The organism is Serratia sp. CY44782, from assembly GCF_052168715.1.
GTDB lineage: Bacteria > Pseudomonadota > Gammaproteobacteria > Enterobacterales > Enterobacteriaceae > Serratia > Serratia nevei.
Genome location: NZ_JBJNME010000009.1, coordinates 111,969 through 169,639 on the forward strand (window position 1 = coordinate 111,969; position 57,671 = coordinate 169,639).

46 protein-coding genes and 1 tRNA gene (2 of these 47 cut by a window edge) are annotated in these 57,671 nt (G+C 61.5%); 11 read left to right on the plus strand and 36 right to left on the minus strand.

What is annotated here, in order from left to right:
• Both rhlB and ppx read left to right on the plus strand, forming a co-directional pair.
• Positions 1-242, plus strand: the final stretch of a protein-coding gene (rhlB, locus tag ACJ8HT_RS18075) for an ATP-dependent RNA helicase RhlB (protein WP_060424233.1). Its footprint begins 1,045 nt before the window's first position; only the last 242 of its 1,287 coding nucleotides appear in the window; its start codon lies beyond the left edge, outside the window; its stop codon occupies positions 240-242.
• A 5-nt stretch (positions 243-247) separates the two neighbouring features.
• Entirely contained in the window at positions 248-1,744 is a 1,497-nt protein-coding gene (ppx, locus tag ACJ8HT_RS18080) for an exopolyphosphatase (protein ID WP_047729463.1), read from the plus strand.
• Between the two features lie 177 nt (positions 1,745-1,921).
• Here the strand turns inward: ppx and rep are convergent, their stop codons facing one another.
• Positions 1,922-3,946, minus strand: a complete 2,025-nt coding sequence (rep, locus tag ACJ8HT_RS18085; RefSeq protein ID WP_004934177.1) for a DNA helicase Rep — start codon at positions 3,944-3,946, stop codon at positions 1,922-1,924.
• A 109-nt stretch (positions 3,947-4,055) separates the two neighbouring features.
• Here rep and ppiC point away from each other — a divergent pair, with 109 nt between their 5' ends.
• A complete protein-coding gene (gene ppiC, locus ACJ8HT_RS18090) occupies positions 4,056-4,337 on the plus strand; it encodes a peptidylprolyl isomerase PpiC (RefSeq protein WP_004934175.1) in 282 nt (93 codons plus the stop codon).
• A gap of 25 nt (positions 4,338-4,362) precedes the next feature.
• On the opposite strand, the gene ACJ8HT_RS18095 is transcribed toward ppiC, so the two are convergent.
• The 9 genes from ACJ8HT_RS18095 to bcsR all read right to left on the minus strand — a co-directional run bounded on the left by ACJ8HT_RS18095 (position 4,363) and on the right by bcsR (position 20,391).
• A complete protein-coding gene (locus tag ACJ8HT_RS18095; RefSeq protein WP_197653131.1) occupies positions 4,363-5,865 on the minus strand; it encodes a M16 family metallopeptidase in 1,503 nt (500 codons plus the stop codon).
• A gap of 260 nt (positions 5,866-6,125) precedes the next feature.
• Complete coding sequence (locus ACJ8HT_RS18100; RefSeq protein WP_126180510.1) at positions 6,126-7,412, minus strand: dicarboxylate/amino acid:cation symporter; 1,287 nt, start codon at positions 7,410-7,412, stop codon at positions 6,126-6,128.
• A gap of 272 nt (positions 7,413-7,684) precedes the next feature.
• Positions 7,685-9,691 carry a biofilm formation regulator HmsP gene (gene hmsP, locus ACJ8HT_RS18105; RefSeq protein WP_206190303.1) on the minus strand — a complete coding sequence of 669 codons (2,007 nt, stop codon included), beginning with the start codon at positions 9,689-9,691 and terminating at the stop codon, positions 7,685-7,687.
• Between the two features lie 228 nt (positions 9,692-9,919).
• Positions 9,920-13,393, minus strand: a complete 3,474-nt coding sequence (gene bcsC, locus ACJ8HT_RS18110) for a cellulose synthase complex outer membrane protein BcsC (RefSeq protein ID WP_197653132.1) — start codon at positions 13,391-13,393, stop codon at positions 9,920-9,922.
• Positions 13,375-14,487, minus strand: coding sequence for a cellulose synthase complex periplasmic endoglucanase BcsZ (gene bcsZ / locus ACJ8HT_RS18115; protein ID WP_197653133.1), 1,113 nt, complete (start codon positions 14,485-14,487; stop codon positions 13,375-13,377). Before bcsZ ends, bcsC begins: the two co-directional genes overlap by 19 nt.
• Positions 14,488-14,492: 5 nt before the next feature.
• Entirely contained in the window at positions 14,493-16,799 is a 2,307-nt protein-coding gene (bcsB, locus tag ACJ8HT_RS18120; protein ID WP_197653134.1) for a cellulose biosynthesis cyclic di-GMP-binding regulatory protein BcsB, read from the minus strand.
• A 62-nt stretch (positions 16,800-16,861) separates the two neighbouring features.
• Complete coding sequence (gene bcsA / locus ACJ8HT_RS18125) at positions 16,862-19,459, minus strand: UDP-forming cellulose synthase catalytic subunit (RefSeq protein WP_197653135.1); 2,598 nt, start codon at positions 19,457-19,459, stop codon at positions 16,862-16,864.
• A complete protein-coding gene (gene bcsQ / locus ACJ8HT_RS18130; RefSeq protein WP_047729472.1) occupies positions 19,456-20,196 on the minus strand; it encodes a cellulose biosynthesis protein BcsQ in 741 nt (246 codons plus the stop codon). Before bcsQ ends, bcsA begins: the two co-directional genes overlap by 4 nt.
• A 3-nt stretch (positions 20,197-20,199) precedes the next feature.
• Positions 20,200-20,391: a cellulose biosynthesis protein BcsR gene (gene bcsR, locus ACJ8HT_RS18135; protein ID WP_033649881.1), complete on the minus strand. Its 192-nt coding sequence runs from the start codon at positions 20,389-20,391 to the stop codon at positions 20,200-20,202.
• A gap of 189 nt (positions 20,392-20,580) precedes the next feature.
• Here bcsR and bcsE point away from each other — a divergent pair, with 189 nt between their 5' ends.
• Genes bcsE through bcsG form a run of 3 tightly spaced genes read left to right on the plus strand, consistent with a single transcriptional unit; the run spans position 20,581 to position 23,991 of the window.
• Positions 20,581-22,149, plus strand: coding sequence for a cellulose biosynthesis protein BcsE (gene bcsE, locus ACJ8HT_RS18140; RefSeq protein ID WP_060424247.1), 1,569 nt, complete (start codon positions 20,581-20,583; stop codon positions 22,147-22,149).
• Positions 22,136-22,339: a cellulose biosynthesis protein BcsF gene (gene bcsF / locus ACJ8HT_RS18145; protein ID WP_004934139.1), complete on the plus strand. Its 204-nt coding sequence runs from the start codon at positions 22,136-22,138 to the stop codon at positions 22,337-22,339. The genes bcsE and bcsF overlap by 14 nt, the downstream gene beginning before the upstream one ends.
• Positions 22,336-23,991 (plus strand): cellulose biosynthesis protein BcsG, encoded by a 1,656-nt coding sequence (gene bcsG, locus ACJ8HT_RS18150; protein ID WP_087762634.1) that lies wholly within the window; start codon positions 22,336-22,338, stop codon positions 23,989-23,991. The genes bcsF and bcsG overlap by 4 nt, the downstream gene beginning before the upstream one ends.
• Before the next feature lie 297 nt (positions 23,992-24,288).
• Here the strand turns inward: bcsG and dppF are convergent, their stop codons facing one another.
• The 13 genes from dppF to ACJ8HT_RS18215 form a co-directional block, all read right to left on the minus strand.
• A complete protein-coding gene (gene dppF / locus ACJ8HT_RS18155; protein ID WP_197653136.1) occupies positions 24,289-25,278 on the minus strand; it encodes a dipeptide ABC transporter ATP-binding subunit DppF in 990 nt (329 codons plus the stop codon).
• Complete coding sequence (gene dppD, locus ACJ8HT_RS18160) at positions 25,275-26,255, minus strand: dipeptide ABC transporter ATP-binding protein (protein ID WP_038874024.1); 981 nt, start codon at positions 26,253-26,255, stop codon at positions 25,275-25,277. The genes dppF and dppD overlap by 4 nt, the downstream gene beginning before the upstream one ends.
• A 15-nt stretch (positions 26,256-26,270) precedes the next feature.
• Positions 26,271-27,173, minus strand: coding sequence for a dipeptide ABC transporter permease DppC (dppC, locus tag ACJ8HT_RS18165; protein ID WP_038874021.1), 903 nt, complete (start codon positions 27,171-27,173; stop codon positions 26,271-26,273).
• Between the two features lie 11 nt (positions 27,174-27,184).
• Positions 27,185-28,204, minus strand: a complete 1,020-nt coding sequence (gene dppB, locus ACJ8HT_RS18170) for a dipeptide ABC transporter permease DppB (RefSeq protein WP_043129106.1) — start codon at positions 28,202-28,204, stop codon at positions 27,185-27,187.
• A 170-nt stretch (positions 28,205-28,374) separates the two neighbouring features.
• Positions 28,375-29,982 carry a dipeptide ABC transporter periplasmic-binding protein DppA gene (gene dppA / locus ACJ8HT_RS18175; protein WP_047729481.1) on the minus strand — a complete coding sequence of 536 codons (1,608 nt, stop codon included), beginning with the start codon at positions 29,980-29,982 and terminating at the stop codon, positions 28,375-28,377.
• Positions 29,983-30,583: 601 nt separating this feature from the next.
• Positions 30,584-32,275, minus strand: coding sequence for a glycosyl hydrolase family 18 protein (locus ACJ8HT_RS18180; protein WP_194572444.1), 1,692 nt, complete (start codon positions 32,273-32,275; stop codon positions 30,584-30,586).
• 426 nt (positions 32,276-32,701) lie between these two features.
• Positions 32,702-32,778: transfer RNA gene (locus ACJ8HT_RS18185), tRNA-Pro, on the minus strand.
• 120 nt (positions 32,779-32,898) lie between these two features.
• A complete protein-coding gene (locus ACJ8HT_RS18190) occupies positions 32,899-34,230 on the minus strand; it encodes an MFS transporter (RefSeq protein ID WP_089181519.1) in 1,332 nt (443 codons plus the stop codon).
• A 95-nt stretch (positions 34,231-34,325) separates the two neighbouring features.
• Positions 34,326-35,870 carry a signal transduction histidine-protein kinase/phosphatase UhpB gene (gene uhpB / locus ACJ8HT_RS18195; protein ID WP_197653137.1) on the minus strand — a complete coding sequence of 515 codons (1,545 nt, stop codon included), beginning with the start codon at positions 35,868-35,870 and terminating at the stop codon, positions 34,326-34,328.
• Entirely contained in the window at positions 35,867-36,457 is a 591-nt protein-coding gene (gene uhpA / locus ACJ8HT_RS18200) for a transcriptional regulator UhpA (RefSeq protein ID WP_004934117.1), read from the minus strand. Before uhpA ends, uhpB begins: the two co-directional genes overlap by 4 nt.
• A gap of 118 nt (positions 36,458-36,575) precedes the next feature.
• Positions 36,576-38,270, minus strand: coding sequence for a kdo(2)-lipid A phosphoethanolamine 7''-transferase (eptB, locus tag ACJ8HT_RS18205; RefSeq protein ID WP_060441225.1), 1,695 nt, complete (start codon positions 38,268-38,270; stop codon positions 36,576-36,578).
• A 224-nt stretch (positions 38,271-38,494) separates the two neighbouring features.
• A complete protein-coding gene (locus ACJ8HT_RS18210) occupies positions 38,495-38,920 on the minus strand; it encodes an organic hydroperoxide resistance protein (protein ID WP_004934114.1) in 426 nt (141 codons plus the stop codon).
• 160 nt (positions 38,921-39,080) lie between these two features.
• Positions 39,081-39,545, minus strand: coding sequence for a MarR family winged helix-turn-helix transcriptional regulator (locus tag ACJ8HT_RS18215; protein WP_060424257.1), 465 nt, complete (start codon positions 39,543-39,545; stop codon positions 39,081-39,083).
• A gap of 97 nt (positions 39,546-39,642) precedes the next feature.
• On the opposite strand from ACJ8HT_RS18215, the gene ACJ8HT_RS18220 reads away from it, so the two are divergent.
• Positions 39,643-40,242, plus strand: coding sequence for an HD domain-containing protein (locus ACJ8HT_RS18220; RefSeq protein WP_049274352.1), 600 nt, complete (start codon positions 39,643-39,645; stop codon positions 40,240-40,242).
• Here the strand turns inward: ACJ8HT_RS18220 and ACJ8HT_RS18225 are convergent, their stop codons facing one another.
• The 4 genes from ACJ8HT_RS18225 to ACJ8HT_RS18240 form a co-directional block, all read right to left on the minus strand.
• Positions 40,243-41,613, minus strand: a complete 1,371-nt coding sequence (locus ACJ8HT_RS18225; protein WP_376787981.1) for a carbohydrate porin — start codon at positions 41,611-41,613, stop codon at positions 40,243-40,245. It lies immediately after the preceding gene.
• A gap of 151 nt (positions 41,614-41,764) precedes the next feature.
• Entirely contained in the window at positions 41,765-43,168 is a 1,404-nt protein-coding gene (locus ACJ8HT_RS18230; protein ID WP_197653138.1) for a glycoside hydrolase family 1 protein, read from the minus strand.
• Between the two features lie 14 nt (positions 43,169-43,182).
• Positions 43,183-45,045 (minus strand): PTS beta-glucoside transporter subunit IIABC, encoded by a 1,863-nt coding sequence (bglF, locus tag ACJ8HT_RS18235; RefSeq protein ID WP_197653139.1) that lies wholly within the window; start codon positions 45,043-45,045, stop codon positions 43,183-43,185.
• Between the two features lie 260 nt (positions 45,046-45,305).
• Positions 45,306-46,064, minus strand: a complete 759-nt coding sequence (locus tag ACJ8HT_RS18240; RefSeq protein ID WP_100396595.1) for an SDR family NAD(P)-dependent oxidoreductase — start codon at positions 46,062-46,064, stop codon at positions 45,306-45,308.
• A gap of 114 nt (positions 46,065-46,178) precedes the next feature.
• On the opposite strand from ACJ8HT_RS18240, the gene ACJ8HT_RS18245 reads away from it, so the two are divergent.
• Both ACJ8HT_RS18245 and ACJ8HT_RS18250 read left to right on the plus strand, forming a co-directional pair.
• Positions 46,179-47,042 carry a LysR family transcriptional regulator gene (locus tag ACJ8HT_RS18245; protein WP_197653140.1) on the plus strand — a complete coding sequence of 288 codons (864 nt, stop codon included), beginning with the start codon at positions 46,179-46,181 and terminating at the stop codon, positions 47,040-47,042.
• A 93-nt stretch (positions 47,043-47,135) separates the two neighbouring features.
• Complete coding sequence (locus ACJ8HT_RS18250; protein ID WP_197653179.1) at positions 47,136-47,885, plus strand: NAD-dependent epimerase/dehydratase family protein; 750 nt, start codon at positions 47,136-47,138, stop codon at positions 47,883-47,885.
• A 52-nt stretch (positions 47,886-47,937) separates the two neighbouring features.
• Here the strand turns inward: ACJ8HT_RS18250 and ACJ8HT_RS18255 are convergent, their stop codons facing one another.
• From ACJ8HT_RS18255 to ACJ8HT_RS18295, 9 genes are all read right to left on the minus strand, one after another.
• Complete coding sequence (locus ACJ8HT_RS18255; protein ID WP_019452598.1) at positions 47,938-48,174, minus strand: DUF4282 domain-containing protein; 237 nt, start codon at positions 48,172-48,174, stop codon at positions 47,938-47,940.
• A gap of 192 nt (positions 48,175-48,366) precedes the next feature.
• On the minus strand, positions 48,367-49,533 hold the full coding sequence (locus ACJ8HT_RS18260) for an MFS transporter (protein ID WP_039568202.1): 1,167 nt from the start codon (positions 49,531-49,533) through the stop codon (positions 48,367-48,369).
• Between the two features lie 174 nt (positions 49,534-49,707).
• The gene (locus ACJ8HT_RS18265; protein ID WP_197653141.1) at positions 49,708-50,448 is read right to left on the minus strand and encodes a nucleotidyltransferase domain-containing protein; all 741 of its coding nucleotides are present in this window, start codon (positions 50,446-50,448) and stop codon (positions 49,708-49,710) included.
• A gap of 1 nt (position 50,449) precedes the next feature.
• Positions 50,450-50,962 carry an Mpo1 family 2-hydroxy fatty acid dioxygenase gene (locus ACJ8HT_RS18270; protein ID WP_194571376.1) on the minus strand — a complete coding sequence of 171 codons (513 nt, stop codon included), beginning with the start codon at positions 50,960-50,962 and terminating at the stop codon, positions 50,450-50,452.
• 71 nt (positions 50,963-51,033) lie between these two features.
• Positions 51,034-51,477 (minus strand): universal stress protein, encoded by a 444-nt coding sequence (locus tag ACJ8HT_RS18275; protein ID WP_060423462.1) that lies wholly within the window; start codon positions 51,475-51,477, stop codon positions 51,034-51,036.
• A 21-nt stretch (positions 51,478-51,498) separates the two neighbouring features.
• Positions 51,499-52,272, minus strand: a complete 774-nt coding sequence (locus tag ACJ8HT_RS18280; protein ID WP_194571374.1) for a siderophore-interacting protein — start codon at positions 52,270-52,272, stop codon at positions 51,499-51,501.
• Complete coding sequence (locus tag ACJ8HT_RS18285) at positions 52,253-53,698, minus strand: efflux transporter outer membrane subunit (RefSeq protein WP_197653142.1); 1,446 nt, start codon at positions 53,696-53,698, stop codon at positions 52,253-52,255. Before ACJ8HT_RS18285 ends, ACJ8HT_RS18280 begins: the two co-directional genes overlap by 20 nt.
• The gene (locus tag ACJ8HT_RS18290; protein WP_197819189.1) at positions 53,695-54,732 is read right to left on the minus strand and encodes an HlyD family secretion protein; all 1,038 of its coding nucleotides are present in this window, start codon (positions 54,730-54,732) and stop codon (positions 53,695-53,697) included. Before ACJ8HT_RS18290 ends, ACJ8HT_RS18285 begins: the two co-directional genes overlap by 4 nt.
• 41 nt (positions 54,733-54,773) lie before the next feature.
• On the minus strand, positions 54,774-56,309 hold the full coding sequence (locus ACJ8HT_RS18295; protein WP_197653144.1) for an MFS transporter: 1,536 nt from the start codon (positions 56,307-56,309) through the stop codon (positions 54,774-54,776).
• Between the two features lie 140 nt (positions 56,310-56,449).
• On the opposite strand from ACJ8HT_RS18295, the gene ACJ8HT_RS18300 reads away from it, so the two are divergent.
• Together ACJ8HT_RS18300 and ACJ8HT_RS18305 are read left to right on the plus strand one after the other, a co-directional pair.
• Complete coding sequence (locus ACJ8HT_RS18300; RefSeq protein WP_060419961.1) at positions 56,450-57,352, plus strand: LysR family transcriptional regulator; 903 nt, start codon at positions 56,450-56,452, stop codon at positions 57,350-57,352.
• 246 nt (positions 57,353-57,598) lie between these two features.
• Positions 57,599-57,671, plus strand: partial view of a DUF6216 family protein gene (locus ACJ8HT_RS18305; RefSeq protein ID WP_159318811.1) — the beginning only. It continues 665 nt past the right edge of the window; only the first 73 of its 738 coding nucleotides appear in the window; its start codon is at positions 57,599-57,601; its stop codon lies beyond the right edge, outside the window.

The following is a 57,671-nucleotide window of genomic DNA, read 5'->3' on the forward strand; positions in this document are numbered from 1 at the left end:
GCGCAGGCGCCAGCGGCCACTCCATCAGCCTGGCGTGTGAAGAGTACGCGCTCAACCTGCCGGCGATCGAGACCTATATCGACCACAGCATTCCGGTGAGCAAGTACAACAGCGATGCGCTGCTGACCGATTTGCCGGCGCCGAAGCGCCTGTCGCGTCCGCGCGGCGGCAACGGCCCACGTCGCAACTCCGCGCCTCGTCGCGGCGGTGCGCCGCGCAGCAACCGTAAACGTTCGAGCTGATCGCCATGCTCAGTTCCAGCACGCTTTATGCTGCCATCGATCTCGGCTCCAACAGCTTCCACATGTTGGTGGTGCGCGAGGTGGCCGGCAGCATTCAGACTTTGGCGCGCATCAAGCGCAAGGTGCGCCTGGCAGCCGGACTGGATCAGAACAACCACCTGTCGCATGAGGCCATGCAACGCGGCTGGCAGTGCCTGCGGCTGTTCTCTGAACGCCTGCAGGACATTCCGCGCGAGCAGATCCGCGTCGTCGCCACCGCCACGCTGCGCCTGGCGTCCAACGCCGATGAGTTCCTGCAGGTCGCCGAGCAAATCCTCGGCTGCCCGGTGCAGGTGATCAGCGGCGAAGAAGAAGCGCGGCTGATTTATCACGGCGTTGCGCACACCACCGGCGGGCCGGATCGGCGGCTGGTCGTCGACATCGGCGGCGGCAGCACCGAACTGGTCACCGGCACCGGCGCACAGGCATCGCAGCTGTATAGCCTGTCGATGGGTTGCGTCACCTGGCTGGAACGCTACTTCAGCGATCGCAACCTTGGGCAAGAAAACTTCGAACGCGCCGAACAGGCCGCGCGCGAAATGGTGCGGCCGATCGCTCCGCAGCTGCGCCAGCAAGGTTGGCAGATCTGCGTCGGCGCTTCCGGCACCGTGCAGGCGCTGCAGGAGATCATGGTGGCGCAAGGCATGGATGAACGCATCACCCTGCCCAAGCTGCGTCAGCTGAAACAGCGCGCCATTCAGTGCGGCAAGCTGGAAGAGCTGGAGATCGAAGGGTTGACGCTGGAGCGTGCGCTGGTGTTCCCGAGTGGCCTGTCCATTCTGTTGGCCATCTTCCAGGAGCTGGGCATCGAGAGCATGATGCTGGCCGGCGGGGCGCTGCGTGAGGGCCTGGTTTACGGCATGCTGCATCTGCCGGTGGAACAGGATATTCGCATCCGCACCATCCGCAACCTGCAGCGCCGCTACCTGATCGACACCGAGCAGGCCGAACGCGTCAGCCAACTCGCCGCCAACTTCTCGCAGCAGGTCGCCAACGAGTGGCAGCTGGATGCGCGATGTCGCGAGCTGTTGCACAGCGCCAGTCTGATCCACGAACTCGGCCTCAGCGTCGATTTCAAGCAGGCGCCGCAACACGCCGCTTATCTAATCCGCCACCTGGACTTACCCGGCTTTACTCCGGCGCAGAAAAAACTGCTGGCCACCCTGCTGCAAAACCAGAGCAACACCCTCGACCTGTCGCTGTTGAACCAGCAAAACGCCCTGCCGCCGCGCACTGCGCAGCGTCTGTGCCGCATTTTGCGCCTGGCGATCATCTTCGCCAGCCGCCGCCGCGATGACACGCTGCCGGCGGTGCGGTTACGCGCCAATCAGGACGATGAACTGACGGTGATCTTGCCGCCGGGTTGGCTGGAACAGCATCCGCTGCGCGCCGAGGCGCTAGAGCAGGAAAGCCACTGGCAGAGCTACGTCCACTGGACGCTGCGGTTGGAAGAACAGCGTTGAAATGACCAGGGCGCGATGAGCGCCTGAAGGTTAATGGCAAACCTGATGACATTGCCAAGTTTACAGAAGACAGCATATAAAAAATAAGGAAAATCAATTCATTGATTTTCGGCTGATAACCTCAAAGGAGGAAAAACCACGCTTTTCCTCCTTTGTCAGTAATCTAGCCCTGTCTTTTTAATTCCCGCCTTTGGCCTTGGCCAGCTGGGCGCGGATATTGGCCAGATGGCTTTGCCCCTTCTGCATCCGCTCCTGCGGGCTCACCACTTTGCGCTCGGTTTCCCACGCCAAATCGTCCTGCGGCAGCTCCAGCAGGAAGCGGCTCGGCTCCGGCCGCACCAGTTCGCCGTACTGACGGCGCTCGCGGCACAGGGTGAAGATCAGCTCTTTTTGCGCGCGGGTGATCCCCACATAGGCCAGACGCCGCTCTTCATCGACATTGTCTTCATCGATGCTGCTCTGGTGCGGCAGCAGGCCCTCTTCCATGCCCACCAGGAATACGTAGGGGAACTCCAGCCCTTTGGAAGCGTGCAGCGTCATCAGCTGTACCTGATCCAGCTCTTCTTCGCTTTCACCGCGCTCCATCATGTCGCGCAGGGTGAAGCGCGTCACCACCTGGGTCAACGTCATCGGCTCGTCCAGATCGTTGCCTTCCAGCATCTCGGTCATCCAGCCGAACAGCGTGTTGACGTTCTTCATCCGCATTTCAGCGGCCTTTGGGCTGGTCGAGGTTTCAAATAGCCAGCTCTCATAGTCTACGCCGCGGATCAGATCGCGCACCGCCGCCACCGGCTCACGTTCCGCCTGCTGGGCGATACCGCCGAGCCAGTGGGTAAAGCGCTGCAATGACTCCAGCCCGCGCCCGGTCAAGTGCTGGCTCAGCCCCAGATCGAAACTGGCGTGGAATAAACTCTTGTTGCGCTGGTTGGCCCATTCGCCGAGCTTCTGCAGCGTCGCCGGGCCGATCTCACGCTTGGGGGTATTGACGATGCGCAGGAAGGCGCTGTCGTCCTCCGGGTTGGTCAGCACGCGCAGGTAGGCCAGCAGATCCTTGATCTCGGGGCGCGAGAAGAACGACGTACCGCCGGAAATCTTGTACGGGATGCGGTTCTGCATCAGCATCTTTTCAAACACCCGCGACTGGTGGTTGCCGCGGTACAGGATCGCATAGTCGCCGTAGTTGGTCTTTTTCACGAAGTGGTGGGCGATCAGCTCCCCCACCACCCGCTCGGCTTCGTGATCCTCGTTGTTGGCGGTCACCACTTTCAGCTCTTCACCATACCCCAGCTCGGAAAACAGCCGTTTTTCAAACACGTGCGGGTTATTGGCGATCAGAATGTTGGCCGCCTTCAGAATACGCTCGCTGGAACGGTAGTTTTGCTCCAGCTTGATCACCTGCAGCGCCGGGAAATCTTCCTTCAGCAGCACCAGGTTCTGCGGCCGCGCGCCGCGCCAGGAGTAGATCGACTGGTCGTCGTCACCCACCACGGTAAAGCGAGCGCGGTTGCCCACCAGCAGCTTAACCAGCTCGTACTGGCTGGTGTTGGTATCCTGGTACTCATCCACCAGCAGATAGCGAATACGCTGCTGCCAGCGTTCGCGCACCTCTTCGTTGCGTTGCAACAATAGCGTCGGCAACAGGATCAGGTCATCGAAGTCCAGCACGTTGCACGCCCGCATATGGGCGTGGTACAGGCCGTAGCAGTGGGCGAACAGCTTGTCGCGCTCCGAGCGCGCCAGCTCCGCCGCCCGCTGGGGATCGATCAGGTCGTTTTTCCAGTTGGAGATGGTCGAGATCAGCTGCGCCACCAGCGTTTTGTCGCTTTCCAGCCACTTTTCGGTCAGCTCTTTCAACAGCGCCAGCTGATCCTGGTCATCGAACAGCGAGAAGTTGGACTTCATCCCCAACGCCACGTATTCCCGTTTGATGATCTCCAGCCCCAGGGTATGGAAGGTGGAAATCATCAGCCCGCGCGCCTCTTTACGCCCCAGGGTTTGCGACACGCGCTCTTTCATCTCGCGTGCGGCCTTGTTGGTAAAGGTCACGGCGGCGATGTGCCGCGCCTGGTAGCCACAGTGGTGGATCAGGTGGGCTATCTTGTTGGTGATAACGCGCGTCTTGCCGGAACCGGCACCGGCCAACACCAGGCAGGGCCCGGTAACGAATTCGACGGCTTGTTGTTGGCTGGGGTTTAATCGCATGGTGCTGGCTTGCTCGACTGTAAAACGTGGAAGGGAATTGTAGCAGAAAGCGCCGATGAGATTTAGCGGGTATAATCAGCGCAATTTTCGCATCAACAAAGGCATTACCATGGCAAAAACGGCGTGCGCCCTGCACATTCTGGTAGACAATGAAAAGCTGGCCAACGAGCTGCTGGCCAAGCTGAAGCGCGGCGTCAGCTTCGACACGCTGGCGCGCAAATACTCGAGCTGCCCGTCAAAACGCAACGGCGGCTCGCTGGGCGAATTCAACAAGGGCGCGATGGTGCCGGCGTTCGATAAAGCGGTGTTCAGCATCCCGCTGCTCAAACCTTACGGCCCGGTCAAAACCCAGTTCGGTTACCACATCATCAAGGTGCTGTACCGCAACTGAGGGGGCCTGAGCCCCCTGCTGTGCATTACTGCGCGCCGGCGTCCATCGCCGGCGCAGCCACCGCGGTGTCGGCCGGTTTGGCTTCTTCCGTCACCACCGCCGGCGCCGGCATCATGATGCCGTCATAGGTTTCCTGCAGCTGCTTCATGCTCATTTCCGGCTCGCCCTTCGGCTGCATCAGCACCAGCGTCGCCTCCTGAGAAAGCTGCAGCTTCAGCGCCTGATTCAGCGTCTCCAGCGTCAGGCTGGACAGGAACTCCTGACGCAGCTTCTGATACAGCTCCGGCGCGATATCCACCACCCCGCTCTGCTGCGAACGCAGGCGCTGGCTCATCAGCACGTCGGTATCGGTACGGGCATAGGTCGCGAACAGCTTGCTCAGCTGATCGTTTTTCTGCGCCAGCAGCGCATCGAATTCCTCTTTGGACAGGCCGTTGTCACGCACGTTGGCCAGCTCGCGGGCGATAAAGCCCAGGCTGCCGTTCAGGTTGTTGTTCGGCGTATCCAGATGGATGGCGCACTGCCCGCGCTGGTACTGCACGCGGCAGTCAAAGCCCAGATGCAGGTTCTTCTGGTCGCTTTTTTCCAGCGTCTGCTGTAGATGCCAGAACAGCGCCTCGCGGGCAAGATCGCCACGCCAGTAGCGGAGCAGACTCTGCGAATCGCGAATCGGATGCCACGGCGAATCCCACATGATAGACAGCGTATCCTGCTTCACCTGCTCGCTGATCAGGCTTACCGGCTGCTGCGGCAGCGGAGTGAGCGTCGGCATCGGGGCCGGGGTTTCACGTTTGCCCTGCAGCGGCGAGAACGCCTTGTTGATCTGTTCGCCCAGGCTGCGGCTGTCCACCTTACCGACCACGAACAGCGTCATGGCGTCCGGGGTATACCACTGTTGATAGAATTTCTTCAGCTGCTCGAGATTGACCGGCCGTTTCGCCGGCTGCGCCGGATCGTGCGCCAGCAGCGTCGAGCCTTTCAGGCGGTAACGCCACCAGGCATCTTTGGTATTGGGCGGGAAAGTGCCGACCGGATTGATGCTGGAATTCATCACCGCGTGCACCGTATGCTCGTCGATCGCCAGTTTGCCGGTGGTGTCCGCCAGCCAGGCCAGCGCTTCCTTCAGCAGATCGGGCCGGTTGTTCGGCAGGCTGAGGTTATACATGGTGAAATCATACGAGATGATAGCCGGCGGCAGCGGCCGCTCGTTATCCACGCTCTGTTGCCACAGGGCGCGCAGCTGCGGCGCGGTAAAGCTTTCGCTGCGCGCCAACGCCAGCCGCGGCAGCAGATGGGCGAAGCCGGTCTGCTGCGAAGACTCCACCAGGGAGCCGGTATTGACGATCAACCGCAGCTCCACGCGGTCGCTTGGCCGCTGCGGCGTATCGAGAATCTGCCATGAAAACCCGTTGGCCAGCGACCCCTGCTGCCAGGCAGGATCGGGTTGTAGTGCTTCAGCCTGCACGCTGCTACTGGCGGCAGCCAATAGCAGCCCACCAACTATAAGATGAATTCTGGTGCCCTGCATGTGAACCCCTACTTAATGACTATCCAATTTCTTATGCAAATGCGTGTATTCCATTCAATGGAATCATAAAAATACGCCCTGAGTTTCACAGTGGGGCGGAAAGCAGAAAGTGTACCATCGTGTTAGACCGCGCGCCTTTGCGGATGTCACTCATTAGAGTGAAAAATAATAGATAGCGGGGTTTTTAATGCAAGAAATCGTTACGAGGCAGGAGTTGTACCTCACCGGCTGCGGCTGCGGCCGGTGAGGTGCCGCCAATATCAGGCGGAAGGCAGCGTTTTGTCCGCGCCGGCGTTTTTATTGTTCAGCGTGTCTTTCAGCTGTTTCTCATCCAATTGATCGCACCACTTCGCCACCACCACGGTCGCCACCCCGTTGCCCACCAGGTTGGTCAGCGCGCGGGCTTCCGACATGAAGCGGTCGATGCCGAGGATCAGCGCCAGACCGGCCAACGGCAGATGGCCGACGGCGGAGATGGTGGCGGCCAGCACGATAAAGCCGCTGCCGGTCACGCCCGCCGCCCCTTTGGAGGAGAGCAACAGCACCACCAGCAGGGTAACCTGATGCATGATGTCCATGTGGGCATTGGTCGCCTGCGCGATAAACACCGCGGCCATGGTCAGGTAGATAGACGTGCCGTCCAGGTTAAAGGAGTACCCGGTCGGGATCACCAGGCCCACCACCGACTTCTTGCAGCCCAGCTTCTCCATTTTATCCAGCATGCGCGGCAGCGCGGACTCGGACGACGAGGTCCCCAGCACGATCAGCAGCTCTTCTTTGATGTAGTTGACGAATTTGAAGATGCTGAAGCCGTTGGCGCGGGCGATGCTGCCCAGTACCACCACCACGAACAGGATACAGGTAATGTAGAAGCACACGATCAGCTGGCCGAGTTGCACCAGGGTGCCGACGCCGTATTTACCGATGGTGAACGCCATGGCGCCGAAGGCCCCCAGCGGCGCCAGGCGCATGATCATGTTGATGATGCCGAAAATCACCCGCGAGAAGCTGTCGATCACGTTGAAAATCAGCTGCCCTTTCTCGCCCAGACGATGCAGGGCGAAGCCGAACAGCACCGCGAACAGCAGCACCTGCAGAATGTTGCCGCTGGCGAACGCGCCGATCACGCTGCCGGGAATGATATCCAGCAGGAACGGAATGATGCCCTGCTGCTGTGCCTGCTCGGCGTAGACCGCTACCGCTTTGGCGTCCAGCGTGCCGGGATCGACGTTCATGCCGGCGCCCGGTTGCACCAGGTTGACGATCACCAGGCCGATAATCAGCGCGATGGTGCTGACGATTTCAAAATACAGTAGCGCGATGGCGCCGGTGCGGCCCACCGCCTTCATGCTTTCCATGCCGGCGATGCCGGTCACCACGGTGCAGAAGATCACCGGGGCGATAATCATCTTGATCAGTTTGACGAAGCCATCGCCCAGAGGTTTCATCTCGGCGCCGAGGTCAGGATAGAAATGGCCAAGCAGGATACCCAGCGTGATCGCCGTCAGCACCTGAAAATAGAGGCTCTTAAAGATCGTTGTTTTCATATGAACATCCTATGGGGGGAAGACACGCACCAGGCAGCAGTCTAAAAATCCAGCCTGTTCATTGCTTGCGCGGAAAATAACACCCACTTAACAACATGGAAATAATTTGTTGCACCCACCCCGCGGAGTTGATGTGAATTTAAGAGCTGAAACGCGTCAGTCTGGATGCAAAACTGAAAATTGCGTAAGCCTTTGTTTGCACTAACGCAAACGAGGTAGGTGGGGAGTAGCGATTTTCGGACGGGGAAAAGTACCGGAAAAGTAGACGGCGCTCACGGCGCCGCGCGGCAAAACTCGGCTTCGAACGCTTCGCGCGGCAGCGGCCGGGCGAACAGGAACCCTTGCCCGCTGCGAATGCCGTGCTGCAGCAGCCAATCGCGCTGCTCAGCGTTTTCCACGCCTTCGGCCATCACCGGCAACGCCAGTACTTCGGAGATCGAACTGACGATGCGCACCATTGCATCGTCGGCCGGCAGCCCCTGAATGAAGCTGCGGTCGATTTTAATCAAGTCAATCGGCAGGGATTTCAAACGGTTCAGGTATTCAAGGCTGGAGTAACCCATGCCGAAGTCGTCCAGCGCGATCGACAGTCCCAGATCGTGCAGCTCACGCAGCAGCGCCAGCGCGCGGTCGAGATCGTCGATGCGTACCGTCTCGGTGATCTCCAGCAGCAGCTTGCGCGGGTCGATCCGATACTGCGCCAACAAATTTTTCAGATGCGGAACGAACGCCTCGTCCTGCATCTGAATACCGGAAACGTTGACCGCCAGCGGCAGCTCAATGCCGCGTTGCTGCCAGTCCGCCAGGATACGGCAAGACTCTTCCAGCACCCAGTTGCCGAGGGGCACGATCACGCCCAGCTCTTCCGCGAGCGGGATAACGTCGGCCGGCAGGGTATAGCTGCCGTCATATTGCTGCCAACGCAGCAGCGCTTCGGCGCCGATCACCGCGTTGGACTGCATGTCGATCTGCGGTTGCAGGAACAGCGTGAAATGCCGCTGCTCGATGGCGTGCAAAATCTCGCTCTCCTGCGTCAGCCGCTTCTGCGTGCGTTCCGTCAGGCTGGGTTCGAAGAACAGGATCTGATTTTTACCTTCGCGGTGCGCGGACATCATCGCCGAGGTGGCGCTGCGCAGCAGCTGTTCCGCACTTTCCCCCTGATTGAGGTAGTGCGCGATGCCGATGCTGGCGTTGGGCCGCAGCGCCAGCCCTTCCAGCGTCAACGGCGCGTTAATCTCCGCCATGATGCGCCGCGCCAACTGCATGGCGTGGAACGGCCGCTCGGTGCCTTTGGCCAGGATGGCGAATTCGGTATTGCTCAGCTGCGCCAGCACGCCGTTTTCGTCGATGCAGCCGCGCAGCTTCTTCGCCAGCGCCAACAGCAACGCTTCGCGCATCGCCGGGCTCATCACGCCCGAGGCCTCATGCAGCGTCTCGATGCCGATCACCAGCAGGTTAAAACGCTCGGGGCGCAGGCTGGAAGCGATATGCTGTTCCAGCAACGCGTTCAGCAACGCCGGATTCGGCAATTCAGTCACCGGATGGCGGGTGCTGAGACGGCTCATGTCGGCATGTGCCTTGGCCAGCGTCTGTTGATTGCGGTTGTAGTTGCGCACCAGCAGGCCGAGCTCGTCGTCCTGGTGCAGTGCCGGCAGCATCAGCTGGTGATAGGGCGCTTCGTCCTGCGAGATGTTTTCCAGCTCCTTGGCCATCGCGCGCAGCGGATGCACCATCAGCCGGTTCATGCACCAGGTGATAGCCACCGACAGGATCAGCGCCAGCAGCAGGTAGGTCGACAGCATGGTCGACAAAATGCTGAGGATAAACTGGTACATGCGGAACGAATCGGCCTGCAGCACCAGATAGGCCAGCGGCTGCTGGTTGGCCGGCACCCGCTCCAGCGAATAGAGCGGTACGGAAATTTGGATCGGCAGTTCAAATAGCCGGGCGATCAGCGTCGGCACCGGCCTCTCAGGCGGGAAATTGGCGTGCAGCGCCTGAAACTCGTTCGGCAAGACGATATCCGCCCGGCTCAGAATGCCGACCGGCAACAGCGTGTTCAGCACCTTTTTGGCTTCCGGCACGTCCATACGCAGCACCGCTTCCGCCAGCGGCTGACGCACGGAGTGAGCGATATTCTCCAGTTGCTGGGCGTAGTCATCCCTGCGCTGCTGCACAAAGTGGAATAACTGGATCACGATAAAGATACAGATCGTGACCAGCGCCACGCCGGACACTGTCGCCATCTGCTTAATCGTTAACGAACGCCTGACCCGCAAACCTGCTCTCCGTGAAATCGGGCTGAAACAAAAAGGGAGCTGACTCTCACCCGCCCCCTCGAACCGGGCTGAGTATACTCGATCATCGGCTGTTTTTATCTGGCTATGCCGCAGGCAAAACCAAGAAAATCGCGGGTTTCAGTCTTTTCCTAAAGCGAACAAACGCGACCCGGACACAGGGTAACAAAACTCCCCGGTGTCCGACACTCCGAATCTTCCTCCTCCCGGTTACTTGAAATCGGCGTAAGGCGTCAACGGCTGCGGCGGCAAATCGAGATCCCCCTGCCAGCCGGCCAGGGAATAACGCAGATAAATCAACGCGTGGCTCGGCGTATAGTCCTTCGCCTGCTGAATGTCGATGCCGGCGCCGAGCGTCCAGTGCGAGCTGAGACGGCGCTCGACGATCGCCCGCAGGGTATAACCGACGCCGCTCGAGGCGCTACCGTCCTCGACGGCGAACTTATCGGGCAGTGAATCCGGGATCAACCCCTGCAGCGGATAGCGGCGCTGGCTGTCGGTTTTCGAATGGGACAGCGACACTGAACCACCCAGCTCCCACGACCAGTTCTCGGTGCGCTGGCGATAGTTGACCGGCAGCGACAGCGACATATATTGCTGCGGGCTGTAATAGCCGCCCTGCCCCAGCGAATAGCCGCTCAAATCCTTCTGATAGTGCCACAGCATGGTATTGAGCCCGACGCTCAGGCGGCGATTGTCTTCGTTGATCAGCTTGTAGTAGTAGCCGGCCATCAACCGCTGCCGCTGGTTGTCCGCCACGTTCTTGCCGGTAATCTGGTGCGCGCTGAGATCGGCCCACACGCCGTTCGCCTCGCCGCGATCGTAGCTGGCGCTCAGGCTGACGCCGGTGGCGCGCACGCCGCCCCAGGTGGTGCCGGTATTCGGGTCTTTGGCGCCGCCGAACGCCAGCAGCGAGCTGGAGATCGGCCGCCGCGAGGCCGCCAGCGTCCAACCGATGTGGTTCCAGTCGCCGCTGTAGGCCAGGCCGCCGGTCCAGTCGACCACCTCAAAGCCCATCGGCGTCGTGCCGATATCGGCGGCCCAGCGGTCGTTTTTCCAGCCGGCCGCCACGCTGGTTCCGGTGGTTTTCTGGTGTTCATCGCCGCGGCACCCTTGCGTATTGCAGGTGCCGAAGGTCTCGTAGTATTTGCCGCTGCCGTCGGTCGAGAAGCGGCCGGCATCCAGCTGCACGGTGTCGGTGCGCAAGAAGGCGCGCCCGTCATACAGCGGCATGTCCACCTGCAGCATGGTGTCGTGTGCGTTGAAGTCGGAAATGCCGCCGGTGCCGCTCGAGCGCCAGTAATCGTGATCGAGCGTGACGTTCACGTCTTGCTGCCGATACAGATCCGCGGCGTCGGAACGGATGCCGCGTTTCAACCAGTCGTCGCTCGGGTTATTGCGCGTCAAATAGGTGTAACTGTCATTGTCCTGCGGCAGCGTCGGCGTGATGCCGCCGGCCACCATCGCCTGGCGGTAATCCTGCAGCGCCCGCTCCGGCTGCCGCTGCGCCCGTTCCAGACGGGCGGCGTCGCGGTAGATCAGCGCTTTGGTTTGCCCTACGGGCTCCGAGGCCGCCGCCGTTTTCAGCCGGTTGAAGAGCGCGTCGGCCTGCTGCGGATCGCCGACCGCACTCCAGGCGTTGGCCACCCGCCGTTGGCTGTTGAGCGAAGCGTCTTGCGGCTGCGGTTCGGTTTTCAGCCGCTGGCGCGCCGCTTCCAAATCCCCTTGCGCGACATAGGCTTCGATCTCGCCCAATTGCGCATCCGGGTTGTTCGGTTCGCGCCGTTTCACCCGCTGATAATCCTCCAGCGCCGCCGCATACTCCCCGCGCGCCAGCGCCCAGTCGGCCAGCAGCAAATCGATGCGGGTGTCCGCCGGCTGCCGGCGCAGATAGGCTTCCGCCGCCGGTTCGTCGCCGGCCGCCCGCAGCCGTTCGGCCTGCGCGATCACCGCCTGCATTTTCAGCCGCTGCGCCAGTTCGCGCATGTTGTCGTTCCACTGCGCCGCAGGCAGCGTATTGAGCTGCGCCAACGCCTGGTCGTCGCGATCGCTGCCGGAAAGGTAGAGCGCATAGGCATAGGCCAACTGCGGATTGGTACGCTGACGCTGCGCCAGCTGCCGGAACAAAGCGTCCGCCTGCTGCGGCTGCCCGGCCTGACGCAGCGCCTGCGCGTAACGATAGGTCAGCCAAACATCGTCGGGATCCATCGGCTGGGCGCGGCGATAGATTTCCGCCGCCTGCTGCCACTGCTGCTGCGCCGCCAGCGCCTCCGCCTGCTGTTTCAACATATCGAGCCGCAGCCCATCGAGGGTGCTGCGCAGCTTGGCCTGTTGGCTGCGCGGCAGGCCGTTGAGGTAGGCCAGCGCTTTTTCCGGCGACTGCCGCTGATAGAGATTCACCAGGCCGCGCAGCGCGCTGCCGTTGCCGGGATCGCGCCGCAGCGCCTGCTGATAAAATCCTTCCGCCGCGGCGTCATCCTTGCTCGCCACCGCCACATCGCCCAGCCCGATAAACGCGTCGCCGTCGCTGTCGTCGAGCTGGCGCGCCTGCTGGTATTTCTGCCTGGCCAGCGCAAGATTGCCGGCTTTCAGCGCCTTGTCGCCTTCGTCGACCGCCAGCCAGTAGCTGGTGCTCTTGATCAGGCTTTGCCACTTGCCGCTGTCGTAGCCGTTCTTGTCGGTGGCCAGCGCCTGGCGGAACAGTTTCAGCGCCTGCGGGCGGTTGCCGGCGCGCGAATAGGCCTGGCCGAGCGCACCCAGCACCTCGGCGTCGTTCGGCGTCGCCGCCAGCGCCTTTTGCAACTCCGGAATGGCCGCCCGGCTGCCGCCTTTATCCACCTGTGCCAGGCCGCGTACCCGCGCCTGATACGCCGGATCGGCCAACAGTTTCTGCTGTCTGGCCAGCTCTTCGCGGGCGCTGGTCGCCTGATCGCCGGTGTCGAACACGCCGAGGAAACGGTTGAGCGCCGCCACGCTCTGAGCGCTGACCGGCATCGCCTTGACCTTGTCCAGCCACAGATCGGCGGCATCGCCGCGCCCGGCCGGATCGGCGGCGATCTTCTGCAGCAGCTCATAGGCCTGCGCATCCTGGTTCTGGCTGAACAGCATGCGCGCCAGCGACATACGCAGCGCCACGTTGCCGGAATATTGCTGGTCCAGCGCCTGCAACTGCTTCAACGCCTTCGCCTCCTGCCCCGGCAAACGCGCCACCAGCCGCCAATATTCCACCGCCAGCTCGAGCGTCGGCGGCTCGCCGTGGAACAGCGCATCGTACTGCGCCTTGGCCTCCGGCAACCGGCCGGCAGTCGCCATCAGGCGGGCCTGCTGCAGCTTTTGCCGGGTTTCCGGCTGGGTCAACAGCATGTTCATTTGCGCCTGGCGATAGGCGCTGGACTGCGGCGCGAGGGTTTTCAGCTTGTCCAACTGCTGCTGCGCCAGCGCCATGTTGCCCTGCCGCAGCGCCAAACGCATGCGAGCGGCGATCACGTCCGGGTTGTTCGGATCCATCAGCTCGAGCCGGTACAGCGACTGGCGCACCAGATCGTCCTTGTTGCCGGCCTCGCCAATACGCACCTGTTCCAACAGCCACTGTTCCGGCGCCACGGCCTCCGCAGCACGCGCCTGCGGCAGCATCGCCAGACTCAGCGGAATCAAATTCAGCCAGTTTATTTTGAAGTTGTGCATTGGCCGTCCCACGAGGGTTGCAATTCACCCTGACGATTAAAGCGATAGCGTTGTTGATCCCACCCCTGACCGAACAGCGTCAGCGAGGCGCTGAAATAGGCGTCGTCACCCGGCGGATGTTCGCTGATGCGTTGCCGCTGTGCCGCCAGCGCCTCGGCCTGCGTCGCCAACATCGGCAGCATCGAGGCGGAAAAGCCGACGGGGCCGGTGCCGGTGGTTTTGCCGCTGGCGGTATCGGTTTTTTCCGGCGGTACGCCCTGTTTGGCGGTGAGCTGTGCCATCGGCTGGAAGCGTTCGAGCAGCGCCGCCTTGTGTTCATCGTCGTCCGCCAGCATGCCGGCCCACAGATAAACCCGAATGGCGTCGTAGCTGCCGACGTTCGGCTTGACGGTATCCGGCTGCCAGCCGGCGCCGACCCGCCACACCACCCAGTCCGGCGAGAAACCGTGCGGCGCGGTGTCCAGCCACAGCCGCTGATTGACCTGGCGCATCGCGCGCCACGGGCCGTTCAGCGCCGCAAAACGCGCCAGCAGCTGCGGCGGCAGGTAGCTGGGGTTCAGCCGCCAGCGATCTTCCGCCACGAATCCGACTTTGCCCGGCAACAGCATCAACCCCAAGCCGGGAATGTCGGCCACTTCCTCGCGGCCGATGCGTTGCAGCAGCAGCGTCCCCAGGGTTTGATAACGCCGGCTTTTCCACAGACGGCCGGCTTCGAGCAGGTTGTAAGCGATCCACAGATCGGCATCCGACGCCGAGTTGGCGTCCAGCACTTTCCACTGCTTGTCGTCGCTCTCGCCCCACAGCCAGGCGGGCAAACGGGCGCTGAGATCGCCCGCCGCCAGGTTGTTCTCCGTCCAGGCCAACAGCCGATCGAAGGTCGGCCGGTCGTTGGCCACCAGGGCGAAGAACAGGCCGTAACTCTGCCCCTCGGAGGTGGTGATTTTGTTCGGGCTGCTCGGATCGATCACCCGCCCCTGCGGGCTAATGTAGTACTGCTTGTACTGTTGCCAGCCCGGCCACTCGCAGGCCGCCGCCGCGCTGAACGCGCACAGCAGCAGCATGCCGAGCGACAGGCGTTGCAGCATCGCGCTCACCGCCGTCAATCCCGATCTTCAGGCGCCAGACGACGCCGGCTGAAGGCCTTCAGGCCGCGCCACAGCATCAGCCCCAGGATCACCACCAGCACCACCGCGATCACCGCCAGCAGCACCGGATGGGTGGAGAGGGCATACCACAGCCGCTCCCACCACGGCAGGTGGCCGACATAGTAAATATCGCCGACGCGCAGGCTATTGACCCCCGATTCGCGGATCACCGCCACCGAGCCGAACACCGCGGCGCGCTTGCCGCTGTCCAGCAGGGCATCATTCAGCAGCTCATAGCCGCGTGGGCTGTCCGCCAGCAGCGCCACGATGCTGCGCTGGTCGTTGAACGGCGACTGCACGCCGATGATCGCCGACATCGCCCCCTCGGAGCTGACGGTGGTCTTGCTGTCCGGTTTGGTATCTTCCGCCAGCACTTCCGCGCTGGGCAGCGGCGGCTGCCGCGTCGGCTGTTTCACCCAGCTTTGGGTCGCGTCCACCAGCAGGCTGATTTTCTTGTCGTCGCGCAGCTCCGGCGGGATGGTGCCGACCATCAGGATATCGTCGTCGCGATCCTTGGCCTGCGACCAGTCGTCGCTGAGCGTGAAGGCCAGCGCCGGGTAGCCGGTTTGCGCGCCGATCACCCCCAGCGCGTTCAGCAGCGCGCTGACCTGCGCCGGCTGCGGTTTCTGGTTCACCAACACCAGCGTTTGCGACAGATCCGCCAGACGGCTGAACGGGAAGCCGGCGTTGGCGAAGGCGCGCAGGTCCGGCATCGCCATAAAGTGGCGGTAGCCGGAGAAATCGATGGTGGAAGCACCGTCGATCACCGCGTGGTTTTGCGTGAAGGAGTAGGTTTCGCAGCGCCCTTCCGCGCCGCTGGCCAGCAGCGTGGTGTAGTCAAAGTCAAAGCGCAGCTGGTTAGTGGCACCCAGTCGCAGCGCCGGGATATTGACATTCTTGTCGGAGTCGAGCAGCCCCTGCGTCAACGGCAGGCGCAGCAGCTGCGCGCCCTGCTCGTGTTCCGGCACCAGCGAGTACGCCTGCACGAACTGGTTGTTGAGGCTGACGCTCAGCCGCGAACCGTCCTGAATACGCGGCGCCGTATAACGGTATTTCAGGTGCATGTCGATGCCGGTGCTGCGGATCAGGAACAGGTCCGGCGGCAGATTCATGGTCAGCGAGATCGGGCCAGGCTCGATGCCGCTGGTTTGCAGCTGCTCGGCGTATTGCTGCAGCTCGGCGAAGGTCATCGGCCGATCGGTGCGCACCCAGTTCGGCGCGTCGTAAGGTTGGCGTGGCGCGAGCTGTTCCACCTTGTCCACCGTCACGTTCTGGCCGCGGAACAGGATGTTGCCCTGCGCGATACCCTTCACCGCGGTGATCAAATCGTTGTCGTCACGCCCCTGAATCAGCAGCAGTTTGACGTACGGATTGTCCGGGTGGCTGATCATCTCCACCGTCGGGCCGTTGACCGCCGGATAATCGCGCAGGAAATCCGGACGCTGCTGGTTGGTGGCGAACACCACCGCGTGCTGCGCCGGCAGCGCGTTGTACAGCGTCGGGAAGGATTGCCCGCGCCACTGCGCCTTGCTGCCGAACCAGGAAGCCAGAATGCCCGCCGCGCGCTGCTGGGCGAGATCCGGCTGGCCGGCGAACACCATCGGCAGCGTCAGCGGCCGATTATCGCGGCTGTCGAAGAACGGCTCAGGGAAGTGCGACAGCTCGTTTTTCACCGGCAGCGTCTGGAAACGCAGCTTCAGCGCGCTCGATTTGCTGACGTCGAGCCACAGCGAGGTGCTGGCCGGGTTTTCGCAGATGTTCTGATAATGGCCGACGAACACCAGCCGGACGCGGTTAAAATCGGTGATATAGCGCGGATCGATCGCCATCTGGATGCGATTGGGCTTGCCCAGCTGCTCCTTGGCGATCGTGGTCACCCCCATCAGCTCGTCGTTCAGGTAAACCTTGACGTGCGACTCCACCGGGATCAGCGCCGGCGACGGCGTAAACTCCATATCGAGCATCGCCTGCGAGACCACCTCATCGCTGCGCACGCCGAATTCGATCTGCCCGTCCGGCCGGGTGCCGCGCAGAACAAAGGTGCCCGGCGGCGGCGCTATCTGCGCAAACGGCAGCGACACGTCGCGCACCGGCGCATTCGGATCCTGCGGCGCGGCGGCCGGTGGTGGCGCGGTCGCCGTATCGGCCGCCGCGGCGATCGGCGGCTGGGCCGCCACGGTCGGCGCGGTGGCGGTTTCGGCCTGTGACAGGGTACTGATGCCTAAGGCCAGAGCAGTTAACCAGGTTATTTTTCTCGTCATCGTATCATCATCAATGTTGGAGCCTGTTCACCGGGCGAGTGAGCGGGCGGTTGAACTCGCAGCTAACCCACTGTTTCTTGTTGACCCAAGGTCGGATCCCTGCCGACGCCGCGCGGAATAAACGACACTACCCAGGCGGTCAGCGACGTGACCCCGACCAGCAGACCGCGCACCAGCGGCGGCGCATAGTCCGCCATGCGCACATAGCCCCGGAAGCCCAGCGCCAGCACGTCGCGCAGGCTTTCGATCGGCCGGTCTTCAGGGAACCCGTCCTGCCACAGCGCCCAGGTATCGGCGCGGGCGAAGGTGCACTGAATGAAATCGATGTGTTCACGGGTGGAGAGGTCGACCAGGCGCACCCCCACCTTGTTGCCGAAGGCGCGCGTCACCACACAGGGGAAGCTGTACTCCTGCTGGCCGCGCTTGAGCAGCAGCGAGGCCTTGTCGCCGTCTTTCAACGCGTTTTCCACCCGCATCTCAATGCCCACGCCGCCGTCGGAGTAATCGCGCAGGGTACAGGGATACAGATGGCCGTCGGCGCGCGCGATCGCCGCCGGCATGGCGATTTCCACGCGGTGCGCCTGACGCACCTGCTTGGCCTCCACCGCCACCGCGCCGCCGAGAATCGTCATGTTGTACAGCACCCACACCAGGCTGATGATCACCGTCATCACCTCGTCCGTCGGGCCATAGGCCAACCGCCAGACGCCGAACGCCAGCCCGGCCAGGTTCAGGACCACCAGGAACATGTAAGGCCGGGTGATCACCCAGTCGACGTGCTCCTCCTCCACCAGCCCGCCCTTGGCGGTGACGTTGAATTTGCCCTTGTGCGGATTGAACAGCGCCACCGTCGTCGGCCGCGCGATATACCAGGCCAGCACGGTTTCATAGATTTCGCTCCAGAACGAATGGCGGTATTTCCCCTGGATACGCGAGTTGGTCAGGCTGGCGTGGATCATGTGCGGCAGCACATAAAGCGCGATCGCCAGCGCTGGCGCGAAGATGATGTAGGCATGCAGCAGCAAAAACGCCAGCGGCGCGGTGAGGAAGATCAGCCGCGGAATGCCCGACAGGAAGTGCAGCATGGCGTTGGCGTAGCACAGGCGCTGCGCCAGTTTCAGCCCCTTGCCCAGCAGCGGGTTGTCCAGCCGGAAGATCTGCACCATGCCGCGCGCCCAGCGAATGCGCTGGCCGATATGCGCTGACAGGCTCTCGGTCGCCAGCCCGGCGGCCTGCGGAATGCGGATGTAGGCCGAGGTGTGCCCGCGCCGGTGCAAGCGCAGCGAGGTGTGGGCGTCTTCGGTAACGGTTTCCACCGCGATGCCGCCGATCTCGTCCAGCGCGCTGCGGCGCAGGATGGCGCAAGAGCCGCAGAAGAAGGTGGCGTCCCACATGTCGTTGCCGTCCTGCACCAGCCCGTAGAACAAGGTGCCCTCATTGGGCGTTTGGCGGAAGCGGCCGAGGTTGCGCTCGAACGGATCCGGCGAGAAGAAGTGGTGCGGGGTTTGCAGCATCGCCAGCTTTTTGTCTTTGAAGAACCAGCCCATGGTCAGCTGCAGGAAGGAGCGCGTCGGCACGTGGTCGCAGTCGAAAATCGCCACGAACTCGCCGGTGGCCTGCTTCAGCGCATTGTTGATGTTGCCGGCCTTGGCGTGTTCGTGGGTCGGCCTGGCGATGTATTTCACCCCCACTTCGTCAGCGAACGCCAGGAATTCGGGGCGGTTGCCGTCATCGAGGATATAGATGTTCACCTTCTCTTTCGGCCAGTCGATGCCCAGCGCCGCATAGATGGTGGGCTTCACCACCCCGAGATCTTCGTTGTAAGTCGGCACCATCAGGTCGATGGTCGGCCAGGTGGCGCTATCGGCGGGCAACGGTACCGGCTGCCGGTTAAGCGGCCAGACGGTCTGGAAATAGCCCAGCACCAGCACCACCCAGGCGTAGGTTTCCGCCACCAGCAGCAACAGGCCGCACACCAGGCTGAGCGGATCGTCCCAGTTCAGCGTAGCGGTATAGCGCCACCACAGGTAGCGACAGGATACGGTCAGCGACAGCACGATCAGCATCAACCCCGGCAGGCGCCCCGGCACCCGGCGCACCACCATCGCGATCCCCCACAGCAGCAGAACGAACACGAACTGCGCCGGCAGATCGAACGGTTGCGAGATGCACAGCATGGCGAGGATCGCCGCCAGCACGCTGACCAAAATAAACAGCGCGCGCCGCATGCCGCGGCTCATGCGGCCGAGGCGCTCCACCGAACGCTGCTCCACGCCGGCGTTCTTCAGCCGCTGCGGCAGGCCCTGCAGCCAGTCGGCATAGCGCTGCTGCAGGCGGCGCCAACCGGCGAAATAGTCGCGCTGCACCGGCGCGCGGCCGCTGCGAAACAGCAGCAGCCACAGCCCCTGCAGCAGATAACGCAGCGCATCCGCCGGGCGCGGGCGGTCGGCGGACAGATGCGGGAACCAATAAGCGCGGCCGGCGCGCACGCGCTGCCAGGCCAGCGATTCGAAGCGCAGCAGCAGCCAGCCCAACGCCACCAGCAGCGTGGCGAAAAAGGCGGTCAGCGCCGACGCGCCGTTGCGCCGGTAGCCGCGGTAACGCGTCTGCACCGCCTGACGCACCGGCGGCACCAGCAGCAGGCTCAGCACCCGGCTCATGGCGCAACGCCCCGCTTGAGGTTGATCAGGCACCAGTTGGCCAGCGTCAGCACTTCATCCGCCGCCAGACTCTCGGGGCGGTACTCGCCCAACGGCTGCTTGACCGCCAGCGCTTCCGCCAACGCTTCGTCACGATGGATCACCACCGGCAACAGGCCGCTCAGCGTTTGCAGCCACAGCTGATGCAGATCCTGCTGCAGCTGGCTGGCGGAGGAGTAGTGATTGACCAGGAAACGGCAGTCGTTCGGCAGCGTCTGCTGATGGAGCCGTACCTGGCAGTTGGCGTCGGGGTTCAACAGCACGAACACGCTGTCGGCAAGCTGCAGCGCCTGCTGCGCCAGCACGCCGTCCCCGACCGGAACATCCAGCAGGATCCAGCGCTGCGGATCGCCGGCGATCAGTTGGCGCACGTTGTCGCGCCAGCGTTCCGGCTGTTGCTGACACTGGCGCTGCACTTCCAGCCGTTCCGCCGCATTCAGGCGGCCAAAGGGCAAAAAGTCGAGGTTTTCACAGTAACGCAGTGCCCCTTCCTGCCAGCGCCCACCGTCCCGCTCCGCGCGGGCCCAGCCGCGCGCCAGTTCGAACGGCGTGTTGAAATGCAGGCGCAGCAGATTGTCCGGCGTAAAATCGATCGCCAGCACCGACTCGCCCAGCTGCTGCAACGCCCAGGCGAGCGCCGCCGTGACCGACGTCGTCCCCATTCCACCCCGTAACCCTTGCAGCGCGATCACCGGCATAGATCAATGGCTCCCCGTGGTCTGCGCCAATTCGGCCAACAGCGGCCAGCGCGTCATCATCTGCGTTAACCGCTCCTGCCGCGAAATATCGACATAGCTTAATTTCGGCAATGAAAAAGCCTGGCTGAGCGCCTGCAGGTCATCCTGGCTCTCCCCAGGTGCCGCTGCACGAAAATGGGTGGGTGCGTTATTCATTCTTCCGCCTTGGCGAAAATAGGCTATGTTAATTAACTATAGCAACGATACAAAAAGAGAGAGGCAATAAGATGATTCTCAACAAATATTGTTGCAGAGCGTCGGAGATTTGTTATTGCCAGAGTAAAAATGGCTATCTTTAAATATAAACGCCTTTAGTCGGCTTTCAACGAAAGTAGAACACATCCTATGGCGCACTCTTTTTCTCTAGGTATTCGGCAGATTTGGGAAGAGCTGTCGGTGATGCAGGCCCCCGGGCTTTATTGGATCAATATCGACAGGCAAAGCGACGCCGCGCTGCTGTGTCGCCAGGTCATCGCCGCCCAGCCGGCCACCCATAAAGTCGCCCTGATCTGCAGCGGCGATAAACCCGATCGCCTGCTGGCCGAGCTGGCTTCGCCTGCTTTGCAGAAGCTGCCGCTGTATCAATTACCGGAGAAAAAAGCCGCGCTGACGCAGCTGAGCGACGATCTGATGCGCGCCCTGCGGCCGCAAAATCGCTTACTTATCCTGCTGGCCCACGCCAGCCTGTGGCAAACCTTCACCACCGAAGAGCTGCGCGAGTGGACCCGTACCCTCGCCGCCTGGCTGCGGCGGCAGGGGTGTACGCTGTTGATCCTCAGCCACGGCGGCGGCATCAATAAGCTCAAGGGGCAGCTCAGCGCGCAGCATCGCATCCTGAACGGCCTGTCCAGCCTGCAATGGCAGCAGGACAGCGCGCAATACCTGGTGAACTGGTGGAGCACCGAAAACGGCATCAACGCCAATCAGCTGCTGACGCTGTACGCCGCGGAAGGCGGCTGGCAGGGTGAGGATGAAAATAGCCAACCCTCCCCCACCGCCTTGCGCAGCGACGAAGGCTTGTATCTGGCCGAGCGCAGCATCCTGGAAGGCGCGCCGCCGCTGTCCGCCAACTGGCAGCTGCTGGAGAGCAACGACGAACTGGCGCAGCACGGCATGCTGAGACTCTCGGCGACGTTGATTTTCGCGCTGTACCAAAGCGACCAAATCGATCACCTGGCTCACCAAATCCACACCCTGCGCCGCAGCCGCGGCAACGGCCTGAAAATCGCGGTGCGCGAGATGAGCGCCAGCCTGCGCTACAGCGACGAACGGCTGCTGCTGGCCTGCGGCGCCAACCTGATCGTACCGCACGTCGCGCCGCTGTCGCGTTTTCTGACCATGCTCGAAGGCATTCAGGGGCAGCGCTTCTCGCGCCATGTCCCCGCCGACATCGATGCGCTGCTGGCCGGCTTGCGCCCGCTGCAGCTCAAAGGCTATATGCGGCCGGAACCGTTCAGCCAGGCGGTGCTGTCGCTGATGGGCAACACGCTGCTGCCCGAGGACGGCAAAGGGGTGATGGTGGCGCTGCGGCCGGCCACCGGCCTGCGCGCCGAACAGGCGATGACCCTTTGCCACCTGCGGCGCTTCGGCGACGTGATGACCGTCGTACAGGGGCGGCTGGTGCTGTTCCTCTCCACCTGCCGCATCAACGATTTGGATACCGCGCTGAAGTTCATCTTCCGCCTGCCGGTGGATGAAGCCTTCAGTAACCGGGTGGTGTGGCACCAGGACGTCGATATCATTTCGGAAATCAAACGCATGGCCCAGGGGCGCTGGCAGATTTCGGCCACCGGCACCGCCGGCGCCGCGCCGCGCCCCAGCGTGAAAGCGGCCGAGGTGCCCACAGAACGGCGGCAGCCGGTCGCCTTCACGCTGCCGCTCGGCCCGCAGGAGGAACCGCATGCTGAACCTTAACGACATCGTGCAACTGATCCTGCTGTGCGCGCTGATCTTCATTCCGCTGGGCTACGCCTTTCACCGGCGTTTTCCGCATTTGCGTCAATACTGGCAAAACCTGTTGTTATCGCCGCGCTATTTGAAATCCGCCGGTTTGTGGGTGCGAACAGGTTCCTCATCTCAGATTAAACGTAAGAAGCAGCCATGAATCCAAACTCGAAGACGCAATCCGATAACGCTCTGTGGCGCTACTGGCGCGGGCTGGGCGGCTGGAACCTCTACTTTCTGGCCAAATTCGCCCTGCTGTGGTTCGGCTACCTGAATTTCCACGCGCTGCCGAACCTGGTGTTCATGGCATTTCTGCTGATGCCGATCCCCTCACAGCGCCTGCACCGCTGGCGCCATTACCTCGCTATCCCGATCGGCATCGCGCTGTTCTACCACGACACCTGGCTGCCGGGCATCAACAGCATTCTCAGCCAGGGCTCGCAGCTGGCCGGCTTCAGCGCCCAGTATCTGCTGGAGCTGATCAACCGCTTTATCAACTGGCAGATGGTCGGCGCGGCCTTCGTGCTGCTTATTGCCTACCTGTTCGTCGCGCAGTGGGTGCGCGTCACGGTGTTCACCGTGGCGGCGCTGGTGTGGCTCAATATCGTCAACATCGCCGGGCCGGCGGTCTCACTGCTGCCCGCCACCTCCACGGCCTCGGCCGGGGGCGCCAATACGCCGGCCACGTCGGTGCCAGCGGCGGGGGATGCTGCCCCGGCAGACAGCCTGCCGCCGACCAGCGCCAATCTGACGGCCTACCTGAATCAGTTCTACGAGCGGGAAAAAGGCCGCGTCACCGCGTTCCCGGCCACCTTGCCCGCCGACGCCCAGCCGTTCGATCTGCTGGTGATCAACATCTGTTCGCTGGCCTGGGCCGATATGGAGGCGGTCAACCTGCAGAATCACCCGCTGTGGTCGAAGATGGACATCATGTTCGACAGCTTCAACTCGGCCACCGCCTACAGCGGCCCGGCGGCCATCCGCCTGCTGCGCGCCAGCTGCGGCCAGCTTTCGCATCACGACCTGTATCAACCGGTGAACCAGCAGTGTTACCTGTTCGATAACCTGGCAAAGCTCGGCTTCAAGGAACAGCTGATGCTCGATCACTCCGGGGTATTCGGCAACTTCCTGAAAGAACTGCGTGAACAGGGCGACATGCAGGCACCGCTGATGTCACAGGCCGGCATCGGCAACGAGCTGACCTCGTTCGACGGCGAGCCGATTTATAACGATCTCGAATTGCTGACCCGCTGGCTGGATCAACAGCAAAAAGGCGGTGACGGCCGCACCGCCACCTTCTTCAACATCATTCCGCTGCACGACGGCAACCGCTTCGTCGGCTCCAGCAAGAGCGCCGACTATCAACCGCGCGCGCAGAAACTGTTCGATCAGCTGAACACCTTCCTTGACCAGCTGGAGAAATCCGGCCGCAAAGTGGTGGTGGTGATCGTGCCGGAGCACGGCGCGGCGTTGGTGGGCGACAAGATGCAGATGTCCGGCCTGCGCGATATTCCCAGCCCGAACATCACCCATACGCCGGTCGGCATCAAACTGATTGGGATGAAGGCGCCGCATCAGGGCAGCCCGCTGCAGATCAAAACGCCGAGCAGCTATCTGGCGCTGTCTGAACTGGTGTCGCGCCTGGTGGACGGCAAGGTCTTCAGCGAGTCCAGCGTCGACTGGCAGGCATTGACCCAGGGGCTGCCGCAGACCCCGGTCATCTCCGAAAACGACAACGCCATCGTGATGCAGTATCAGGGCAAGCCCTACATTCGCCTGAACGGCGGTGACTGGGTGCCTTACCCACAATAAGCGCGGCCTCATCCCCCCAAAGCACGCCACCGGCGTGCTTTTTTATTGGGTTTTTATAATAAAAATAGTGAAACCGCTTAACCAATAGAAGGTTATTAACAACAAACCGTTGAACCCTATTATTCGATTATTATTTTCATGCGAAGATTCTTAAAAAAATAACGTTTATCAGGATTTAATTAGGGAATTAATTAAAACAACGGACTATGGCGCCCCCTACTTATTAACCCATTGATTGAATAATAAAAAACGCCGGCGCTATGCCGGCGTTTGGTTTAAGCAGGAAAATCCGACGCTTTACGCCCCCGGATGTTCGTCCTGATCGACCGCAAAGCAGGCCACCATCTGCTCACCGTACTGTTTCAGCTGCGGCTGCAGCTGCACGCAGGTGCCGAAGGCGCGGCGGCAGCGGGCGTTGAACGCGCAGCCCGGCGGCGGGTTCATCGGGCTGGGCAGTTCGCCGGTCAGCTTGATGCGCTCGCGGCGCATATCCGGGTTCAACCGCGGCGTCGCCGACAGCAGCGCCTGAGTGTACGGATGGCGCGGATTGTTGAAGATCGCCTCTTTGCTGCCCTTTTCCACGCAGCGGCCGAGGTACATCACCATCACCTCGTCGGCGATGTGTTCCACCACCGACAGATCGTGCGAGATGAACACGTAGGACAACCCCAGCTCCTGCTGCAGATCCATCATCAGGTTCAGCACCTGAGCGCGTACCGACACGTCCAGCGCCGACACCGGCTCATCGGCGATCACCACGTCCGGGTTCAGCATCAGCCCGCGGGCGATGGCGATACGCTGACGCTGGCCGCCGGAAAACATATGCGGGTAGCGGTCGTAATGCTCGGTCTTCAGGCCGACCTTCGCCATCATCTCCAGCGCTTTTTCCCGCCGTTCGGCGGCGCTGAGCGGGGTATTGATCAACAGCGGCTCCTCGAGGATCTGCCCGACCCTCTTGCGCGGGTTGAGCGATCCGTAAGGATTCTGGAACACGATTTGGATCTTCTGGCGGCGCAGTTTCTCGGCCGAGACGTCCGGCTTCAGCAGATCCTGCCCCTGATAGTATAGCTCGCCGCCGGTCGGCACTTCGATCATCGTCAGCAGGCGGCCGAGCGTCGATTTGCCGCAGCCCGACTCGCCGACCACCGCCAGGGTCTTGCCGCGCTCCAGGGTGAAGGAGACGCCGTCCAGCGCCTTGACCAGCCGCTCCGGCGCGAACAGGCCCTTTTTCACCGGGTAATGCTTCTTCAGGTCGATCGCCTGCAGTAAAGGTTGATTCTGGCTCATACGGTCGGCCTCCCCGCATCATCCAGCGGTGTGTGACATTTAACCTGACGGCCGGGAATGCTGCGCAGTTCCGGCTCCTCGTTACGGCAGCGCTCGTTGGCGTAGGGACAACGCGGGTTGAGCAGGCAACCGGTCGGGCGATCGTATTTGCCCGGCACCACGCCCGGCAGCGAAGCCAGCCGCGCCTTGTCGGCGGCGAACTCCGGCAGCGCGCGCAGCAGCGCCTGGGTATAAGGATGGCGCGGCGCGCGGAAAATCTCCGCCGCCTTGCCGGATTCCACCACCTGGCCGGCATACATCACGATGATGTGGTGCGCGGCTTCCGCCACCAGCGCCAGATCGTGGGTGATCAGCACCAGCGCCATGTTTTCGCGCTGCTGCAGGTCCAGCAGCAGTTCGATGATCTGCGCCTGGATGGTCACGTCGAGCGCGGTCGTCGGCTCATCGGCGATCAGCAGCTTCGGCCGACAGGCGATGGCCATGGCGATCATCACGCGCTGGCTCATGCCGCCGGAAAGCTGGTGCGGGTACACGTCCAGCCGCGAGGCCGGATCGGGAATGCCCACCTGGGTCAGCAGGTCGATAGCGCGCTGGCGGCGAGTGCGGCGGTTGCCGCCCTGATGCACCTTCAGCGCCTCCATGATCTGGTAACCGACGGTATAGCACGGGTTCAGGCTGGTCATCGGATCCTGGAAGATCATCGCCACTTCGGAACCCACCAGCTGGCGGCGCTCCTTTTCGGAGATCTTGCGCAGATCCTGGCCGTTGAACTCCAGCTTGTCGGCCATCACCTTGCCGGGGAAATCGATCAGGCCCATGATCGCCAGCGAGCTGACGGATTTGCCGGAGCCGGATTCACCGACGATGCCGACCACCTGGCCTTGCTCCACGCTGTAACTGATGCGGTCTACCGCGCGGAACGGGGTGCCTTCGTCACCGAAGTGCACCGAAAGCTTGTCTACATTCAATAACGCCATCTCTCTCGTCCTCTGTTACTGCTTGAGTTTGGGGTCGAGAGCGTCACGCAAACCGTCCCCCATCAGGTTAAATGCCAGCACCGTCAGCAGGATCGCCAGGCCGGGGAAGGTCACTACCCACCAGGCGCTTTGCGCGAACTGCAGCACGTCGGAGAGCATGGTGCCCCACTCCGGCGTCGGCGGTTGCGCGCCCATGCCCAGAAAGCCGAGAGCGGCCATGTCCAGAATGGCGTTCGAGAAACCGAGAGAAGCCTGCACGATCAAAGGCGCCAGGCAGTTAGGCAGAATGTTGACGAACATCTGGCGCAGCGCGCCGGCGCCCGCCACCCGCGAAGCGGTGACATAATCGCGGTTCACTTCCGCCAGCACCGCCGCACGCGTCAGACGCACATAGTGCGGCAGCGCGACGAAGGTGAGCGCCAGCGAGGCGTTGACGATCGACGGCCCGAACACCGCCACCAGCACCAGCGCCAGCAGCAGGCTCGGCAGGGCCAGCATGATGTCGACGACGCGCATAATCACCGCGTCCACCGCGCCACCGAAGTAGCCGGCCAGCAGGCCGAGCACCACGCCCATGATCAGCGACAGCACCACCACCAGACAGCCGACCAGCAGCGACAGGCGCGCACCGTACATCAGGCGCGACAGCACGTCGCGGCCCACGTCGTCGGTGCCGAGAAGATATTGCCAGCTGCCGCCCTCTTGCCACACCGGCGGCTTGAGCAGCGCGTCGCGGAACTGATCCGCCGGCGCATGCGGCGCCAGCACCCCGGCGCCGAGCGCGATCACCAGCATCAGAACGATATACACCAGGCCGACCACGGCCCCTTTATTGCGCTTGAAATAGTGCCAGAACTCCTGAAACGGGGTCATCGGCTTCGGCGCACCTTTAACTGCAGACTCAGTAATTTGAGACATGAGAGCGCCCCTTATTTCTTGTGGCGAATACGCGGGTTGACCACGCCGTAGAGCACGTCTACCAGCAGGTTAACCAGAATGATCATACAGGCGACCAGCAACACCCCGCCCTGCACCACCGGGTAATCGCGGCGCTGCAGCGCGTCGATCAGCCAGCGGCCCAGTCCCGGCCAGGAGAAGATGGTTTCCGTCAGGATGGCGCCGGCCAGCATGGTGCCGACCTGCAGCCCGATCACCGTCACTACCGGCAGCAGCGCGTTGCGCAGCGCGTGAACGACGATCACCCGCATGCGGCTCACGCCCTTGGCGCGCGCGGTGCGGATGTAGTCTTCACCCAACACTTCCAGCATCGAGGAGCGGGTCATGCGCACGATCACCGCCAGCGGGATAGTGCCCAGCACGATGGCCGGCAGGATCATGTGCATCACCGCGTCGATAAAGTCGCCCGGCTCGCCCCAGATCAGAGTGTCTATCAGCATGAAGCCGGTCAGCGGATGGCTGTCGTCGAGAAAGACCGTGTCGCTGATGCGTCCCGACACCGGCGTCAGGTTAAGCTGCACCGACACCAGCATGATCAGCATCATGCCCCACCAGAAAATCGGCATCGAATAGCCGGTCAGCGAGATGCCCACCGCGGTGTGATCGAAGACCGAGCCGCGCTTGACCGCCGCCAGTACCCCGACCGGGATGCCTACCAGCACCGCGAACAGCATCGCGCAGAAGCCCAGCTCCAGCGTGGCCTGAAAGCGCGGAACGAACTCGCTCCAGACGGAGATGCGGCTTTTGAGTGAGGTGCCCAGATCGCCGTGCAGCACGTTGGACACGTAGGAGAAATATTGTTGATAGAGCGGCTTGTCCAGCCCCATTTCCGCCATCAGCTGCGCGTGGCGCTCGGCGGAGATACCGCGTTCCCCGGCCATGATGGTCACCGGGTCGCCGGGGATCATATGGACGAATGCAAAAGTCAGCAATGTAATGCCGATAAACGTTGGGATAACTAACCCCAAACGTCGGAGTATGAACTGCAACATATCCCGAACTCTCTGTATCAATGCCCGGCAGCTCATCGTCCGCCAGGCTTATTAACGCTCACATGCCTTTGAACGATTCGACGGCCATACGCCGGAGACTGGTCAGCAGGGGCGCAAACCTGTTGCGCCCCTGCAAGTCCATTCGTGCGTCTCCGGTAAAGCGGTCGAAATCAGTCTACAGAGACATTCTCGAAGTGATGCTTACCGAGTGGATCCACGACGTAGCCTTTCACTTCCTTACGCACAGGCTCGTACACGGTGGAGTGTGCGACAATCAGCGCCGGAGCCTGATCGTGCATCACCACCTGCGCCTGCTTGTACAGTTCGATGCGCTTGTCGTGGTTGGATTCGGCGCGCGCCGGTTGAATCAGATCTTCAAACGGCTTGTAGCACCAGCGGGAGTAGTTGGAGCCGTCTTTCGCCGCCGCGCAGCTGAACAGCGTGGCGAAGAAGTTATCCGGATCCCCGTTGTCGCCGGTCCAGCCCATCATCACCGTCTGGTGCTCGCCCGCTTTGGCGCGCTTGAGATATTCACCCCACTCATAGGTCACGATTTTGGCTTTCACGCCGATCTTGGCCCAGTCGGCCTGGATCATTTCCGCCATGCGGCGCGCGTTCGGGTTGTAAGGACGCTGTACCGGCATCGCCCACAGGTCGATGCTGAAACCGTCGGCCATGCCCGCTTCTTTCAGCAGTGCTTTCGCCTTGGCCGGATCGTAAGCATAATCCTGTACCGCGTCGTTATAGCCCCACATGGTCGGCGGGATCAGATTCTTGGCCGCCTGGCCCGCGCCCTGATAAACCGCGTCGATGATCGCCTGCTTGTTGACCGCCATGGTCAACGCCTGGCGCACCTTCAGGTTATCCAGCGGCTTTTTCTCGACGTTGAACGACAGGTAACCCACGTTCAGGCCCGGCTGTTCCATCAGGTTGATGGACTTGTCTTGCTTCATGCGGGCGATATCGGCCGGGTTCGGGTACGGCATCACCTGGCATTCGTTTTTCTGCAGTTTGGCGTAGCGCACGGAGGCGTCAGGCGTGATGGAGAACACCAGGCGATCGATCTTCGGCTTGGTGCCCCAGAAACCGTCGAATGCCTTGTACAGGATCTTGGAGTCTTTCTGGTATTGCAGCAGCTGGAACGGACCGGTGCCGATCGGATTCAGGTCGACTTTCTCCGGCGTGCCGGCTTTCATCATCACGTCGGCATATTCGGCGGACAGGATGGACGCGAAGTCCATGCCCAGGTCAGCCAGGAACGGCGCCTCCGGGCGGTTCAGCACGAAGCGCACGGTGTTGTCGTCCACTTTTTCAATCTTGGCGATCAGCTTAGGCATGTCCATGCCTTCAAAGTATTCGTAACTGCCGCCGGACACTTTGTGGTAGGCGTTGTTCGCATCCAACTGGCGCTCAAAGGAGAACACCACGTCGTCGGCGTTGAAGTCGCGCGTCGGTTTGAAGTCTTTGCTGCTCTGCCACTTCACGCCTTTGCGCAGGTGGAAGGTGTAGGTTTTGCCGTCTTCGCTGACGTCCCACTTCTCAGCCAGGCCCGGCTGCAGTTCGGTGGTGCCGATTTTGAATTCGACCAGGCGGTTGTAGATCGGTACCGAGCTGGCGTCGTAGGTGGTGCCGGAGGTAAACAGCTGCGGGTTGAACCCTTCCGGGGAACCTTCAGAACAGTAAACCAACGTCTTGGCCTGAACGCTGGCCGCCACGGTCAGCGCGATCAGCCCAATGCCGAATTTCAGAACCCCCGATTTACCCAAGGAACGTGTCATCGTTAGTGCTCCATTGTGTGATGTGATGTGTGTAATTGCCGCCAGACCTGTATTTTTTATTGCGTGGCCTGTGCGATCGGCGCCCGAAGGCAGAAGGCGTACGAGGAGAGAATGCCGGATGGAACGCATCGCGGCGGGGACGTCTGAGCGCGTGGAATTCACTCAAACAACTCTCGCTCTTACCCCTGAGGCTATCAAGTTGCCAACTGTTTGGGGTGTCGTCAATATAACCAGTGGGGATTTACGCAGACTGTGAGAAACAGCAAACAAACATAAAAAAAACCTTTTGTTAACAGTTCCAGCATGAAAATTTATGCTAAGCGGTCATTTTTAGCGCATTGGTCTGACCCTCACAAACTTACTGGTTTTTAACTCCGTTAAAAAACCCCAAAACTTTGTTGCTGAATGATGAATATCTGAACGGTTATTTTTGTGATCGCCGTTAAAGACAGGAGGAAATGCTGAAGGATTACCCAAAAGGGTGAGTCCGATGGCCGCGCTTTGCGCCGGCGAGGGCCACAATCTGTGCGGCGTAAAAAAACTTTCGGCGGTGAAAAAGCCGGGGGCGAAAGGATATCCCCCGGCAACGCACTGCAACCGATTATTGAATGCCGGCGCTGTTGCCCAGGCTGGCGTTCATGCTGTTGAGAATATCGCCGTTGTCCGCATCGATCTCCCAGGAGAACAGGCCACCCAACTGCTTATCCAGCACGTACTTGCCTTTGGCCTGCACCGAGCGGGCATCGTCGAAGGTGATCAGATCGCCGGTGGAAGGCTTGAACACGTAAGGCGCTTCCGCCGTGGCGTCGTAGGTGTACTGCCATTCGCCGCTCATGAACTGGCTGGCGATTTGGCGGTAGTCCACGATGCCATTCTCCCAGGTGCCTTTAACCGGCCCGGTGGCGGTGCCAGTAAACGGAATATTGTTCTGGTAGCCGTTCACCCCGGTCCAGCCGCGGCCATACATGGCGGTGCCGACCACGATCTTGCCCGGCTTGACGCCCTGCGCCAGCAGCGCATTGACGCCGTTCACCGTGGTGTAGGCGGTGTCCGGTTTCCAGGCCGGCGCATTCAGCGCGGTCTGATGCCCCAGATTCTTCAGATCGAAGGCGCCGTAGAAGTCGTAGCTCATCAGGAAGATGTGATCCATCGAGTTCTGCGCGACGTTGTAAGCCACCTTGTCGATCTTGTCCTTGCCGGCGCTGATGGCGGAGGTCAGCTCATACTTGCGGCCGGTTTCCGCCGACAGCTGATCCAGCATCGCCCGCAGCTCCTTCATCAACAGCACATAGGTTTCCCCATCCTGCGGGCTGCCCAGGTTCGGGTTGGCACCTTTGCCGCCCGGGAACTCCCAGTCGATATCCACGCCGTCGAAGAACTTCCAGGTCTGCAGGAACTCTTTCACCGAGCCGACGAAGCGATCGCGCTTCACCTTGTCACCCATGAAGAAGAACGGGTCAGACAGCGTCCAGCCGCCGATCGACGGCAGGATTTTCAGGTCAGGGCGCGCCTGCTTCAGCGCCATCAGCTGGCCGAAGTTGCCCTTGTAGGGGTCATCCCAGGCGGTGACGCCCTTCTGCGCTTTTTGCAGCGCGGCAAACGGATCGTGGATCGAGACTTTGAAGTCCTCGCGGCCCTGACAGGAGCGCTGCAATGCCTGGAAACTGCCTTCGATCTCTTTCAGGCTGTCGTTGATGCCGTTACCGCCGCAGATCGGGATAAAGCCGTACAGCAGGTGGGTCAGGTTTTGCGCCGGGATCTTGTCGACGGTGAAATTGCGCCCGTAAACGCCCCACTCGACGAAATAAGAACCGACCACTTTGCCGGAGTTCTGTTTATACGGTTTATTCTTTTCCAGCAGCGGCTCTTTCAACGGCGCCAAATGGCTGCCGTCGGTGTCAGCCACCACAATTTCGGTGGCGTCGCTGGCGGTGCAGCCGTCGGCATTGCACAACGCCACCTGCATTTGATAACGGCCGCCTTTATTCACTTTAAAATTCGCCGTACCGGAAGATCCGGTTGAAGGGCCGCTCCACGCCTCTTTGCCATTTAATAAAATTTTTGCCGTCGTGCCGGTGTCGCCATTCCATAAATTCCAGGAAACCGAAACGTCGGCGGCATTTTTTACCTTCACCAGATTATTATAAGCGGTGGCCGCCTGATCGACTTCGACGATGGCGAACTTGGTGTTGCCCCAGGCGATGGTCGGTTTGCCCGGTGCGGCGGCCTGCGCCGCGGAACACAGCGTGCTGCCGATCAACAGCGCCAACAGCGGTTTATTAAATTTGCGCATAACTGATTCCTTTATTCCGAGAGGATAAACATAAAAGAGTTAATCGTCGCCACGCATTGCCGGAGCAAAATGATCCCGCAATAATCCACGAAGATTAACGTTAATAAATAATCACGGTATTTCCCACGCGGCGGGAATAAGAGCTCCCGCGTTGTCCATTCAGACTATAGGTAAAAAAAACGTGAAAACAAGAGCGCTATCAACCGGGTTTTATTTGGCAAGCATGAATTTATTTAAATATGAGAAAAACAGCCTAATGGGAATAAGGAGTGTGAATTAATTAAGCGTAAAGGATAAATATATTTCACGAGGACGGCAGATTGACGCGTGCCATAAAGCGCAGCTGACAATTGTCGGAGGAGGTACTCATCCTCATAAACGACGGACGAAAAAAAACCTGCTTTAAAAAGCAGGTTTTTCGAATGGTGGTCGGCGAGAGAGGATTCGAACCTCCGACCCACTGGTCCCAAACCAGTTGCGCTACCAAGCTGCGCTACTCGCCGATGCGGGGCGCATCTTACTGCTGGCGGTTATAGGCGTCAATCACTTTTTTGCCCCTGCATTTCAAGTGGTGATAAAAGCGCCATAATGCGCTGCGCCGGGGGTTGCGCAGCGCATTTTACTCAGGCGTTGGCCGGTTTCAGTGCCGGCGTCTGCGCACGCAGGAACGGCAGCAGGAACAGCGCCGACAGGCAGGCGGCGATGGAAATCACCACGAAGAAGCCGTTCCAATGCCAGATCTCCATCACCCGCGCAATCGGGTAGCCGGACAGCGCCGCGCCCAGGTAGGCGAACAGGCCGACGAAACCGGTCGCCGCGCCCGCCGCATCCTTGTGCGAGCACTCCGCCGCCGCCATACCGATCAGCATCTGCGGGCCGAAGATGAAGAAGCCGATGGCGAAGAAGCAGCAGGCCTGCAGCAGGTAGGTCACGCCCGGCATCAGCCACAGCGCCGCCACCGACAGGAAGATACCGATGGCGAAGATCAGGTTCATCGGGCCGCGGTTGCCGCGGAACAGCTTGTCGGAGCCCCAACCGGCCACCAGCGAACCGATAAAGCCGCCCACTTCAAACAGCGAAATGGCCGAGTTGGCGGTCATCAGCGAGTAGCCCTTTTCCTGCGTCAGGTAGAGGTTGCCCCAGTCGTTGATCGCGGTGCGCACGATGTACACCAGCACGTAAGAGACCGCCAGCAGCCAGATGTACTTGTTGGTCAGCACATAGCGTTTGATGATCTCGCGGTTGCTCAGCCCCTGGCCTTCCGATTCCTGCACCAGCTCCATGGCGTCGTTACGCCATTTGCCGACGCTTGGCAGCCCCAGGGTGGATGGCTTGTCGCGCAGGCGCCAGCACATCAGCAGGCCGAGCACCACGCCGATGATGCCGGGAATGATCATGCCGTAACGCCAGCTGAAGTGCAGCGAGATAAAGCCCACCAGCAGCGGGATCAGCGCGCCGCCGACGTTGTGCGAGGTGTTCCAGATCGCCCACCAGCTGCCGCGCTCGGAGCGCGAATACCAGCTGGTGAGGATTTTGGAGCACGGTGGCCAGCCCCAGCCCTGGAAGAAGGCGTTGAGGATCCACAGCGTGCCCAGCATCAGCAGCGACGAACTGAGGCCGAAGAAGATATTCAGCACCCCGGTCATGATCAGGCCCAGCCCCATAAAGTAACGCGGGTTGGAGCGATCGCTGATCATGCCGGAAATGAATTTCGAGCAGCCGTAGGTGATGTAGAACAGCGTGCCGAGGATGCCGACGTCGGACATCGTCAGGCCCAGATCGCTCAGCATCGCCGGCATGATGAAGTTGAAGCTTTTGCGCGTGAAGTAAAACGCGGCGTAGCCGATGTACATGGTGCACATCAGCTGGATGCGCCAGTATTTGTAGCTGGCGTCGATCTGCCGTTGATCGGTGACCTGCGGCGCGTCCGAGCGGCTTTTAAGGAAAGACCACATGTGGAACCTCAGAGGATTGAATAAAGTGCCGCTATGATGCTCCTCGCGCGCGCGGGAGGCTTACGCCGGATTCCCGACGCGGCTAGGAGTTTTTCCTAGTTTGGCGCTTGCGCCGGTGAAACTGTGGGCAAGATCACACTCAAACAGGCGCCCCGTTCAGCGGTGAACCGCAGGCTGCCGCCGAGGGCGCTGATGCGCTCCTGCATGCCGCGCAGGCCATACCCCGGCTGATGGTTTTCCGCATCGAAACCCACGCCGTTGTCGCGGATGGTCAGGGCGATCAGCGGCGCGGCGCCTTTGCGCGGCTGCAGGCGCGCGTCCAGCTCCAGGCGGCTGGCACCGGCGTGGCGGCACACATTGGTCACCCCTTCCTGACACACCCGGTACAGCGTGATTCTCAGCGTTTCATCCAGCAGCTCGTCCGGCACCTGCCACTGCAGGCTGCTCACCAGCGACGCGTCCTGCGGCAGCGACTCCCGCAGCATCGCCGCCACCGCCGCCGACAGCGGCAGGTTGTTCAGCGCCGCCGGCCACAGCTGGGTCAGCACGTCGTGCACCCCGTCGTAGACCCGCAGTGCCAACGCATCGATGGCGTCGGCGCAGCCGATGACCGCCGGTTCCGGCGCCAGGCGCTTGACGATGCTGGCCTGGGTGCGGATCACGGTGATGGTCTGCCCCACTTCATCGTGCAGGTCGCGCGCCACCTCGCGCCGGGTTTGCTCCTCCGCCGTCACCAGCGCCCGCGCCAGCTGGCGGTTCTCCGCCAGCCGCAGCCGCAGTTGCTGATTCAGCTCGCGCTGGCGCTGAATGCCGGCGCCCAGCAGCAGCCCGGTCAGGCTTTGGGCCAGCAGCGACAGCAGCAGATCGCGGTGCGACTCCGGCTGCGGCGGCTCGTTGACCATCAGCGCCACGCCGTTGAGCAGCGTCGCCAACAGCGCGCCCTGCCAGCCGTAGCGGTAAGACATGAACACGATAGGAATGGCCAGGCAGAACGGCGCGAAACGGCGCAGCTCGGCGGCGTTCACCTGCTGCTGCAGCCAGATGCTGAACGCAAACAACAGCAGATAGCTGGCCAAGTGGCCGAGGCGCAGCTCCACCGGCTTGTGGATCAGCCCCGGCTCCAGCGGCACCCAGATTTGGCGCGCCAGATAGTGCCACAACAGCAGGCAGGTCGGCGCGATGGTGAAACCGCCGGTCAGGCCGAGCAGCAGCGCGCGGGCGCCTTCGCCGCTCACCAGCTGCCATACCAGGGCCTGCAGCAAGGCGGCGGCGGCCACCACCGCGCCCTGCAACAGCGGCCACCGCCATTCGCTGTCGCTCTGCTGATGGCGCAACAGCCACGGCGAGGCCAGCAGGCTGAGCAGCACCGTCAACACCAGCACCGCCACCGACGCCCACAGCGCCGGGCCGTAACCGAACTGGTCCGCCAGCAGCGCCATCAGCAGCAGGTCGGCCAGCAGGATCCCCGGCCAGAAACGGTACGGGCTCTGCAGCAAAATGCCCATGCGCAGGCCGAACGGGAACAGCAGCAGCGCCTGCCAGGGCGGGTCGATCAGCGCGGTGCCGATGCCCCACAGGCAAAAGGCGCTGGCGGCGTAGATGAAAAACAGCGCCAGCTGGGTGATCAGGCGCTGCGTCACAGGTTCAGCATCCGTCTGGCCAGCTCGACGTTATTGTTGATGCCCAGCTTGGCGAACAGGTTGGCGCGATGCACATGCACCGTCTTCGGCGACAGCCCCAAGGCGGCGGCGATCTCGCGCACCTCCTGGCCCTGCGCCAGCAATAGCGCGATTTCGCGCTCGCGGCGGGTCAACGGATCGACCCTCACCCGCGCCAGCTGCTGGGCGATTTCCGGCATCAGGTAGACGCCGCCGCCGGCGACGGTGCGCACCGCGGTGATCAGATCTTCCGGCTTGCAGCGCTTGGAGAGGAAACCGCTGGCGCCGCGTTCCAGCGCCATTTCCACCAGCGCCGGGTTGTCGTGCATCGACAGCATCACCACGCGGATGCCGGAGGGAATGTCCGCCAGCAGATCCAGCCCGCTGCCGTCCGGCATCGAAATGTCGCAGATGCAGATTTCCGCCTCCAGCCCCGGCAGGCCGGCGCGCGCCTGCGCCGCGCTGCTGAACTCGCCCACCACCTGAATATCGGCCTCCAGCGACAGCAGCTGCACAAAGCCCGAGCGCACAATGTCATGATCGTCGATAAACGCCACGCGCAGGGTCATGGAAATCTCCGGTTAGAAGGGAAGTGCGCAAGTATACCGTATGCACACACCGGAATAATTGATGAAGAGAATGTATTGAGTGAAATTACCGGGTGCGCAAGGCACCCGGCGGGAAGGATTACAGGCGGGCGGGCGCCGTTTTATGCTGCGGCAGAGAGCACCAGTTGTTTTTATCCACGATGCCGCCGTTCGGCGAGGTGTAGCCGAGGCAACCGAGGATGGTGTCGAACAGCTCGACGTGGCGATGCGTTTTGCCGATGCGCTGCTGCGCCTGCAGCTGCTCAAAGGCGCTGAGGTGCTGCGGGTTCTCGAGGAACTTGTCCGACGCCCATACGATCATCGGCACGCGGAACTGCTCCGGCGGCGCCATTTCGCGCGGCGTGCCGTGCAGGTGCGTATTCTCGCCGATCGATTCGCCGTGGTCGGCGGCATAGAACACGATGGCCTTCTTGTCGCGCACCTGGTCGATCACATTACTGATAAAGCTGTCGGTATACAGCACCGTATTGTCGAAGGCGTTGATCAGCTGCGCCTTGGTGCAGGAATCATCCACCCCCATGCACTCCGGCTGATAGCGCGCATAGCTGCGCGGATAACGCTGCGAGTACAGGTAGTGCGAGCCTTTGGTATGCAGGATCACCAGGTGTTTGCCCTTCGGATAGCGCGCCAGCGACTCCTTCATTTCGTCCACCAACAGCATGTCATCGACCGCCTTGCCGTCGTTGCGCTTCTCGGACGCGATCATCTCGCGGAACGAATAGTTGTTCACCTCGGTGTTGTTGTAGAACCACACCTCGCTCTGCATGGCGAACAGCTCGGAAGAGAAGCCCAGATCCTTCAGCACCGCGAACACGTTCTGCTCTTTCAGCGTGCGCTGCGGGTTATCCTCGGTGCCACCTTCGCGCACGAACATGCAGCGCAGCGACAGCTTGGTGGCGGTATCGCACGACTCGCCGCGAAACGCCACCAGGTTCTTCTCTTTCGACAGCCGCGGCGTAGTATCGCGCTCATAGCCCAGCATGCCCATGTGATCCCAGCGCGTGGTCTCGCCGATGATGAACACCACGTAGGTATCGTCGATATCCGCCGGCGGTACATAGGTGAAGTGTTTGCCCGGATCGAACATCGTGCTCTGGTCCTGGCTTTCGTCATAGCGGGTATAGGCAAACAGCCCCAGCGCCGACAGCCAGTTGGACGGCAGATACGAGTGCGCCACCACGCCGCCGTAGCTCGGCAGATCGACGTTGGCGAGCTTCTCCTGCACGCTTTGCTCGTCGTCCAGCATGCGCAGCGGCAGCCAGACCAGCGCCACCACCGCCAGCAAGACCAGCAGCGGCTTGATGCGATGACCAGGGGTTTTCAGCTGTTCGATCAGGGTGTAACGCAGGCCGTTTTTCCAGATCAGCAGCAGCGGCAAGGCGCTGAGCGCCACCATCCACAGCACGAAGTGCAGGCCAACCACCTCTTTCGACAGATCGATGTCGGTGGTCATCACCGACACCACGATGCCGTAGCCGATCACCACGTTGAAAAACGTCATGTAGTAGCTGGCGGCGACCGAAATCAGCACCAGCAGCGAAGCGACGATGCGATAAAACAACCGGCCGCCGAGCGACACCAATCGCATGATAAAGAAAGTGAATAAAACGATGGCGATCACTTCCGTCACCGCCGAAATAAGCTTAATCCCCTGAATGCCGTGCGCAAGCGAGTCAAAACGGCGATAGAAAACGGACAGGTTTAAAAAGATGCCGATATAGATCGCTAACAATAACGATAAATTCTGCTGTGATAGCGATTTTATTTTGTTCATGTAGTGCGGTGGCTCCGGAGGGCGATAGCAGTTCTGAGTTTTTCAGACAGTCAATGCGGCTGCAGGTTCAGCCAACCGGCAATAAGCGTGGTTTTGCAGGTAACAATCAAGAGAATTCTCACAAAACAGGTTTTTTTTACCCTGTTGTGTGAGCTATGGGCGGTTGGACAAAACAAAAAATGGAGGGAACCCCCTCCATTTTTCCAGAGCGTCGGCGAAAACCGTTATTTCACGTTCAACGTCACATCGATATTACCGCGGGTCGCGTTGGAGTACGGGCACACCACGTGCGCCTTTTTCACCAGATCTTCCGCCACGCTGCGCTCGATGCCCGGCAGCGAGATATCCAGCTGCACTTCGATGCCGAAGCCGTTCGGGATCTCACCGATGCCGACGGTGCCGTCTATCTTCGCTTCGGCCGGGATTTTGACCTTTTCTTTCGCCGCGACAAACTTCAACGCGCCGAGGAAGCAGGCCGAGTAACCGGCGGCGAACAGCTGCTCAGGGTTGGTGACTTCGCCGCCGGCGCCGCCCATCTCTTTCGGCACGCCCAGTTTCACGTCCAACACGCCGTCGGAGGAGGTCGCACGGCCGTCGCGGCCGCCGGTTGCGGTGGCGTGAGCGCGGTAAACCACTTTCTCAATAGACATCGTTCATTCCTTCTTGCTGGTTGGCGAGATGACTACGGCTTCCACGAGGTAAAGCCGGTCACATATTTATCTTTTGCGATTAAATCGCGCACTACTTATTTTTGACACTTATTAACCAGTGTAGACCACCCGCGCCGTTCTTGCGTCCGGCGACGGCGGGTCAAATCTGATCGATCAGGCTGCCGCGCAGCTTTTCCAGCTGCTGTTTGAGCGAGACGATCTCGTCCAGGCTGCAGTCGGTGGCGCACATCACCGCCTCGGGCACCGATTGCGCCCGCTCGCGCAGCGCGCGGCCGGCTTCGGTCAGGGCGATGATCACCTGCCGCTCGTCGGCGGTGGCGCGATAGCGCACCAGCAAACCGGCGGTTTCCAGCCGCTTCAGCAGCGGCGTCAGCGTGGCGGAATCGAGGAACAGCCGCTCGCCGATATCCGATACCGTCACCCGATCGCGCTCCCACAGCACCATCATCACCAGGTATTGCGGGTAGGTGAGTTCGAGCTGGCTCAACAGCTTGCGATAAACTTTGTGCAGCGCCAGGTTGGCGGAGTACAGCGCGAAACAGAGCTGCTGATCGAGCTGCAGCAGGTTCTTCGCCTTGGGTTGTTCGGTCTCGGTGCTTTTCATGTGTGTGAATATAGATAGCGCACGATGTAATCGCAAGCTATTTCTTGTGAGGTATGCTACATTTTTTCCATGCAGAGGATGCTCGGAGGGAAAGGAAATGACGAACACGCTTGCAGAACGCGCGCGCCGCTACGCCACCAAGGCGCATGCGGCCATCGATCAGCGCCGCAAATACACCGACGATCCGTACATCGTCCACCCGCAGGCGGTGATGGAGCTGGTGCGCAGCGTACCGCACACCGAAGAGATGCTGGCGGCCGCCTGGCTGCATGATACGGTGGAAGACACGCCCACCACCCTCGGCGACATCGACAGCCATTTCGGGCCGAAGGTGGCAGAGCTGGTGCGGATGTTAACCAACGTCAGCCACGCCGAGGATGGCAACCGCTTTGAGCGCAAAAACCGCGATCGGCGCCACAGCGCCGGCGCATCGCCGCAGGCCAAAACCATCAAGCTGGCGGATCTTATCGACAACACCCGCTCGCTGCTGGACTATGACAGCCACTTCGCCCAGACCTACCTGATCGAGAAACAGCGCCTGCTGGAGGTGCTGACCGAAGGCGACCCGACGCTGTGGCGCCAGGCCAGCCATATCGTTGAACAGGGGCTGCTCAGGTTGCAGCAGCCGCCGCACAACGTGCCCGCCAGCTGGTTCGAACATGCCCGCCGGCGCTACCGCGAGAGCGACGCGGCTTGATCAGAAGGTCACCACGGTTTTCAACGCCGTCACCCAGGCGTCCTGCGTCTCACTGACGCCCGCCGGGTGATGCCAATACTGCAGGCCCGGCTGCAGCTGCAGCCACGGCGTGACGTTAACGCGGTAATACAGCTCCGCCGTCACCGAGTGGCCCGGCACCGGCCGGTAGTTCGGATCGTGATAATCGCTGATGCCGCTCATCTGGTTGAGATAACGCTGATTGTCTTTATAGCGGTCGCTCAGTTTCACCACCGAGACGCCGAGCCCCAGCCAGTCGTCCGGCCGCGCATCGAACAGCCCGCGGTAACGGATGCCGGTCGAGGTAGACCAATGCAGGTAGTTGCTGCGCTGATCTCCCAGCCCCAGGCTGTAGAACAGGCTCAGGCCGCGGTTGACGTCATCCGCATGGCGCGTCACCTGCTGGTTGAAACCGGTATACAGGAACCAGGTGCGATCGTGGCTGCGATAGCCCTGCGGATCGCTGGCACCCGGCCCGCCGGACACCCCTTCATAGAGATCGCTCTGGCGCGCGTTGGTGAACAGCACGCCCAGGTTATACACCCCCGGCAGCTGGTTGACGGCGTGGGTTTTCAGCTCCAGCTCCATCGGCAACAGGAAGCCTTTGCTGCCCTTGGTGGACCAGCTCCAGGCATGGCTGCGGCTGGGGGCGCTCGGGTTTTGCTCCATCACGCCGCCCTTGAGCGTCAGGCCGTCGGTCAGCTTGTATTGCAGCGTGGTGCCCCAGTAATGCACGTTCCAGTTGTACCAGGTCAACGAGTTGGCGGACTTGCCGCCGCACAGCGTCAGCGTCTGAAAATCGCAGGGGATGATCTGATCGAAATCCTGCACCTTGTTCATCATGCCGATGCGCCACTGCAGCCGGCGATCGAGGAAGGAGCGGCTGAAGGTCAACCAACCCAGGCGGGTAATCGACTGCCCGCCAAAGCTCTCCTGTGACAGATCGGTCAGGCCGACGCGCGGATCCTGCAAGCGATCGCGGGTCAGGTTATTATCATGGTTGCGGTTGACGATATTGCCTTCGATCGCCGCGTCCGGAATGCCGGTCAGCGCCTGCAAATCCTGGCTGAAGGTCAACGAGAATTGGTCGATGTACGACGCCTGTTTATCGTGGTTGTAACCGCCGCCGGCGTTATACGACAGCTGGCTGAGGTAGCCGAGGTTATAGTGGAAGCCGTGATCCTCCAGGATCGGCCTGATCCCCAGCATATCCCCCAACAGCCCGGGCTGCGGCGGCTCAAAGCCGAGCGCCACCCCTTCCCATTTGGCGGTGGGGGCTTCGACGTCCTTGCCGGTTTGCAGCGTTTCCGCCTGCGCCTGGCTACAGAGCAGCGCCAGCGCCGCCAGGATCATGGAACGAGGTAATAAGCTTTTCATCATTATTATATTTCTCCGCATAACGGCTGACTGCGGGCAACAGCATTCCCTGGGAGAGAATTTCCCATCATGAACAGCAGCGAATAACGTTAGGTTAACGCCCGGCGCTTGCCGCCGGGCTTAGAGGCTAGCGCCGCTCTTTCAGGCTGGCGCCGTTGCTGTGGATCACATCGCGATACCAGTAGAAACTCTTCTTGCGACGGCGCTCGAGGCTGCCGTTGCCGGCATCGTCCCTGTCGACGTGAATGAAGCCGTAGCGCTTCGACATTTCCGCCTTCGAGGCGCTGACCAAATCGATCGGCCCCCAGCTGGTGTAGCCCATCACCTCGACGCCGTCGTCGATCGCTTCCGCCACCTGCACCAGATGGTCATTGAGGTAGTTGATGCGGTAGTCGTCGTTGATGCTGCCGTCAGCCTCGACGCGGTCTTTGGCGCCCAGCCCGTTCTCGACGATGAACAGCGGTTTCTGATAGCGGTCGTACAGCACGTTGAGCAGGTAGCGCAGCCCGATTGGGTCGATTTGCCATCCCCACTCCGAGCTGGCCAAGTGCGGGTTCGGCACCATATCGAGAATGTTGCCGCGCGCCGTCTCGTACTGCGCCGGGTCGGCGGTGACGCAGCCGCTCATGTAGTAGCTGAACGAGATGAAATCGATGGTTTCGCGCAGCGTTTGCCGATCTTCCTCGGTGATCGCCACCTGGATGCCGTTTTCACGGAAGAAACGCTGCATGTAGGCCGGGTAATAGCCGCGCGCCTGCACGTCGCCGAAGAACAGCCAGTCGCGGTTTTGCCGCTGGGTTTCCAGCAGATCTTCCGGCTTGCAGCTCAGCGGATACAGAATGCCGCCCAGCAGCATGTTGCCGATTTTGCCCTCCGGCACGATCTCGTGACAGGCCTTCACCGCTCTGGCGCTGGCTACCAGCTGATGGTGGATCGCCTGATAGATGGCGCTTTTGTCGCTCTCCTGCGGCAGGCCGACGCCGGTGAAGGGCGCGTGCAGCGACATGTTGATTTCGTTGAAGGTCAGCCAGTGTTTGACCTTGTGCTTGTAGCGTTCGAACACGGTGCGCGCATAGCGCTCGAAGAAATCGATGGTGCGCCGATCGCCCCAGCCGCCGTAGTGCTTCACCAGGCCGTAAGGCATCTCATAGTGCGACAGCGTGATCAGCGGCTGAATACCGTACTTCGCCATCTCGTCGAACAGCCGATCGTAAAACGCCAGCCCGGCTTCGTTCGGCGTCTCTTCGTCGCCCTGCGGGAAAATGCGCGTCCAGGCGATCGAGGTGCGCAGACACTTGAAGCCCATTTCGGCGAACAGCGCGATGTCCTCCGGATAGCGGTGATAGAAATCGATCGCCACATCCTTGATGCCGCTGTCGCCCGCCGTGCGCGGCGTAATGGCGCCGAAGATGCCCTGCGGCTGCAGATCGGAGGTCGACAGCCCCTTGCCGTCGGCCTGATATGCGCCTTCTACCTGGTTCGCCGCTACCGCGCCGCCCCACAGAAAATGTTGCGGAAACTTGCCGTTCATCGCTTGCTCCTCAATTAGCGTAATAAAGTCAGCAGCGGCGCCTGTTCCTGCACCGGAGACAGGCCGCTGGTCAACACGTCCACGTAGTCATCGCTGTTGCTGATGATGATCGGCGTGGTGGTGTCATAGCCGGCGGCCTGGATCGCCGCCTGGTCGAACTCGATCAGCAGATCGCCCGGGGCGACCCGCTCGCCTTCCCGCACGTGGGCGGTAAAATGCGCCCCGTCCAGCTTCACGGTATCGATGCCGACGTGGATGAGAATCTCCGCGCCGTCGTCCGATTCGATACCGATGGCGTGTTTGGTTTTGAACAGCGACGCCACGCTGCCGCTCACCGGCGCCACCACGCGCCCCTGCTGCGGCGCAATCGCCACCCCTTTCCCCAGCAGGCCGCTGGCGAAGGTCGCGTCGTTCACCTGATCCAGCGGCACGATGTCGCCGGCGATCGGGCTGAGGATGGCCTGCTTACGGTTAAGCGGCGCGGCGGCTTCAGGCTGCGCCGCGTCTTCCGCCGGCGCAACGCCGAACAGGTAGCTGGCCAGCGCGGCAAACACGAACGACAGCAGGGTGCCGCCGATCGCGCCCCATACCGTGGCGTCGATGCCGCCGCCGGGGATGATCTGCGCGAAGGTGAATACGCTCACCAGGCCGAACGAGTAGACCGAGGTATGGAAGTAGCCGATCACCGCACCGCCCAGCGCGCCGCCGATGCAGCCGAAGATGAACGGGCGTTTGTTCGGCAGCGTGACGCCGTACACCGCCGGTTCGGTGATGCCGAAAATCCCGGCGCCGATGGCCGAAGCGGACAGCGCCCGCAGCTTGGCGTCGCGGGTGCGCAGCATCACGCCCAGCGTAGCGCCGACCTGCCCCATTACCGCCGGCAACAGCAGCGGCACCATGGTGTCGCGCCCCAGCACGCTCAGGTTATTGATCATCAACGGCACCAATCCCCAATGCAGGCCGAAGATCACGCACACCTGCCACATCGCCCCCATAAAGGCACCGGCGATGATCGGGTTAAAGGCGTAAATGCTCTGATAGCCGTTGGCCAGCAGGTGGCTGAGCCAGGTCGCCGCCGGGCCGATCAGCAGGAAGGTCAACGGCACGGTGATCGCCAGGCACAGCAGCGGCGTGATGAAATTGCGCAGCGCGCTGTGGATCACCCGGTTAAACAGCGGCTCCAGGCGGCAGGACACCCAGGCCGCGAAGATGATCGGGATCACCGACGAACTGTAGTTGATGAAGGTCAGCGGAATGCCGAAGAAGTATTCGCGCACCGCCCCCGGCTGCTGCGCCGCTTCGAACGCCGCCATCATCAGCGGATGCGTCAACGCGCCGCCGATCGCCATGGTGATGAAGGGGTTGCCACCGAATTTTTTCCCGGCGGTGTAGCCGAGCATGATCGGGAAGAAGTAGAACAGCGAGTCGCTGGCGGCGAACAGCATTTTGAAGGTGCCGCCGCTCTCCAGCAGCCAGCCGCAGGCCAGGCTCAGCGCCAGGAAGCCTTTCAGGATCCCCGAAGCGGCCATCACCCCGAGCAGCGGGGTAAAGATGCCGGACACCAGATCGATAAAGCGGCTGAGCAGGTTGTCTTTTTTGCCGCCCGCGTCGTCGCCCGGCGCACCCTCGGCCAATCCGCCAACGCGGTTAACCGCGTCGAACACCTCCGCCACGTGGTTGCCCACCACCACCTGGAACTGGCCGCCGCTCTCCACCACCATGATGACGCCGGGGTTTTTCTTCAGCGCTGCCGCGTTGGCACGGTTGTCGTCACGCAGCTTGAAACGCAGGCGGGTGGCGCAGTGCACCAGGCTTTTCACATTGTCGCGGCCACCGACGCCGGCCAAAATCTCACTGGCTAATGTGTCATATTTCATACGGTTATCCTTAGACTTCGCATTCTGCCGCTCCCCTCCCCGCGCTGGCCTGGCGCTGAGGCGGAATTCGGCGCAAAAAAAAACCTAAACCTCGCGGCCTCTGCCCCATCGGGGAACAGAAACGCGAGGTTTAGGTTTTGCCTGCCGTAGCAGTAACAACCCTAAATCGGTTGAGTTATGACGTTAACACCGCGGATTTTGCCGGGGCAAGGCTTTGCGCCGGCAAATTGCCGAACTGTGATCGCTTATACAAAATGGCCTCAATGCGCGAAATAATGCATGCCGCCATCTACCGGGATCACCGCACCGGTGATATATCGCGCGAGCGGGGAACAAAGAAACGCCGCCAGATAGGCCATGTCTTCCGGTTCGCCGAAGTAGCCGATCGGGATATGTTGCGCAATGAACGCCTGGCGCGCTTCATCGCAAGCGTATAAGCGCTCACGGATCTGTTCACTGTTGATACGTCCGGGTTGCAGCGTATTGACGGTAATCCCCTGCGCAGCCACGTCGCTGGCCAATCCTTTGGCCCACAGATGCAATGCGCCCTTGGCGGCGCTGGCGGCGCTCAGGCTGCGCGGCTCCATCGATCCGCTGATGTTGATCACCCGGCCCCAGCCTTGCGCCTGCATGGCCGGCAACAGCGCCTGAGTCAATCTGCGGGCCGGCGTGAAGTTCAAAGCGAAAGCGTCATCCCAGCTACGATCGCTGTCGTTCAGCGTCGTGGGGTGAAACGCGCCTACCGCGTTGATCAGGATATCAACTGTCCCCACCTGGCGCAGCGCCTGCGCCGCCAAACGGGCTATCGCCTCAGGGTCGGTCACGTCTGCAACGATCACCTGCGGACGCACCGCCCCTTGCCGTTCCACCTCACCCGCCAAGGCCTGCAGCCGGTCACCGCGTCGTGCGGTGGCCACTACCTTGACACCTTGAGCGGCCAATACCCTGACCATGCCGGCACCGATCCCTTCGCTGGCGCCCGTGACCAATGCCGTGCGTTGCTGTAATTGCAAATTCATAAGAAACCTTAATTGAATAATTCAATTTAAGAGGAAACGTTCACACATTGAATCACGCCGTTATTCGTGTGAATATTCCCGAAAATCGCATCATTAATGTGCAGGAATTCACCGATGTTTGACTGGCAGGATTTAAAACACTTCGTGGCGCTGGCGCGCACCGGTTCGTTGTCGGCGGCAGCGCGGGAGCTGGGTTGCGATCACGCCACCGTCGGGCGACGCGTAGCGGCGCTGGAACAGGCGCTCGGCCTGCGTTTGATCGTACGACTGCCGCGCAGCACACCGTTGACCCAGGACGGACAGGCGATTGCCAGGCTGGCGGCGGAGATCGAGGCGCAAAGTCAGGCTATTGCCCGCCATGCGCGCAGCGCCGGCGCAACGCCCCAGGCCGGCGTGCGCATCAGTGCGCCGCCGTCGATCGCCGCGCATATTCTCGCGCCGCGCATTGCCGCATTTAACCAGGCTTTTCCACAGATCGTCGTCACGCTGTCAGGTGAATCGGCGCTCGCCGAGCTGGATCGCGGCGAAGCCGACATCGCCGTGCGCATGGTGCGCCCGCAGCAGCCAGAGCTGCTGACGCAGCGCATCGGCATGATGCGCTACGCGCTGTATGCCGCACCGGAGCACGCCGCACTGCCCGACGCGGCGCGCCGCTTTCTCGCCTATGACCATCACTACCAACAGCAGCCGCATCAGCAATGGCTGCAACAGCTGTTGCAGGGGCGTCCGGTGGTCTTTCAGGCCAGCGATCTGTTTTCACTGCAACAAGCGGCGCGTTCAGGGCTGGGTGCCGCCGTTTTGCCGACTTTCGTCGCCGATGGCGATCCGGATCTGGTCCCGTTGCCCACGGCCAATGCCGCGCCAACGCGCGAGCTTTGGCTGGTGACGTATCCCGATTTGGCGCGCACCGCTGCCGTGCGCGCGGTGATGAATTTCCTGGTCGAAACGCTCGGCGAAACGTGCCCATTACCGGCATAAAGCATCAGAATGACTAATATAAATACTGGACAAAAGTCACGCGGGGGATTATTACTGGTCAACACTTAATCGAGAGTAGGGATGGCAGTCATCATGGTGTTGCGTACTGATGTAGGACGGATTCTGATCACCGGCGCCGGCGGCCGGGTAGCCACAGCGTTTCGTCAGGCGGTGGGCGATCGCTACGCGCTGCGCCTGGCGGAACGCGACATCAGCCTGCTGAACGATCTGCAACCCGGCGACGAAGTCATCAGCTTCAACATCGCCGATCTCGACGCCTGCCGCGCGGCCTGCGCCAATATCGACACCGTGTTGCATCTGGCGGCCGATCCCTCCCCCGACGCCGACTTCTGCGGCTCGTTGATGGACAACAACATTCTCGGCACCTTCAATATCTTCCGCGCGGCGAAAGACGCCGGCTGCCGCCGGGTGGTGTTCGCCAGCAGTGCGCAGGCGGTGGAAGGCTATCCGCTCGACTATCAAATCCGCCCGGATGACGCGCCGAAACCGAAGAACCTGTACGGCGCCAGCAAAGCCTTCGGCGAAGGCATCGCCGCCTACTTCGCCCATCAGGAAGGGCTTTCCGCCCTGTCTGTGCGCATCGCCAACTTCACCACCCTCAGCCCGGGCGATCGGCTCAGCGCCCGCGATATGAGCGCGTTTCTCAGCCATCGCGACGCCGCCGATCTGCTGGAGCGCTGCATTCGTGTCGAAGGGGTGCAATATGCGGTGGTGCACGGGGTTTCCAATAACCGCTACACGCGTTTATCGCTGGAAGAGACCCGTCGCCTGTTGGGTTACGCCCCGCAGGACGATGCGTTCAGCCTGCTCGGCTTCGAATAGCCAAGACCGGAGAGGAAAACAACGCCGGGCAATACCCGGCGTTTTGGCATAGTTACGGTTTTTCGGCGATCTTGCGCAGATATTCGTTATTTTTAAACGCAATGATGATCATCTCGAACGCCACGCGCACGAACACGCCGCCGACGATGATGCCGAACAGGCCGCGGAAGAACTCGCCGTAGAACATCATGCCGATGCCGCTGATCAACACGCCCAACAGCGCCAGCCAGTAAACGGCGGTGATGATTTTTGGCGTCAGCATCGCGTCGAAGAAGAAGATATTTCTCATGTGGATCTTTCCTTAGGCAGGTCTTTCATTATCCCAGAGGTGCCGTGCAAGCGGCCACCATGCATATACGTGGTTAATGATAGCGGCTAAGAGTTGATGCCGAACAGATAAATGGGGGCGGGAGAGGATAAGCGTTTATGTTTTATGCGGCTAACGGCGTGCGGCGGATAAAAAACCGCCGCACGCTGTCGCTTAGCCGTTGGCGTAAACGACTTTTGCCGCGGTGCGGCTGGTGAACAACACCAATAGCAGCGCCAACCCGGCGATAATCGCCCCCATCACCGGCACGAAGCTGTAGCCCAGACCGGCGGAGACCACCGCGCCACCGGCGGCGGCGCCCAGCGCGTTGCCCAGGTTGAAAGCGCCGATGTTGACCGAAGACGACAGCCCCGGCGCTTCGCTGGCCACGCGCATCACGCGCATCTGCAGCGGCGGCACCACGGCAAAGGTCGCCGCGCCCCAAATCACCATGCTCACCGCGGCGCCGATGTCACTCCGCGCCAGCAGCGGGATCAGCAGCATGATGGCCACCAACAGCAGCAAGAAGCCCTTCAGCGTCGCGCTCTCGGAACGGTCGGCGAACTTGCCGCCGAGGTAGTTGCCGATGGAGAAACCGACGCCGATCAGCACCAGCATCACCGTCACGAACAGCGGTGTCGCCTCGGTGATGTGCTGCAATACCGGCGAAATGTAGGTATAGAGCGTGAACATCGCGCCCGCCCCCAGCACGGTCGTCAGCAACGCGGTCAGCACCTGCGGCCGCACCAGCACCGACAGCTCGCGTTTCACGTCAGGGCGCGCGCCGGCGCTGCCTTTCGGCAACGAGAACCACAGCCCCAACATGGCGATCACGCCCAGCCCGGCCGTCGCCAGGAACGACATTCGCCAGCCGATGGTTTCACCCAGCCAGGTCGCGGCAGGCACCCCGCCGATATTGGCGATGGTCAGCCCCATAAACATGGTCGCCACGGCGCTGGCCTGTTTCTCTTTCGGCACCACGCTGGCGGCCACCACCGAACCGAGGCCAAAGAAGGCGCCGTGGTTCAGGCTGGTGATGATGCGCGACAGCATCAGGGTGGTGTAATCCGGCGCGATGGCCGACAGCACGTTGCCCAGGGTAAAGATCGCCATCAGGAAAATCAGCGCGCTTCTGCGCGCCCGGTGCGACAGCAGCAGCGTCATCAGCGGCGCGCCGACCATCACGCCGACGGCGTAGGCGCTGATCAACATGCCGGCCATCGGAATGGAGACGTCCACCCCTTTGGCGATGGTCGGCAGCAAGCCCATGGGTGAGAATTCGGTGGTGCCGATGCCGAACGCCCCTACCGCCAGCGCTAACAAGGGATAATTCACTTTCATGCAACAACTCCGGTTTACCGCTGCCGAAGCGCGGGAACAGTTAAGATGCCGAAAGTATGACATTGATCACAACAAAGATAAGCAGGCGGGAGGCTAAAAGACTTTTGCAAATTTGTTAAAAGTACAGCGGGAGGGGGCATCCGTCATCCGGTGTGATCACGCGTGGCGGCCGCCCTACCGCTGCCCTTCCATCCACGCAAGAAAATCCATCATCCGGTCGGCAAAGGCAGCGTCGTTCGCCTCGCCAACCGCATGAGCCAGCAAGTACGTCATGTCAGCCTGCTGTGCCGGATAGCGCGCCAGCAGCTGCTCGGCATAGTCGGTTAACGTTGTCGGCCAGAATGCGCTGTCCTCGGCGCGCAGCATGTTGGTAGCGCGGATCAGCTTTCTGGTCGCTTCGCGCTTTAAGCGCTTCTCATCCGGCACCGGGCTTGCCTGCAGCAACTGCTCCCGATAGCGCGCCAACACGGGCCGTAAATCGGCATTGACCGCCAGCGCGATGCGCCGATCGGGCCGAAACAGCGGAAAAGCGGCGGACACGTCTTCGCCCCACAGGCAGCGGCAGTGATGCTTCAGCCAAAATCCCCAGGAATGGCAATGCTCGGGGTTCAACGCCTCCTCGACGCTGCCGATGTCAAAGTCGACCTTGCTCACGATCCGCTGCTCCAGCTGAAAAGCCTGCCGCCACGCCTCAAGGCGCTGCAACGCCTCGCTATCGGCCGGCTTGATAAGCAACAGCGTGATGTCCAGATCGGAGACGCCGGGAATGGCTTCGCCGCGCGCGACGCTGCCGTAGAGGTAAATGCTGTGGATGAGCGCCGGGAATTGGCGCGGTAGCTCTGTCGTCAGCGCCTCCAGCAGCGGGATAAAAGCCTGCTGCAGCGGAAAGGCCGTCACCGTAGGAATCAAGCCCACCTCATGCCCTCCCGCTACGCACTTTGCCCGAGCGCATTTCGATGTTCCGCTGCAGTTCGCGCAGCCCGCCGGCCAGGAAGCAGGCTTCCGCCAGCACGAACAGCGGGCCGATGATAAGGCCCGTCACATCGTCCATAAACGCCGGTTTTCTCCCCTCCCAGAAATGCCCGACAAACTGAAACAGCCAGCCGATGACGAAGCCGCCGAAACCGACGCTCAGCCACGCCGCCGTCGACAGCGACGCCACCCAGGCACCGAACCCGAGGCACAGCAGCAGCAACGCCAGCATCATGGCGCCAAGGCGCAGGCTCAGCCGCAGGTAATAGAGGGCCGCGACGATCACCACCGCGCAGGCCGGCGAAAACGGCAGCCCTCCCGTGCCCCAAGCCGGCCGGGAAAGCAGCGCCAGCAGGCTGACGACGATCAGCGGAATGCCGATAAAATGCGTGGCAATATTGCGCGCATCGCGGTGATAGGCGGCATAAGCGGCAAGTTGATCTTCCAGACTTCGCATGTTGACCTCCGGTATGTACGGCCTTCGTCGCCGAACGCACGCCGCCGCATGCGGCTGCCCTTACCCATAGCTTAGCGCGGGATCACCAAGACCGGTTGGCCAATCTCATCCAGCAGGCCGCGCGTGACGGAGGCGTTCAGCCAGCGCCCCAACGAAGACAGGTGGCGGTGCGAGATGATCAGCAAATCGCAGTTGAACAACGCCATCTGGTCCGGGATCACCTCGATGGGCGCCCCCGCAGCCAGCAGGCCCTGGGCGTTGAAACCCATCTGTTTCAACGCCCGCGTCACCTGCCCGACCTGCTTTTCCGCCAGCGCCTCTTCGCGCTGGGCGGCGGGATATTCTTCGCGCTCGTCGCTGTCGAAACGCAGGCCGCTGCGGCTGAGCGTGAAGGCATTGTCTACCACCGTCAGTACGATCACGCCGCCGATGCTGCCTTGCAGACGCGCCATAAAATCCAGCGCGTTGCCGCTGTGTTCAAAGCAGTCCACCGCCAATAACACTCTCTCAATCATAACCATCCTCATTCACCCGAGTTACATCGCGCCCTTGAAATTAGCTTCGCCCTTTTTCCAATAACCTTTGGCAAACAAGGCGGCGCGGGAGATGCCCATTTCGTTGATAAAACGCGCCTTCAGATACGCGGCGACCTGGTGTTCGCAGGCCAGCCACACCTGCCCTTCCCCGGCCGGCAGTTCGCAGTGGCTGACGGCCTGCACCAGCGGGCTGTTCATCACGCTGTCGAAATGCCGGGTGCGTATTTGCCAGCTGTTCATCTGCAAAAAGGAGCAATCGACATCCTGAATCTCCTGCGCATCGCCCACTTCGGCGAACCACAGCACCGGCAGCGGGGTAGACAGCGAGGCGAGGATAGTGCGCATGGCGGGCAGCGCGGTCTCATCGCCCAGCAACAGTAGCCAGCGAGTTTGCGGCAACAGCCGGAAGCCGCCGGAGCAAGGGCCGGCAAACCCCAGCTTGTCGCCCGGCATCGCGTCGCGCGCCCAGTTCGACGCCGGGCCTTCGCCGTGCAGCACCATATCGATATCGAAAGTGCGGGCGAGTTTGTCGATGCCGCTCAGGGTGTAGGCCCGCCCGGCCAGCGTGTCGCGCCACGGGAAGAACACCTTGATCCAACTGGCCGGCTCCTGCGCGCGCGGGTCGGCGATAAACTTATCCACATCGTCACCGCTCAACGTGATGCGGCGGATCCGGGTGGTGACTTGCCGCACGGCGCTCACCCTGGCCTCGCGTTTACGGCGGGTATCCCTTTCCAGCATCTCGTCGACAATCTTATTCAGCGTGTTGTGCATCAGCCTTCTCCTGTGTCGCCGCAGACGGGTAGGTGTGTTCCCAACCGCCGCCCAGCGCTCGATAGATATTCACCACGGCGATCGCCGTCTCCTCCTGTGAAACAATTTGCGCGGACTGCAGATCCAGCAGCGCGCGCTGCGTGCTCAGAACGTGGATAAAATCGCTGGCGCCGTTCAGATAGCTGTCGCGCGCCAGCGCAAACGCGTGTCGGTTGGCGGCCAGCGCCTCGGCCAGGTGCGTCTGGCGGCGCTGCTGGGCGCGGTAACCGGAAAGCGCGTCGTCGATCTCATGCCAAGCGCGCAGCACCGTTTGCTGGTAGGCGATGGCCATTTCCTGCTGCCGGTATTCGCTCAGGCGCACCCGCTGGGTGATTTTCCCCCCGTCGAACAGCGGCAGATACAGGGCGGGGCCGATGGCGAAGGTATGCGTGGACCAGCTGCCCATATCCGCCAGCGCCAATGCCTGGTAGCCCGCGTTGCCGGTCAGCGTGATGCGCGGATAGTAGTCGGCGGTGGCGACGCCAATCTCGGCGGTCGCCTGATGCAAACGCTCCGCCGCTTCGCGAATATCCGGCCTGCGCAGCGCCAGATCCGACGGCACGCCCATCGGCACCGCGCGCGCCAGCACCGGCAGCGGCCCCGTCGGCGACAACATCGCTTTCAGCGCGCCCGGCCGCTCGCCCAACAGCAGGCTGATGGCGTTGATCAAGCGTTCCTGTCGATCGAACAGCGTCGGCAGCAGGGCATCTACCTGCGCCAACTGCACCTGCGCCTGATCGATATCCAGTTCGTTGCCCGCGCCGCTTTGATAACGGCTTTGCGTCAGCTGCAGCGTGCGCAGCGCCGTGGCGCGGTTTTCCTGCGCCACCGCCAGCTGCTGCTGCGTGGCGCGCAGACGCAGATAGTCGCTCGCCACCTCCGCCGTCACCGACGTCAGCAGCGCGCGCCGATTCTCCTGCGAAGCGGCGAAGCCGGCGCGCGCGCTTTCCGATGCGCGACGCAGCTTGCCCCACATGTCCAGCTCCCAGGTGGCGCTGAATCCGCCGCGCCAAAGGTTATAATCCGCCTCTCCGCCGTTGCCGGACGGATCCATGCTGCCCACCGAGGTGGCGCGCTGGCGCTGATAGGCGCCGTCCAGGCTCAGATCCGGCATCAGCGCCGCCTCGGTCACGCCCAGCAGTGCGCGGCTTTGCTGCATGCGCGCCGTGGCGAGCTGCAGATCCAGGTTGCCGGCCGCCGCGCGCTGCACCAGTTGCGTCAGCGACGCATCGTTGAATATCGACCACCAGGCCACCGGCAGCGCCCCGCCACCGGCCTGCTGACCCCAGCTCTCGGGCAGCGCGTTCTGCGGCCGAGCGTAGTCCGGCCCTACCGCCTGGCAGCCGCTCAGCGCAATCAACAGCAGCGGGATCACGGCCCTGTTCATTGCACGCCTCCGTCCAGCGTATTGATGCTGACGTCTGCGGACATGCCGACGCGCAGGGCGCTCAGCAAGGCGGCATGCTCTTTATTGATATCGAACACAATCTTCACCGGGATGCGCTGAACAATCTTGGTGAAGTTGCCGGTGGCGTTCTCCGGCGCCACGGCCGCGAAGCTGACGCCGGAAGCCGGCGCAATGCTGTCCACCTGCCCTTTCAGCGTTTGGCCGGGAAAGGTATCGATATGGATGTCTACCGACTGCCCGTGCGCAATTTTTTCCAGCTGGGTTTCCTGGTAGTTGGCGATGATGTAAAGCTTGTCCTGCGGCACGATGGCCAGCAGCGCATCGCCCGGTTTGACGAACTCCCCGACCCGCAGGCTTTTCTTGCCGACCACGCCGCCGATCGGCGCGGTGATGCGGGTATAAGACAGGTTCAGTTCAGCCATCGCTTTCTTCGCCTGCGCCAACATCAGCTCGGCATCGCTGTCCGCCAGCTTGGCTTGTAGCACCTGCTCCATGTTTCGCGCCGCTTTGAGCGTCGCCTCCGCCTGCGCCACATTGGCGGAAAGCGTGTGCACCCGCGTTGTCGCCTGCTGCGCTGCCTGCTGCGAACCCGCGCCGCTGCTGGCCATTCTCTGGTAGCGGTTCTGCTCTTGGCGTGCAAACGCCAGCTCCGCCTGCGCCGCCTGCCGCTCCGCCTGCGCGGCGGCGATCAGCGCGCTCTGGCGGGTGAGGTTAGCCCTAGCGTCGTCCTGCCGGGCGCGGGCCGATTGCTCCTGCGCCGTCGCCTGCGCCAGGGCAACGTTGAATTCACGCGGGTCGATCACCGCCAGCAATTCCCCCTGTTTGACCCACTGGTTGTCCCTGACCAACACCTGCGCAATTTCACCGGCAATCTGCGGAGAAATACGCGAGATATCGGCGCGAATATAGGCGTCGTTGGTATTCTGCTGTGTCTCTTTAATAAAAAACTTATTGATTAATAATCCCAGCGTAATGACGGTAACCGCCAATACGGCGACTTTCTTGTTAGCCATAAAAGTGACTCCACTTAATATTTATTTCTGATGATAAAATGTCAGGCGGCGACCGAACGCGGCGGATAAATACGGGTCGGCATAAATAAAATCAGCGCGGTCAGTAATAACGCCAGGCCGGCAACCAACAGATAAAGATCGGCGCTGGCCAGCACGTGGCCCTGCCGAGCGGCAAGCTGCGCCAGCTGCTCCGCCGACCCCGATGCGCGGCTGTAGGCCGAGCCAAAACCGTCGGCGATCGTGCCGGCGTGATAGTCCCCACGCTGTCGGCTGAGCAGCGCGATGGCGCCGCCGGCCGCGGTGGCGGCGAAACCCTTCACCGCGTTGAACCAGGCCGCCGCAAACGGCCCGTCGGTCGGCAACAGCCCACCGGTCGCCTGCATCAGCAACGGGATGATCGCCATCGGTTGAGCGACCGCCTGCAACAGCGCGATAACGCGAAACGTGTCGCCGTTCCATTCCGGCGTCAGCTGGGCGGCCAGCACGCAGGCGGTGACCATCAACAGCAGGCTGATCGCCAGCACCCAGCGGCAATCCACCCGCGGCGTATTGCATATCATGGCAACAATCGGCAGCGTAATTAATTGCGGCAACGCCACCCACAGCATTAAGTCGGAAGTTTGTTCCTGACGATAGCCCTGAATCGCGGATAAATATCCCGACGTGATATTGACCAGCGACACCATAATTAACAGCACGCCACCCAGCGTAATTAAGGAGAAGGACAAATTCCTTTTACTTAATAGCTGCAAATTGAAAAAAGGCAGCGGGTGATACCATTCGTTAATCAGAAATAACGCCAATAATCCGCCGCCACCCAATAATAAAACGTAGATCAGCGGCGAGTTCAGCCAATCGAGGCGCTCCCCCTGTGAAATGCCCACCGTCAGCATGCCGAGCGCCACGCCGCCGAGCAGCAGGCCGCGCCAGTTGAACTGCCGCAGGCGCTCCAGCCGCAGCGGATCCTGCGGCAGACCGTAGCCGATGCACACAGCGGCGATCGCCATCAGCGGCAGGTTCCAGTAGAAGTACCCGCTCCAGCCCCAGTGAAAGGCGAAGGCGGCGGCGGTGGCGCCCAACGTGGCGCTCCAGGCGGAGACCCAGCCGTAGGCACCCAGCCCCAGCACCTTGATCAGCGGCGGCATAAAACGCAGCACCACCGTCATCAGCATCGGCGGCAACGCGCCGCCGGCGAAGCCCTGCAGGCTGCGCACCGCCAGCAGCACGCCATACTGTTCTCCCAGCCAGGGCGTCAGCAGCCCACCGGCCAGGTAAATGCCGCACATCGTCAGCGCCACCCGGCGCAGTGAAAAGGTCGGCCAAAAACAGGGCGTGAACCCGGAACCGATCACAAAGCCGGTGACGTAACAGGTGGTCAGCCAACTGCCGGCATCGAAGCTCAGCAGCATGCCGCCCTGTATATCCGCCAGCGCGAACTTGCTGGCGTTTTCCCCCACGCCGCTGGCCATCACCGCCAAAAACACGCCGAACAACCCCAGCCAGGTGCGGCCGTTGATTTCGCCGGCGCTGGCGAGCCATCGATTTTTGTGGTGCGGCGTAACAGACACCTCAACCATTCCCCACTCCTGCTGTTTCAGCCTCAATCTTTGTTGTCGTGGGCAGTATCCGGGCTTATTTCGATTGTTTAAAATGAAATGATGTAATTAACTAGTTGCACAAAACGCAATCCATTGAGCGCACCACCACCGGAGAGGCCATGCCACAAAAAATTGATTTCAACCTGATCTATGCGCTGAATCTGCTGCTGGAAGAAGGCAGCGTGAGCGGCGCCGCCGAGAAGATGAATCTGAGCGCGCCGGCGATGAGCCGCATTCTGGGGCGCATCCGCCGGCAGTTCGACGATCCGATCATGGTCAGGGCCGGCAAGCATCTGGTGCCGACGCCGCGCGCGCTGGAGTTGAAACGCCAGCTCGGCGATATCATCGAACAGGCCGCCGCGCTGATCGCGCCGAATGAATCCTTCGAGCCCGGCAAGCTGACCCGAACCTTCACCATTCGCGCCAACGACATCTTTATCGGCGCGCTGGCAGGCGGCTTGCTGGAAACGCTGCGGGACATGGCGCCGTTAAGCGGCCTGAAGTTTATCGCCGAAAGCGACGGCGAAGATGACGCGCTGCGCAGCGGCAAGGTGGATCTGGTGATCGGTTCCTCACGCGACTGGCACCCGGAAATTAAGACGCAGAGCCTGTTCACCAGCACCTTTCAGGCGCTGGTGCGCCCTGGTCACCCGATCATCGGCCAGGTAACGCCCGAAACCCTGACCCATTACCCGCATATCAGCGTTTCTCGCCGCGGACGTACGCAGGGGCCGATCGACGACGCGCTGCGCGATCTTGGCCTGCAGCGCAACGTCGCCCTGACCCTACCGGGCTTCCATTCGGCGATGATGCTGACCATGAAATCAGACTTTATCCTGCCGCTGCCGCGCCACGTGCTGCAGGGAGTAAGCAACATCCACCTGCCGTTGGCGGAGATCGAGCTGCCGCTCGAGCTGGAATCGGTGTTTATCGTGCAGGCCTGGCATCCGCGCCTCGATCGCGACCCGGCACACCGCTGGCTGCGGCAGACCATCAAGCAGTTCTTTTTGCAAAGGGAGTGAGGGGGTTAGGTGTTGGGGACTTATAGCAAATCGCATTTCAGATATATTATGCTGTTACTAAAATAGCCGCTTAGCTAAATTAGGAAGACATTTCGTATAGTAACCACTAATCATTTACCAACTCAATGAATTTCATATCAATAACACCATGTACTTATCATAGACTAGATAGCTGTTAACAACTTGAAAAAATCATAAGAATAATAAAAAATCAACAAAACGTAACAGTCACAATGAGGAAAAAATATGAGTAACGCACTATCTATCACTGAATTATTTACTGACGAAAGTTTCAAGTCAACTATTGAAATATTTGCAA

Coding starts and splice junctions, on each gene's coding strand:
- bcsB (WP_197653134.1), bottom strand. CDS start 16,799: ATGACGAGAAAAATAACCTGGTTAACTGCTCTGGCCTTAGGCATCAGT.
- ACJ8HT_RS18220 (WP_049274352.1), top strand. CDS start 39,643: ATGACGAACACGCTTGCAGAACGCGCGCGCCGCTACGCCACCAAGGCG.
- ppx (WP_047729463.1), top strand. CDS start 248: ATGCTCAGTTCCAGCACGCTTTATGCTGCCATCGATCTCGGCTCCAAC.
- ACJ8HT_RS18285 (WP_197653142.1), bottom strand. CDS start 53,698: ATGAACAGGGCCGTGATCCCGCTGCTGTTGATTGCGCTGAGCGGCTGC.
- bcsG (WP_087762634.1), top strand. CDS start 22,336: ATGAATCCAAACTCGAAGACGCAATCCGATAACGCTCTGTGGCGCTAC.
- ACJ8HT_RS18250 (WP_197653179.1), top strand. CDS start 47,136: ATGGTGTTGCGTACTGATGTAGGACGGATTCTGATCACCGGCGCCGGC.
- ACJ8HT_RS18245 (WP_197653140.1), top strand. CDS start 46,179: ATGTTTGACTGGCAGGATTTAAAACACTTCGTGGCGCTGGCGCGCACC.
- ACJ8HT_RS18180 (WP_194572444.1), bottom strand. CDS start 32,275: ATGCGCAAATTTAATAAACCGCTGTTGGCGCTGTTGATCGGCAGCACG.
- dppB (WP_043129106.1), bottom strand. CDS start 28,204: ATGTTGCAGTTCATACTCCGACGTTTGGGGTTAGTTATCCCAACGTTT.
- dppD (WP_038874024.1), bottom strand. CDS start 26,255: ATGGCGTTATTGAATGTAGACAAGCTTTCGGTGCACTTCGGTGACGAA.
- ACJ8HT_RS18230 (WP_197653138.1), bottom strand. CDS start 43,168: ATGAACGGCAAGTTTCCGCAACATTTTCTGTGGGGCGGCGCGGTAGCG.
- uhpA (WP_004934117.1), bottom strand. CDS start 36,457: ATGACCCTGCGCGTGGCGTTTATCGACGATCATGACATTGTGCGCTCG.
- ACJ8HT_RS18255 (WP_019452598.1), bottom strand. CDS start 48,174: ATGAGAAATATCTTCTTCTTCGACGCGATGCTGACGCCAAAAATCATC.
- rep (WP_004934177.1), bottom strand. CDS start 3,946: ATGCGATTAAACCCCAGCCAACAACAAGCCGTCGAATTCGTTACCGGG.
- ppiC (WP_004934175.1), top strand. CDS start 4,056: ATGGCAAAAACGGCGTGCGCCCTGCACATTCTGGTAGACAATGAAAAG.
- ACJ8HT_RS18100 (WP_126180510.1), bottom strand. CDS start 7,412: ATGAAAACAACGATCTTTAAGAGCCTCTATTTTCAGGTGCTGACGGCG.
- dppF (WP_197653136.1), bottom strand. CDS start 25,278: ATGAGCCAGAATCAACCTTTACTGCAGGCGATCGACCTGAAGAAGCAT.
- ACJ8HT_RS18275 (WP_060423462.1), bottom strand. CDS start 51,477: ATGATTGAGAGAGTGTTATTGGCGGTGGACTGCTTTGAACACAGCGGC.
- eptB (WP_060441225.1), bottom strand. CDS start 38,270: ATGAACAAAATAAAATCGCTATCACAGCAGAATTTATCGTTATTGTTA.
- ACJ8HT_RS18240 (WP_100396595.1), bottom strand. CDS start 46,064: ATGAATTTGCAATTACAGCAACGCACGGCATTGGTCACGGGCGCCAGC.
- bcsA (WP_197653135.1), bottom strand. CDS start 19,459: ATGAGCCGGGTGCTGAGCCTGCTGCTGGTGCCGCCGGTGCGTCAGGCG.
- ACJ8HT_RS18095 (WP_197653131.1), bottom strand. CDS start 5,865: ATGCAGGGCACCAGAATTCATCTTATAGTTGGTGGGCTGCTATTGGCT.
- ACJ8HT_RS18260 (WP_039568202.1), bottom strand. CDS start 49,533: ATGAAAGTGAATTATCCCTTGTTAGCGCTGGCGGTAGGGGCGTTCGGC.
- bcsF (WP_004934139.1), top strand. CDS start 22,136: ATGCTGAACCTTAACGACATCGTGCAACTGATCCTGCTGTGCGCGCTG.
- ACJ8HT_RS18210 (WP_004934114.1), bottom strand. CDS start 38,920: ATGTCTATTGAGAAAGTGGTTTACCGCGCTCACGCCACCGCAACCGGC.
- ACJ8HT_RS18300 (WP_060419961.1), top strand. CDS start 56,450: ATGCCACAAAAAATTGATTTCAACCTGATCTATGCGCTGAATCTGCTG.
- dppC (WP_038874021.1), bottom strand. CDS start 27,173: ATGTCTCAAATTACTGAGTCTGCAGTTAAAGGTGCGCCGAAGCCGATG.
- ACJ8HT_RS18295 (WP_197653144.1), bottom strand. CDS start 56,309: ATGGTTGAGGTGTCTGTTACGCCGCACCACAAAAATCGATGGCTCGCC.
- ACJ8HT_RS18190 (WP_089181519.1), bottom strand. CDS start 34,230: ATGTGGTCTTTCCTTAAAAGCCGCTCGGACGCGCCGCAGGTCACCGAT.
- bcsE (WP_060424247.1), top strand. CDS start 20,581: ATGGCGCACTCTTTTTCTCTAGGTATTCGGCAGATTTGGGAAGAGCTG.
- bcsQ (WP_047729472.1), bottom strand. CDS start 20,196: ATGCCGGTGATCGCGCTGCAAGGGTTACGGGGTGGAATGGGGACGACG.
- ACJ8HT_RS18215 (WP_060424257.1), bottom strand. CDS start 39,545: ATGAAAAGCACCGAGACCGAACAACCCAAGGCGAAGAACCTGCTGCAG.
- bcsC (WP_197653132.1), bottom strand. CDS start 13,393: ATGCACAACTTCAAAATAAACTGGCTGAATTTGATTCCGCTGAGTCTG.
- bcsR (WP_033649881.1), bottom strand. CDS start 20,391: ATGAATAACGCACCCACCCATTTTCGTGCAGCGGCACCTGGGGAGAGC.
- ACJ8HT_RS18270 (WP_194571376.1), bottom strand. CDS start 50,962: ATGCGAAGTCTGGAAGATCAACTTGCCGCTTATGCCGCCTATCACCGC.
- bglF (WP_197653139.1), bottom strand. CDS start 45,045: ATGAAATATGACACATTAGCCAGTGAGATTTTGGCCGGCGTCGGTGGC.
- ACJ8HT_RS18280 (WP_194571374.1), bottom strand. CDS start 52,272: ATGCACAACACGCTGAATAAGATTGTCGACGAGATGCTGGAAAGGGAT.
- ACJ8HT_RS18290 (WP_197819189.1), bottom strand. CDS start 54,732: ATGGCTAACAAGAAAGTCGCCGTATTGGCGGTTACCGTCATTACGCTG.
- ACJ8HT_RS18225 (WP_376787981.1), bottom strand. CDS start 41,613: ATGATCCTGGCGGCGCTGGCGCTGCTCTGTAGCCAGGCGCAGGCGGAA.
- dppA (WP_047729481.1), bottom strand. CDS start 29,982: ATGACACGTTCCTTGGGTAAATCGGGGGTTCTGAAATTCGGCATTGGG.